This is a genomic window from Paenibacillus planticolens, from assembly GCF_013141725.1.
Lineage (GTDB): Bacteria > Bacillota > Bacilli > Paenibacillales > NBRC-103111 > Paenibacillus_E > Paenibacillus_E planticolens.
Window position 1 is genome coordinate 230,686 of the sequence record NZ_WHNZ01000017.1, and the last position, 57,671, is coordinate 288,356.

General features: G+C 49.0%; 47 protein-coding genes and 2 other annotated features (2 of these 49 only partly in view). Of the genes, 16 read left to right on the top strand and 31 right to left on the bottom strand.

The genetic code is table 11. From position 1 onward, the window contains the following. Together GC097_RS09775 and GC097_RS09780 are read right to left on the bottom strand one after the other, a co-directional pair. A protein-coding gene (locus GC097_RS09775) for an ABC transporter ATP-binding protein (RefSeq protein WP_171683135.1) crosses the window boundary here: on the bottom strand, nt 1-1,068 show its 5' portion. 246 nt of this gene lie to the left of the window's left edge; only the first 1,068 of its 1,314 coding nucleotides appear in the window; its start codon is at nt 1,066-1,068; its stop codon lies beyond the left edge, outside the window. 13 nt (nt 1,069-1,081) lie between these two features. Continuing rightward, on the bottom strand, nt 1,082-1,891 hold the full coding sequence (locus GC097_RS09780) for an ABC transporter permease (RefSeq protein ID WP_171683136.1): 810 nt from the start codon (nt 1,889-1,891) through the stop codon (nt 1,082-1,084). Between the two features lie 166 nt (nt 1,892-2,057). Between GC097_RS09780 and GC097_RS09785 the strand changes: the two genes are divergently transcribed. Continuing rightward, nucleotides 2,058-4,577 (top strand): O-antigen ligase family protein, encoded by a 2,520-nt coding sequence (locus GC097_RS09785; RefSeq protein WP_171683137.1) that lies wholly within the window; start codon nt 2,058-2,060, stop codon nt 4,575-4,577. 121 nt (nt 4,578-4,698) lie between these two features. After that, nucleotides 4,699-6,141 carry an ATP-binding protein gene (locus GC097_RS09790; protein WP_171683138.1) on the top strand — a complete coding sequence of 481 codons (1,443 nt, stop codon included), beginning with the start codon at nt 4,699-4,701 and terminating at the stop codon, nt 6,139-6,141. Nucleotides 6,142-6,194: 53 nt separating this feature from the next. On the opposite strand, the gene GC097_RS09795 is transcribed toward GC097_RS09790, so the two are convergent. The 3 genes from GC097_RS09795 to GC097_RS09805 form a co-directional block, all read right to left on the bottom strand. Next, a complete protein-coding gene (locus GC097_RS09795) occupies nt 6,195-9,155 on the bottom strand; it encodes a DEAD/DEAH box helicase (RefSeq protein WP_171683139.1) in 2,961 nt (986 codons plus the stop codon). After that, nucleotides 9,152-10,357 (bottom strand): hypothetical protein, encoded by a 1,206-nt coding sequence (locus GC097_RS09800; RefSeq protein ID WP_171683140.1) that lies wholly within the window; start codon nt 10,355-10,357, stop codon nt 9,152-9,154. The genes GC097_RS09795 and GC097_RS09800 overlap by 4 nt, the downstream gene beginning before the upstream one ends. Before the next feature lie 117 nt (nt 10,358-10,474). Further along, nucleotides 10,475-10,660, bottom strand: coding sequence for a hypothetical protein (locus GC097_RS09805; RefSeq protein WP_171682945.1), 186 nt, complete (start codon nt 10,658-10,660; stop codon nt 10,475-10,477). 445 nt (nt 10,661-11,105) lie between these two features. Between GC097_RS09805 and GC097_RS09810 the strand changes: the two genes are divergently transcribed. Both GC097_RS09810 and GC097_RS09815 read left to right on the top strand, forming a co-directional pair. Beyond that, on the top strand, nt 11,106-15,281 hold the full coding sequence (locus GC097_RS09810; RefSeq protein WP_171683141.1) for a GGDEF domain-containing protein: 4,176 nt from the start codon (nt 11,106-11,108) through the stop codon (nt 15,279-15,281). Between the two features lie 424 nt (nt 15,282-15,705). After that, nucleotides 15,706-15,903 carry a hypothetical protein gene (locus tag GC097_RS09815; protein WP_171683142.1) on the top strand — a complete coding sequence of 66 codons (198 nt, stop codon included), beginning with the start codon at nt 15,706-15,708 and terminating at the stop codon, nt 15,901-15,903. A 5-nt stretch (nt 15,904-15,908) separates the two neighbouring features. Here the strand turns inward: GC097_RS09815 and GC097_RS34165 are convergent, their stop codons facing one another. The 11 genes from GC097_RS34165 to GC097_RS09870 form a co-directional block, all read right to left on the bottom strand. Next, complete coding sequence (locus tag GC097_RS34165; protein WP_246294095.1) at nt 15,909-16,607, bottom strand: GNAT family N-acetyltransferase; 699 nt, start codon at nt 16,605-16,607, stop codon at nt 15,909-15,911. 41 nt (nt 16,608-16,648) lie between these two features. Then, nucleotides 16,649-16,831, bottom strand: a complete 183-nt coding sequence (locus GC097_RS09825) for a hypothetical protein (RefSeq protein WP_171683143.1) — start codon at nt 16,829-16,831, stop codon at nt 16,649-16,651. Nucleotides 16,832-17,246: 415 nt separating this feature from the next. Then, the gene (groL, locus tag GC097_RS09830) at nt 17,247-18,875 is read right to left on the bottom strand and encodes a chaperonin GroEL (RefSeq protein ID WP_171683144.1); all 1,629 of its coding nucleotides are present in this window, start codon (nt 18,873-18,875) and stop codon (nt 17,247-17,249) included. A gap of 97 nt (nt 18,876-18,972) precedes the next feature. Next, a complete protein-coding gene (groES, locus tag GC097_RS09835; protein ID WP_028553854.1) occupies nt 18,973-19,254 on the bottom strand; it encodes a co-chaperone GroES in 282 nt (93 codons plus the stop codon). A gap of 229 nt (nt 19,255-19,483) precedes the next feature. Further along, the gene (tatC, locus tag GC097_RS09840) at nt 19,484-20,242 is read right to left on the bottom strand and encodes a twin-arginine translocase subunit TatC (protein ID WP_171683145.1); all 759 of its coding nucleotides are present in this window, start codon (nt 20,240-20,242) and stop codon (nt 19,484-19,486) included. Between the two features lie 71 nt (nt 20,243-20,313). Beyond that, complete coding sequence (locus GC097_RS34695; RefSeq protein ID WP_281364280.1) at nt 20,314-20,916, bottom strand: twin-arginine translocase TatA/TatE family subunit; 603 nt, start codon at nt 20,914-20,916, stop codon at nt 20,314-20,316. 249 nt (nt 20,917-21,165) lie between these two features. Further along, the gene (locus GC097_RS09850; RefSeq protein ID WP_171683271.1) at nt 21,166-22,161 is read right to left on the bottom strand and encodes a molybdopterin-binding protein; all 996 of its coding nucleotides are present in this window, start codon (nt 22,159-22,161) and stop codon (nt 21,166-21,168) included. A gap of 49 nt (nt 22,162-22,210) precedes the next feature. Continuing rightward, the gene (locus GC097_RS09855; RefSeq protein WP_056608535.1) at nt 22,211-22,702 is read right to left on the bottom strand and encodes a MogA/MoaB family molybdenum cofactor biosynthesis protein; all 492 of its coding nucleotides are present in this window, start codon (nt 22,700-22,702) and stop codon (nt 22,211-22,213) included. 103 nt (nt 22,703-22,805) lie between these two features. Continuing rightward, entirely contained in the window at nt 22,806-23,294 is a 489-nt protein-coding gene (gene moaC, locus GC097_RS09860) for a cyclic pyranopterin monophosphate synthase MoaC (RefSeq protein WP_281364281.1), read from the bottom strand. Between the two features lie 16 nt (nt 23,295-23,310). Then, complete coding sequence (locus GC097_RS09865; protein ID WP_171683147.1) at nt 23,311-23,940, bottom strand: 5-formyltetrahydrofolate cyclo-ligase; 630 nt, start codon at nt 23,938-23,940, stop codon at nt 23,311-23,313. A gap of 64 nt (nt 23,941-24,004) precedes the next feature. Beyond that, nucleotides 24,005-24,835 carry an endonuclease/exonuclease/phosphatase family protein gene (locus GC097_RS09870; RefSeq protein ID WP_171683148.1) on the bottom strand — a complete coding sequence of 277 codons (831 nt, stop codon included), beginning with the start codon at nt 24,833-24,835 and terminating at the stop codon, nt 24,005-24,007. Between the two features lie 145 nt (nt 24,836-24,980). On the opposite strand from GC097_RS09870, the gene GC097_RS09875 reads away from it, so the two are divergent. Further along, nucleotides 24,981-26,927, top strand: a complete 1,947-nt coding sequence (locus tag GC097_RS09875; protein WP_171683149.1) for an ABC-F family ATP-binding cassette domain-containing protein — start codon at nt 24,981-24,983, stop codon at nt 26,925-26,927. 240 nt (nt 26,928-27,167) lie between these two features. Here the strand turns inward: GC097_RS09875 and GC097_RS09880 are convergent, their stop codons facing one another. From GC097_RS09880 to GC097_RS09915, 8 genes are all read right to left on the bottom strand, one after another. Then, nucleotides 27,168-29,561 carry a hypothetical protein gene (locus GC097_RS09880; RefSeq protein WP_171683150.1) on the bottom strand — a complete coding sequence of 798 codons (2,394 nt, stop codon included), beginning with the start codon at nt 29,559-29,561 and terminating at the stop codon, nt 27,168-27,170. 365 nt (nt 29,562-29,926) lie between these two features. Continuing rightward, on the bottom strand, nt 29,927-31,492 hold the full coding sequence (locus GC097_RS09885) for a 2-isopropylmalate synthase (protein ID WP_171683151.1): 1,566 nt from the start codon (nt 31,490-31,492) through the stop codon (nt 29,927-29,929). A gap of 506 nt (nt 31,493-31,998) precedes the next feature. Beyond that, nucleotides 31,999-32,254: a binding site (T-box leader), on the bottom strand. 37 nt (nt 32,255-32,291) lie between these two features. Further along, nucleotides 32,292-32,542: a binding site (T-box leader), on the bottom strand. A gap of 74 nt (nt 32,543-32,616) precedes the next feature. Beyond that, the gene (gene tsaD, locus GC097_RS09890) at nt 32,617-33,693 is read right to left on the bottom strand and encodes a tRNA (adenosine(37)-N6)-threonylcarbamoyltransferase complex transferase subunit TsaD (RefSeq protein ID WP_171683152.1); all 1,077 of its coding nucleotides are present in this window, start codon (nt 33,691-33,693) and stop codon (nt 32,617-32,619) included. A 15-nt stretch (nt 33,694-33,708) separates the two neighbouring features. Then, nucleotides 33,709-34,212 (bottom strand): ribosomal protein S18-alanine N-acetyltransferase, encoded by a 504-nt coding sequence (gene rimI / locus GC097_RS09895; RefSeq protein WP_171683153.1) that lies wholly within the window; start codon nt 34,210-34,212, stop codon nt 33,709-33,711. Between the two features lie 2 nt (nt 34,213-34,214). Then, nucleotides 34,215-35,039 carry a tRNA (adenosine(37)-N6)-threonylcarbamoyltransferase complex dimerization subunit type 1 TsaB gene (gene tsaB, locus GC097_RS09900; protein ID WP_171683154.1) on the bottom strand — a complete coding sequence of 275 codons (825 nt, stop codon included), beginning with the start codon at nt 35,037-35,039 and terminating at the stop codon, nt 34,215-34,217. Beyond that, the gene (gene tsaE, locus GC097_RS09905) at nt 35,036-35,527 is read right to left on the bottom strand and encodes a tRNA (adenosine(37)-N6)-threonylcarbamoyltransferase complex ATPase subunit type 1 TsaE (RefSeq protein WP_171683272.1); all 492 of its coding nucleotides are present in this window, start codon (nt 35,525-35,527) and stop codon (nt 35,036-35,038) included. The genes tsaB and tsaE overlap by 4 nt, the downstream gene beginning before the upstream one ends. A 116-nt stretch (nt 35,528-35,643) precedes the next feature. After that, on the bottom strand, nt 35,644-35,826 hold the full coding sequence (locus tag GC097_RS09910) for an H-type small acid-soluble spore protein (protein ID WP_171683155.1): 183 nt from the start codon (nt 35,824-35,826) through the stop codon (nt 35,644-35,646). Then, nucleotides 35,823-36,008: a hypothetical protein gene (locus tag GC097_RS09915; protein ID WP_171683156.1), complete on the bottom strand. Its 186-nt coding sequence runs from the start codon at nt 36,006-36,008 to the stop codon at nt 35,823-35,825. Before GC097_RS09915 ends, GC097_RS09910 begins: the two co-directional genes overlap by 4 nt. 183 nt (nt 36,009-36,191) lie before the next feature. On the opposite strand from GC097_RS09915, the gene ku reads away from it, so the two are divergent. Next, the gene (ku, locus tag GC097_RS09920; protein ID WP_171683157.1) at nt 36,192-37,064 is read left to right on the top strand and encodes a non-homologous end joining protein Ku; all 873 of its coding nucleotides are present in this window, start codon (nt 36,192-36,194) and stop codon (nt 37,062-37,064) included. A 61-nt stretch (nt 37,065-37,125) separates the two neighbouring features. On the opposite strand, the gene GC097_RS09925 is transcribed toward ku, so the two are convergent. Together GC097_RS09925 and GC097_RS09930 are read right to left on the bottom strand one after the other, a co-directional pair. Further along, nucleotides 37,126-38,070, bottom strand: a complete 945-nt coding sequence (locus GC097_RS09925) for an ATP-dependent DNA ligase (RefSeq protein WP_171683158.1) — start codon at nt 38,068-38,070, stop codon at nt 37,126-37,128. A gap of 331 nt (nt 38,071-38,401) precedes the next feature. Next, complete coding sequence (locus GC097_RS09930) at nt 38,402-39,571, bottom strand: YhgE/Pip domain-containing protein (protein ID WP_171683159.1); 1,170 nt, start codon at nt 39,569-39,571, stop codon at nt 38,402-38,404. 180 nt (nt 39,572-39,751) lie between these two features. Between GC097_RS09930 and GC097_RS09935 the strand changes: the two genes are divergently transcribed. Next, nucleotides 39,752-40,366 carry a TetR/AcrR family transcriptional regulator gene (locus tag GC097_RS09935; protein WP_171683160.1) on the top strand — a complete coding sequence of 205 codons (615 nt, stop codon included), beginning with the start codon at nt 39,752-39,754 and terminating at the stop codon, nt 40,364-40,366. 92 nt (nt 40,367-40,458) lie between these two features. Continuing rightward, nucleotides 40,459-41,424, top strand: coding sequence for a substrate-binding domain-containing protein (locus GC097_RS09940; protein WP_171683161.1), 966 nt, complete (start codon nt 40,459-40,461; stop codon nt 41,422-41,424). On the opposite strand, the gene GC097_RS09945 is transcribed toward GC097_RS09940, so the two are convergent. Beyond that, nucleotides 41,421-45,515 carry a bifunctional nitrate reductase/sulfite reductase flavoprotein subunit alpha gene (locus tag GC097_RS09945; RefSeq protein ID WP_171683162.1) on the bottom strand — a complete coding sequence of 1,365 codons (4,095 nt, stop codon included), beginning with the start codon at nt 45,513-45,515 and terminating at the stop codon, nt 41,421-41,423. The two genes, GC097_RS09940 and GC097_RS09945, sit on opposite strands and share 4 nt — an antisense overlap. 207 nt (nt 45,516-45,722) lie before the next feature. Then, complete coding sequence (locus tag GC097_RS09950; protein ID WP_171683163.1) at nt 45,723-46,139, bottom strand: MarR family winged helix-turn-helix transcriptional regulator; 417 nt, start codon at nt 46,137-46,139, stop codon at nt 45,723-45,725. Nucleotides 46,140-46,293: 154 nt separating this feature from the next. On the opposite strand from GC097_RS09950, the gene GC097_RS09955 reads away from it, so the two are divergent. After that, nucleotides 46,294-47,586: an arsenic transporter gene (locus GC097_RS09955; protein ID WP_216625712.1), complete on the top strand. Its 1,293-nt coding sequence runs from the start codon at nt 46,294-46,296 to the stop codon at nt 47,584-47,586. A 19-nt stretch (nt 47,587-47,605) separates the two neighbouring features. Here the strand turns inward: GC097_RS09955 and GC097_RS09960 are convergent, their stop codons facing one another. Continuing rightward, nucleotides 47,606-47,932 carry a YnfA family protein gene (locus tag GC097_RS09960; RefSeq protein ID WP_171683164.1) on the bottom strand — a complete coding sequence of 109 codons (327 nt, stop codon included), beginning with the start codon at nt 47,930-47,932 and terminating at the stop codon, nt 47,606-47,608. 198 nt (nt 47,933-48,130) lie between these two features. On the opposite strand from GC097_RS09960, the gene ligD reads away from it, so the two are divergent. Further along, nucleotides 48,131-49,018 (top strand): non-homologous end-joining DNA ligase, encoded by an 888-nt coding sequence (ligD, locus tag GC097_RS09965; RefSeq protein WP_171683165.1) that lies wholly within the window; start codon nt 48,131-48,133, stop codon nt 49,016-49,018. A 22-nt stretch (nt 49,019-49,040) separates the two neighbouring features. Here the strand turns inward: ligD and cls are convergent, their stop codons facing one another. Further along, the gene (gene cls, locus GC097_RS09970; RefSeq protein WP_171683166.1) at nt 49,041-50,468 is read right to left on the bottom strand and encodes a cardiolipin synthase; all 1,428 of its coding nucleotides are present in this window, start codon (nt 50,466-50,468) and stop codon (nt 49,041-49,043) included. A gap of 303 nt (nt 50,469-50,771) precedes the next feature. On the opposite strand from cls, the gene GC097_RS09975 reads away from it, so the two are divergent. From GC097_RS09975 to GC097_RS09990, 4 genes are read left to right on the top strand one after another with little or no spacing between them, the layout of a single operon-like run. After that, complete coding sequence (locus tag GC097_RS09975; protein ID WP_246294121.1) at nt 50,772-52,367, top strand: spore germination protein; 1,596 nt, start codon at nt 50,772-50,774, stop codon at nt 52,365-52,367. Beyond that, complete coding sequence (locus tag GC097_RS09980) at nt 52,354-53,520, top strand: Ger(x)C family spore germination protein (protein WP_171683167.1); 1,167 nt, start codon at nt 52,354-52,356, stop codon at nt 53,518-53,520. Before GC097_RS09975 ends, GC097_RS09980 begins: the two co-directional genes overlap by 14 nt. 3 nt (nt 53,521-53,523) lie before the next feature. Then, on the top strand, nt 53,524-53,754 hold the full coding sequence (locus GC097_RS09985; protein ID WP_171683168.1) for a hypothetical protein: 231 nt from the start codon (nt 53,524-53,526) through the stop codon (nt 53,752-53,754). Nucleotides 53,755-53,805: 51 nt separating this feature from the next. Further along, the gene (locus tag GC097_RS09990) at nt 53,806-55,161 is read left to right on the top strand and encodes a GerAB/ArcD/ProY family transporter (protein WP_171683169.1); all 1,356 of its coding nucleotides are present in this window, start codon (nt 53,806-53,808) and stop codon (nt 55,159-55,161) included. 141 nt (nt 55,162-55,302) lie between these two features. On the opposite strand, the gene GC097_RS09995 is transcribed toward GC097_RS09990, so the two are convergent. Next, nucleotides 55,303-56,394, bottom strand: a complete 1,092-nt coding sequence (locus tag GC097_RS09995) for a ParM/StbA family protein (RefSeq protein WP_171683170.1) — start codon at nt 56,392-56,394, stop codon at nt 55,303-55,305. 201 nt (nt 56,395-56,595) lie between these two features. On the opposite strand from GC097_RS09995, the gene GC097_RS10000 reads away from it, so the two are divergent. Next, nucleotides 56,596-57,624 (top strand): M23 family metallopeptidase, encoded by a 1,029-nt coding sequence (locus tag GC097_RS10000; protein WP_171683171.1) that lies wholly within the window; start codon nt 56,596-56,598, stop codon nt 57,622-57,624. A 5-nt stretch (nt 57,625-57,629) separates the two neighbouring features. Beyond that, nucleotides 57,630-57,671 carry the beginning of a bactofilin family protein gene (locus tag GC097_RS10005; RefSeq protein WP_171683172.1) on the top strand. The gene runs 411 nt beyond the window's last position, so the window shows 42 of its 453 coding nt (coding positions 1-42); its start codon is at nt 57,630-57,632; its stop codon lies off the right edge, out of view.

Below are 57,671 nucleotides of genomic sequence, written 5' to 3' on the forward strand. Positions count from 1 at the left end.
ATAGATATTCATGCCAAATATATCTTGCCCAAACTGGTTTCTTAACATATACCCAATTGTTCCTTCAGTTTCAATGGTTACATTATATTGGGCTACAACCCTCAATGTAACTTTATCACCGAATCGAATCGAATTCGTCGGCATATGATTAACGAGCACCTCAGCTCTAATAAATAGCGCTTCACCAGTTCCTGATCTAAACGACTTAACTCGTTCAGTAAATTCAGGATCCTCAGTCAACTTAATTTCCATAGAATTGCTATTCTTTACAGAAATTTCGTCTTTAGTTTCTAAATGTTCTGAAATGGACTTCATCTTAGCATTTACGATATCTTGGTTAACCATCCTCTCATAAGTTTCTGTAACTTCACGAACTTCTCCTATTTTAATTATCTTTCCTTTGTCTAATAAAACCGCTTTAGTACAAAAACTTCGAATTGACTCTAGTGAGTGTGAAACAAAAATGACTGTTTTTTCTTTTGAATGTACCCATTCTCTAATCTTTTCCATGCACTTTGCAGTAAAATATGCATCGCCAACACTTAACATTTCATCGATGATTAATATATCTGGATCAACATTAATCGCTACAGAAAAAGCTAAACGAGCAAACATTCCACTTGAATATGTTTTTACAGGTTGATAAACAAAATCACCAATATCTGCGAACTCTAAAATTTCAGGAATTTTCTTCTTCATTTCTTCTTTAGAAATCCCTAATACAGTGCCATTTAAATAAATATTTTCTATACCAGTATACTCCATATTAAAACCTGCCCCTAGTTCTAACAAAGCAGATATTCTTCCATTTACTGTAACATCTCCTCTTGTAGGAGTGAGAACACCAGTAATTATTTTTAACAATGTTGATTTTCCTGAACCATTTCGTCCTAATATACCAATTGTTTCGCCTTTTTCAATTTCTAATGATAAATTATCAAGAGCAAAAAATTCCTTATGATGGATATTATTATTTTTAAATAAAAACAAAGATTCCTTTAACCTATCAGTAGCCTTGCCATATAGCTTATAAGTTTTGTACAATTCTTTTATTTGTATGGAAATCATGCCACTGTTCCTCCTAAATTACATCGGCAAAGTGTGGTCGTAATCTCTTAAAAACCAAAGCACCCACAATTAGAAAAAATAACGTAATACCCCAATAATAAAGAGTAAGATATGGTTGCTCCCAAAACCATTGATGATATATAAAACAGTTTCGATAGCCCTCAACAATATAATAAAGTGGGTTTAATTTGAATAATATATGAAATTTCTCTGGTACTATAGAAAAAGACCAAAAAACTGGAGTAATCCAAAATAATACTTGCAATGACATTGCCACAATTTGAGAGATATCTTTAAGAAATATGACAATTGAGGAAGTTATCCACGAAAGGCCTAAAATCAATAGCATTAACGAAAATAAATAATAAAATATTTGAAGAAAATACAGAGTAATAGGAATCTTATAGGCTATGAGTAACACAAAAAGTATAATTATAAAAAAAAGATGAACGAACAATGAAGACATTATAGAAGTAATGGGTAGAATACTAACTCTAAACACAATTTTCTTAACTAAAAAACTATTTGAAATAATAGAATTGGTTGATTGTAAGAAGCATTCTGAAAAGTAAAACCAAGGTATAATACCCGAGACAAGCCAAATTATGAATGGAATATTATCAATAGGCACGGATTTAAAACCTATTGAAAAAACAAACCAATAAATACCAATCATAAGAGCAGGTTGAATAAAAGCCCAAACGACTCCCAGATATGATCCTAAATATCTAGATTTAAAGTCCTTTATCGCAAGCTCCTTTAACATTGTACGCGAGTGGTAGAGCTCTAAAGGGAATTTAATAAGATGTTGTAAGTAGTTCATTTTTTCTCCTTTGAATCAACAATGTTATTCATTTGATAATTTCAATAATCCAATCAAAAGTATTAGTTTGACAGTTAAAAAACTTTGAAACTATTCCATTTGGAAACTCTCTTCCATCTATGCTAGAATAAAGTCGAACTCTAGCGGAGAAGGAGACTGTTTTATCATGAGTGCAAGTAAGAATGCCTACGCGGCGGCGCGTTCAAAAGCAAGTGGAACGATAACGACAGAGAAGAGCTCTGTTATTTTTTGGTTTTTAGTAGTGTTTACGGGTTTGTTCATGTTCTGGGCGCCGTTTCAGCGGGCGTTGTTTAACGGGGGAACTTATGAATTCGAGCGATCGATCTACTCGGCTTCGGTGTGGTCCTCCATCATTATGCTGCTGATTGCGATTCTTGCTTTCTTTGTTTTCAAGCTTAAAGAGCAGAAAGATGTACTGACAATTCTAGTGCTTATTATGCCTCTTACTTATGTCATTTCTTTGTCGAATTCGGCCTCGCACTATTTGGCAACCAATATGGTCTACATCCAAATGCTGTATGCTACATTCTTCATTTTAGGTGTATTTCTGACAAAAAACAAGCTTGGTACGTCGATAGTTGCCAGTTTACTCATGATCTCGGGATATTTCATCGTTCTCTTCGGACTTTTGTACTGGTTAGGCAATGGCAGCTTTGCCGGACACCTGGTTGGATGGTTCGCCCTCATGGATACAAACACACCGAACTTGTATCGCGATGCAATTATGACGGACTCTAATGGCTTGCGTTTAACTTCTGTATTCCAATATGCAAATACTTACGCAGCTTTCTTAATTACACTGTCGCTCGGTGCGCTGTTCTTCATTGTGAAGTCTCGCAAATGGCAAACCGTTCTCCCGCATGCTTTCTTGTTAGTGCCAATCCTAGTATCCTTCTGGTTGACGCTTTCCCGCGGCGCGATTGTCGTAATTCCGATTGTTTTCTTGGTGATGTTGTTCTTCTTTTCAATGAGCAGACAGATTCTGGCTCTCCTTCAGTTCGGGTTAGCCTTCATAACGTCTCTACTCATTCTTCAAAAGGTGACAGATATCGGAATCGGCTTGCAAAAACAACCTAGTGCTTCAGAATCATGGCACGGTTGGTCTATTTTATTGATTGCTTCCGTAGTTTTCACTGTGGTGGCTATCCTGATTCAGCTCTTCGTAGCTCCATGGTTAGAGCGTGTGACAGCCAGCTTTGACGCTAAAAAATATGCTACTTTCATTCTTCCTGTTGCTGCGATTGTCGTTGGCGTAATAGGAGCTATCCTTATTCTCAGTGATACTGGCTTCAAAAACATTCTTCCAGACAACGTAAAAACACGGATTGAGAATATTAACTTCCAACAGCACAGTGTTCTTGAGCGTGGAACGTTCTACAAAGACGCAGTGAAACTTTGGTCGGATTATCCGATTATTGGTGCCGGTGGCGGCGCTTGGGCTTCTTTATATGAGAAGTATCAAAACAATCCGTATACGAGCCGTCAGGCTCACAATTTTGCTCTGCAATATTTGGTTGAGGTTGGAGCGCTTGGTTTTCTTGTTTTCGTTGGATTCGTTCTTGCCGTTTTTGCATTCTATATTCGAAGCTACATCAAAAGTTCGCAGGAGAAACGAGACCTGCACTTCCTGTTTTTCATTGTAACCATTTCTCTCTTGGTCCACAGTATGATTGACTTCGATTTGAGTTATGTGTATCTAGGCGCGATTCTATTCCTTGCTCTTGGCGGATTGCTCAGTAACGTTGATTCAGCACCGCTGCGTTTTAAATCCGGATCTGCAGCTATTCACAAAATGTTCCCGGCGCTGCTGGCCATTTTATCGGTCGTGATGTTCTATATTTCCGCTCAGCTCGTATCGGCGAATAGTTCCTATCAACAAACGCTTGAGGTTGTCAAAACCAGCCAAGATTATAGTCAAATTATTAAACCATTGGACAATGCCATTTCCTTGCATCCTGCGCATCCGGATTATTTGCTAACAGGCCAGATCAGCAGAATCGGCATCCTGCTTCAGGTTTACAATCAGACGCTGAAGGAAGACTCGAAGAGAGCAGAAGGCTTTTTCAATCAAGCCCAAGATCTAATGAATCAGTTACTGAAAAAAGAACCGCATAACCGCATGGTAGCCATGCAGCAGCTTAATATGCTTCTGCTCAAAGGGAAGCACCAAGAAGCCCTGGACTGGTCCAACGCGCAGATTCCTAACTACCCTTGGTACACGGAAATGTATGAAAAAAGTATGGCTCTGAATATTGAGCTAGCGAACCAAGCTAATTCAAAGAATAATACACAAGAATATAACAAAAGACTTGATGATGCTCTTGCCACTTATAAAGAAGTTCTTGCCCGTGTTGATTCTCTAAAAGACTTGCCTAAAGAACAGGCACAGGGCCGTGAATTTGCCGTTACGCCAAATATGGCTTTGAATGTCGGGCAGATCAGCTATATGCGTGGAGATTACGCAAGTGCTGCTTCTACAATCCAACCGTATATAACGGATCAATTAGACAATCAATCGAATCGTGTTCTGATCAGATGGTATTTGGCTGCTTTGCAAAAACAAAGCAAAAACGATCAAGCTCTGATGGACAAGCTGATTGCCAAAGATCCGGCTGAGAAGCAAAACATTGAAGCAATCTTGGCTACGAACTTTCCAACAAAATAATACTTCCTTATTCAAGCCTTCACTTTATTGTGGAGGTTTTTGTTATTAACAGTGAATAAAGTAACACTTTTCATGTTATAATGTTATTTATAAATGACATTTTTGAAGGTAAGGTGTTAATATGGATTTACTTTCGCACGAAAAAATCTTAAAAGTATTATTAGGATATAATCCTTGGTGGGGAAATGGAACAGTCCCTCGAGAATTTACACGCCCAGTTAAACGATTAGCCTTCTATGAAGCGAGCAAAATATTTCATCATGCACAAATACGTCGGGAAGTTATTTTGTCAGGTCCAAGAAGGGTCGGGAAGACAACGATTCTCTATCAAATGATTGAACAAGAACTAGTCAACGTTCCTCCAAAAGCCATTCTTTACGTTTCTTTCGACCATCCGATTCTTAAACTGGTTGATATCGGAAAAATATTGGAGATATTTCAAAACAATATTGCTAACGATCAAACCGCGCTTTACTTATTTTTTGATGAAATTCAATATGCTTCAGACTGGGATTTATGGTTAAAAACATTATATGACAGCCAGCCTAGTTACAAAATAATGGCAACAGGATCCGCAAGCCCAGTTCTGGCTGCAAAAGCAACAGAAAGCGGCGTTGGAAGATGGACATTAATTCGGATACCTACTTTATCTTTTTACGAATACATTGAAATCATGGGTTATTCGAGACCCATCCTTCCCCAAGGAATCAAGCCTACTGGACTCAACAGATTAAAACAAGAGAATCTTTCAATCCTCATGTTATCTTTGGAGCCTCTTCAAAGACATTTTCATCGTTATCTTCTTGTAGGTGGTTTCCCAGAAGTTGCTCTATCAGACGATATTCCATTCGCCCAGAAAATCATACGTGAAGACGTCGTCGACAAAGTCATAAAAAGAGATATGGTATCCTTATTCGGCATTCGTAATGTTGCTGAACTTGAGAAGATTTTTCTTTACTTGTGTATGATCAGTGGAAACATTGTCGTACAAGATACAATTGGTAAAGAAGTTGGGGTAACTAGACAAACGGTTGCTAACTACTTGGAATTACTCGAGCAGGCAAACCTCATCTATATTAGTAAACCTATTGAATTGAAGGGTAAGCGCATATTAAAAGCAAAATCCAAAGTGTACTTAGCCGATGCAGCAATACGAAATGCTGTACTTATGCAAGGAGAAGAAGTTCTGACGGATTCAGAAGAAATGGGATTGATTATTGAAACATCCGTTTATAAGCATGTCTACTCCTTTTACTATGCTCAGCGGCCCGAAGTCGGCTATTTCCGAGACAGTACCACCCAGAAAGAAATAGATGTTATTGTGTCCATGCCAATGGGGAGAATTATTATTGAGGTCAAATATAGGGAGAATACGTCTCTTTCTGAAAAAGAAGCGATCATGGAATGGAGTAGAGATGACCGAACCAAAGCATCTCTAATTATTACCAAAAATAGTGATGACTACGGGCTAATACCCCTGGGTGGAACTGCAACTATAGTCAAAATACCCGCTTTCGCTTTTTTGTATTTACTCGGTCATGCTGAACACGAAGGTTATATGTAGTTATAAAATATGCCATCGATTCATCCTTAATGGATATGAATCGATGGCTTTCCTCACTTCTCCACCCACTCCCGCCGAAGTGCGAACAGCTCCCGCAGCTCGCCCGTCGACATCTCCGTGACCCAGTTCTCGCCGGTACCGACGATGTGGTCGCTGAGTCCTCTTTTGCGTTCGATCATCTCATCGATGCGCTCTTCGAGCGTCCCCAAGGTGATGAACTTATGCACCTGCACATCGCGGGTTTGGCCGATGCGGAAGGCGCGGTCCGTGGCCTGATTTTCCACGGCGGGATTCCACCAGCGGTCGTAGTGGAAAACATGGTTCGCCGCGGTGAGGTTTAAACCGGTTCCTCCTGCTTTCAGCGAGAGGATGAAGATCCTGCAGCGCTCCGCCTCCGGGAGCGCCTCGTCCTGGAAGCGCGCGATCATCTCATCGCGCTTCGCCTTACCCACTCCCCCGTGCAAGAACTGCACGGGCTCGCCCCGCTCCTGCGCGATAACGCGCTGCAGGAGGTAGCCCATCTCGACGAACTGGGTGAAGATGAGGCAGCCGCCTCCATCGCTCCTAAGTTCGTCGATCATTTCAAGCAGGCGCTCCAGCTTCGCCGAGCGCCCAGCCGCACCGGGGGCGTTAGCAGCCCCCGGGATAGCACCATCCTTCAATAACAACGAAGGATGGTCGCAAATCTGCTTCAGCTTCATCAACGAAGCAAGAATGAGCCCTTTCTTCTCCATGACGGCAAGGCTGTCGATTCTCTCCATCATGCTTTGCACGACGTTTTCGTAAAGCGCCGCTTGCTCGGAAGTCAAAGCCACATAAGCTTTGGACTCAACCTTCTCCGGCAAATCCAGCTGAATCGCCGGATCTTTCTTGACGCGCCTTAGCAAGAACGGGCGGATTAAACGCTGAACCCGTGAGGTCAGTTCCGGCGAGCCGTCGGTGCTTTTTTCAATCGGTCCAACATAGTGATGATTGAAATGGCGCAGCGTTCCGAGATACCCCGGATTAATAAAGTCAACAATCGACCAAAGCTCAGTCAGTCGATTCTCGAGCGGCGTCCCTGTCAAAGCGATACGGTGGCGCGCCTCCAGCCCGCGAATCGCTTGGGACTGCTTCGTATAAGCATTTTTGATATTTTGCGCCTCGTCCAAACAGAGCGTGTTCCAAGTTATGCGCGATAATTCCTCTTCATCGAGCTGAGCGATATTGTATGAGGTGATCACGAGGTCAGCACCTGTTACAGAGGCTTCAAAAGCTTCTCCTCTGGCGCGCTGCGCCCCGTAATGGAGATGCACCTTGAGAGATGGCGCGAAGCGCTCTAATTCTTTTTGCCAATTGCCAAGAACGGATGTTGGACAAATCAGCAGGGAGGGCGCCGAACCAAGTGTTGCCGTCATAGCATTTGGGGCGCTCCGTAATGCCAACAAATAAGCAATAAACTGCAAGGTCTTCCCGAGTCCCATATCATCCGCCAGGCACCCACCCAGACCGATCTCTCTCAGAAAAAGGAGCCACGACACCCCCTCCGCCTGATAAGGCCGCAGATCAGCCTCCAAGCCTTCAATCGGGGCAAGCGGGATTAATTTCCGTTGATTCAGCTTCCTCAGCAAAGTCCTTAGTGAGCTGTTAAGCTCAATGTTGACTCTGAACTCTCCTTCGGCCTTTCCATCGCTTAATGGTGGGGTAACAGGATGCTCAAGGTTCTGTTCCAAAACTTCCCGAAAGGAGAGTCCCTTCCTCCTATCTCTCCCCCTCATCGCGGCTTTCAGCAGCTCCAGATCCGCAGGATCAAGCTGTATCCATTTGCCGCGGATATAGATCAGCCTTTTTTTCTGTTCCGCAATTTGATGAAACTCCTCTTCGGACAGAACCACTCCGCCCAAAGCGACACGCCAGTCGAATTGGATGATATGGTCCATGCCGAACATCGGTTTACGCGAAGTTCCCACGGAGCTTCGCACTTTCGCACGCAGCTCAGGACGCCTACGACTAAGCTCTCCCCACCATGAAGGCAGGAAAACCGAGATGCCGGCAGCCATCAGCTGCAAACTCGATTCCGTAAGAAACTCCCAAGCTTGATCGTCCGATAACTGCTCCACGATTTTCCCCTTCTGGTGCTCACTCTCCAACTGTGGCAAAATACGAAGTATCCGCCCAATCTGCTCTTGGATTTTCGCCTCAATACCGTCCTGCCATGCTGCAGGAGGCTGCCCAATCAAACAGTTCCCCGTCGTACTGAACTCCACGAATCGGTTCGCATCCATACGATCCTGCGCGATGAATCTTAGACGCCAGTCAGCCCCGTTATCTTTGGCCGTGGTCGTTCCGTCCACATACGTTTCCGCATAGGGCTCCACCATCTGCACGCAGATCCGGTAAGGCGTACCGTCCTGCTTCCACCCAATCGCCAGCAGCCAATCGTCCTCCTGCATCCAGCTTACATCGGCGGAAGGCCCTTTTTGCAGCAGGGTATCCCCCTCCGATAAGCGGCTCCAAGCCACGCCAATCCCCGATCCAGGCTCTTCTTTTATCTTTTCTACAGCTGCAGCATGGAACCAATCGTGCCAGAACACCTCATCCAACCGTCCGTGAAAAAGCTGCTCAAACTCTACCTGCTTCGCACCCGGCAGCCGCGGCTTCCACCCCATGCTGCCTTGAAGCCAGTGCCGGTAAGACGGCATGTACCAACCGGCAGCCAGCGCCTCTCTCAACAGAGAGGCCCCTTTTATCATGAGAAGCACATCCTCATCCCACGATAATTGCCCATGCAATAAAATACCGGGCTCAGCCAAATAATCCAGCGCCATATAAGGCGGTATGACCAAGCTCTCACCGTATCCGGTTCGAATGCATTCCAGCCGAGTGCCATAATAAGACCTTTCATGCCAAGCAAACAGCAGTTTTCGCAGCACATAGCCAGGAACCTCGTTAGCCTGCTCCGTCTCTCCATAGAAGGCAAAACTCCCCGTAGGAAGCAGCTGTACCCGAATATGTATCTGTGACAAAATGATCATATCAGCAGCTTTCCTTTCCGTAATTCCTCCAGGAATGCACGATAGCGCGAATACTCCTTGATAAGCAACACCAAATACGCTTCGAGTCTGGGCGTTTGTTTCAGCTTTTTATAGGCGGCTGCGAGCTTTTTAAGCAGTTTGACCGCTTGTTTATAAGAATCGCGATTTTTACCTTGCAGACACTCCTCAATCGCATAATGATAAAGGGGCAGCAGCACGCGAACATCGGCTTTCTCGACTTTCTTCAGTTGAGCCGTATCCACATCCAGCGGTGATACATTCAACAAAAGCATCAAGTCTCCCCATGCCTGATACTCCTCTTTCTCAAGCAAGAAATGAGAATAATATACGTAACTGGCTGGAAGCAGCTCCACCATCATTTTCCTGTACTCCTCTTCCATATCCTCCTCCGCTGCCGCCTCTTTCCATAAATCAAAATACTCAGCCGCCTGATACACCGCTTCTCTACGGATCACAGGCGCAAGCCATCGGAGCCATTTCAACAACCGATCCCGCTGCTGCTCCTTAACAAAAGTTCTCAAATAACCGAACCAATCCCCTGGCTCGATCACCTTGATCCCCGTCTGAATTCGATCCCAAGCGTTCTCGTCCTCGCCGGACAAAATATCAAAATGGGCTAAAGCCGCAACAGCCGCTTCACGTGCCCCTTTATTCCTCTCTTTATCCCCTGCAATCCGCCGCAATCTGGCAAGCTCGTCCGCTACCAGGCTTTGCTCATACAGCAAACCGGACCATAGAAGTTTACTGATCTCTATCCATTTGCTTATGAGTTCCCCCGATTCTTTAGCAGCCTGCTTAGCCACGTAAGCCGCAAGCTCCTTCAAATGTTCAGGATACTTCTTCTGCGCCTTTTCCATATCGATCTCCTGCAGAACCGATGTTAACTGTTCATGGCTGTGTTTCGCTATTTTGGAGAAATAATAACCCGCATTATAAAAGAAATCATACATGCCTGACTTGGCTTCAGCCAAAGTCTCGCAGAGCTGCAAAAGATACAGCACCACTTGAATATCATAAATCCCCCGTATGGTCGGTTCCCATTCATCCGCAAGCCGATTGAGCTGTCCCCAGGCCCGAACGTACAATTCCTCCACGCTAAAAGCGTTGTATACTTTGGCATTCGCATATTGCCTTTCATAATAGGAAACCCACTCCGCGCACGTTCCCGTTTCTTTAAGCACTATAACCGCCCCTCCATCACTCCTAAAACTATCCCTCCATTATACAGGAAAAGGCATCCCATCCATAAAAAAACCTAGCCGGAATCTTTGCAGATTCGGACTAGGCCGTCACACTGATTAGTCGCGCAGCATGCCTTGATGCGGATGCGGGTGTGTGCCGCAATACTCATCGATCTCTTCACAAGTGTACACATGCTCATAAACAGGTACACAGTGATGTCTGTTTACGACTTGAATCGGATGGATCACTTGAACCCTCTGCGGGTGATAGAAATCTCTAACAACTCTTTCTGGATCCGTCATTATAGGGTCAGCAGGTGGACACTGAAAGTTTTTTCCTGGGCCAGTTAAGTTCGGTTGAAAAGCCATTGATAAGTCAACTCCTCTTTAGGTTTGTGTTAGTATACGTCTATGCCTAGTCCAAGGAATGTACCAATGCCTAGTTTTTAAATAATTAGGCTCATTTTTATTAGCCAAACAGGTAAATATCCAAGCAGACAAGAAATAGCCAGGCTATCCCTACCCAAATAAGGCATGCTTCGCTTTGAAATTTCAGCATTTCGTCTCCCATTTGAGACTTATTTTTGTTACAATTGAGTAATCAGTCCACTTAGATGGAACCATCCCATCCCTTGCATACAGAATCCTATACTTTAGAAGGAGGGGGAGTAAGATAAATACTACACAACACAGCACCAATCCGGATACTCGACATCTTACTTACTCTCACACTTTTGAATATTCAGAAATGCATTTTAGTCATAAGCTATGGCACTACTTTCACTATAAACAAATCGAAAGCCGTCTGATCGCCTGGGCGGAAGCGGCTAAGGGAGAATTTTTCCGTCAACCGGCAAGCTGGAATTTCGTTGAAGGCGATCTGGTTGTTCAGCTCCCTTCTTTACCCGAGGGTTTCGTCCCTTTTTCTCAATTAGACAATGAGAAGCTCAGCGACGAGGCCAAAGGAAAGCTGCTTATTTCACTATGTCAAGCGCTTTCAATCCTACATGATAAACAGTTCTATATGGGCTTTTTGCTGCCCGACATGCTGTTTTTTCATCCACAAACGCTGGCCGTTCTTCTAGATGTCCAACCATTCCCATCCGCCATTGAGTTTATCAATCACTTATTGCCGGATTATCCATACCGTTTATTTCCACGCTATGCGCGGAGATTTCTTTTATCGCGTGTCGCGGATTTTGAATCTGTTCATTTGCTGCTGGCATCCATGTATGATCCTGTGCCTGCTGCTTTGCAGCCTCTATCCGAGCGTCTCCGTACGAAGCCGGAAACCTTTTTTTTCGCCGATGAGATCGCTGCTCTTCTTCGTGCCGCGCTGCATCTTCCTGCTGAACCACAGCCGGATAAGGATACCGGTGACCAAACAAGCGCAAAATTGCTTCACCCGGCCGCTTCGCCCATTTCACACGAACAGCAGGAGTATTTTCGCGTTTTTTTGAATGCCAATGAGGATCGGCTGCTAGGTCTCATCTGCGAAGATGAGGCTATTCGCTTCGATTTATATGCACAGCACATTAATGAGGTTATTGAAAAGGGGTATTACTTCAAAATCATCTCTCAGGACCTGCCCTATTCAACCTTGCGCGAAGTCGTCTCTAGAACGCTGAATAGCGCTTACGGTATTCTGCCTGAGTCCATAACCATGCTGCGCAATCTTGCCCGGAAATTTGATCAACTGCTCAAAAAGCACTATGAAGGCGACGACATCCTCTATTTGCTGACAGAGTGGCTGCACCAATTTTTCTCGTCTGTTATTCCGCTGTTCCCGATTCAAAAGTTTGTTTTCACCTTCGAAAACTGCGAACACTTTGATGAGGATTCTCAGCTCATATTGCTGAACTACTGGAGAGAGCACGGCCATGAGATGAAGTTCCTGCATTTCATTTTCAGCGGGAGCCGTGTGCCGGACCAATTTGCGGAGGTATCCTTTCAAATACTTGACATTCATCACTCCGATCCGGCCATTTATGAGCAATTGCTGGCGTCGCATTTCGGACGAGCGGATGAAGCTCTAGTCGGCGAGCTGCAATACTGGCTGCACGAACACCAGATTAACGCTAGCCACAGCGGTATCATTTTGGAGGAGCTCATTGCGTCCAACCGCATACAGCTCACAAGCAACGGATGGCAAAAAACAACCGGATTTCATTTGGATCTTGAGACGCTGAATCCCCTTCGCTTGTTCGCGGAGCGTATCGCTCTTTTGGACAAGAAGGAATTAGAGCTCTTGAGGCTATTATGCTGTTTGCCTATGCCGATCAACTTGGTGTCGCTTTTTACCGCGAATCGGCTGGATTCAGGTAACATTTTGCTCTCGGTGACCAAGCTTGCGCAGATCGGACTTGTGCATGTCAGCCACAATGACTCTCTATTTATTTCGAGTGATATCGCGAATTTAGTGCTGCGGCAGTTGTCTGAGAGTGAGCTTGCGACGTATTATCAAACCGCACTGCGATATCTTCATGGGTTTCGTCCGTTTGCGCTGCCTCAGCTCATTACACTGTCTTCTCAAGCCGGGGAATACACGGTCGAATACTATTTGCTTTTAAAATATTACAGACAGATTCGCTCCCTGCTTTCCTACAGCCAAAAGGCCGAACTATTAGAGCGCATCAAGTATTTATACACGAAATTGGGAAGGCCCTATCTCATTTTCCTGGACCGCCTCCTTAGCCGTTTGTACCACCTGCTTAATCAGTTTGAGCTGTCGGAACAACTGGCTGTGTCCGTCTTTGAACGGACAGGAACAAATTCCGACCGCTTTGGTTGGATGTTTATCCTCTTGCTTCAAGATGATTTGGACGTATATCTGTTACGCAAGGAGCTCTTCCCATTTATTTCCGACGAAAGTGAGCAGCTCGCAGATCGGGTACGGGCAGCATTCTTGCTCAATACCAGCAACCTCTGTTCTCCGCTGCATGATGAAGAAATGCATAGGCTGCATGTTTTTTATACCGAAGTCGTGTACCCCAAGCGGCATTTGCTTACCCTGCGGCATTTTGCTGAAATTACAAATTACTATACGATCAATATGCTGATGCATTTTCCGGAAACAGAGGAATGGGCCTTATCGATTGCAGCTAAGCTGGAGCCTCTACTGGACTCCTCGCCGCATACCGATCTAATGCTGCGCCTTTACGATATTTACTCCTATCAAAGCAACAATAAGATCATCAAGACGTATGTTTACCGCGGAATTGAAGGCGCCAAACGTTCCGGTTACACCATTAAAGAGCAAGTCGGACATCTGAATGCGATGGAACTCTCCTTGAATCAAGGCGATATTGCCAGTTACTTGTATCATAAAGAACGAGTTATGCAGGTCGATTTGCTAAGACGCAAGGATTTGGTGGAAAACTATTTGACCAATCAGCTTTTATTTGCGCTCGAATGGGAAGAATGGCCGCTGTTCCAGCAGCTGGAATCCAGCCTGATTGAGCAGCAAATCACGGACCGGAGCCGCTCCTTATTGACCGTATTTCAAGGCTACGCCGCCTTTCGCCGGCACCTTCCGGTTCATTTTACAGACACTCTTGAGAATGAGAACCACGCTATTTTCCTGGAAGCGCTGCGTCAAATACGTTTGGGCGATAGCGGGTTAGCCTGCAAGCTTTTGGAGCAATTTATATCCAGAAACAACTCTGGCTTGTACGCTGGCTGGGCATACCGGGAGTTGATTCCCCTCCTGCTGGAGCTTCGCTCGGAGAGCTTGGAGACATGGTTTAACCATTTTGAAGACTACTTGAAACGATACGCCTTTGACGTCTTTTGGCCTGATTATTACCGCCTTTCGGCGGAAAAGTCCATGTACGAAGGCGATATCCAACATGCCATGCTGTATTTGCGGCGAGCTTTAAACGGCTATCAGATGATTCAAAAGGATACATGGCGCCCGCATCTGACTGCCTGCATGGAACGGGTGATTATGCCCGCCTACGCTCCGGTCTCCCCTGCCATTCTGCAGGATGATTATGTTCAGAAAATGATTGCTGACCGTGAACAATGGCTGCTGCTTTCCTTGGATTTGCAAATTATTATCGAGCTCAGCGAGCAAGTAACCGAAACGTTGGATCTTGCCACGACCATGCAAAGACTGACCAAAGCGCTTTTCGACTACTTTCCGGTCATTCAGCTTTCCATCACGTACAAACTGCTGCATTATAAGCAAAAAGTTTTCGTCACCGCCTCCGGATTGCGGGATCATGACGAATTGATTGCCTACCAAGCGCGAAGCGAAGATAGCTGTGCGCTGGCCTTCACACTGTTTCAGCGAGGCGATGAAACTATTACCTTGCATGTTCATGTCGATGGCATGACCAAAACCAAACAGCAGCATATGGAGCACTTCCTGTCATTTATAAAACCGCACATTATCAACGTGCTTCTGCATCGGGAAATGGTCATCGATAATCTGACCGGATTCTACTTGCGCGGCTACTTCATGGAGAAGCTGAGAGAAGAGTTCGAGCTTGCCAGCCGTTATCAGTTAGACCTATCGGTCATCATGATCGATGTCGACAATTTCCGCAGAGTCAACGAATTCGGACATCCCGAAGGAGACCGGGTGCTGCGGGAAATCGCCGATATTTTCCGCTTTAATTTGAGGAAGAGCGACATTGCAGGCCGATACGGCGGCGAGGAGCTCATTCTTATTTTACCGAAAACGGACGGCAAAGAAGCTCTCAAGATTGCCCATCAGCTGCGGGGCGAGATTGAGAAAGAGTTCGCCTACGGGCGTCCATACAAGACCACCGTCAGTGTGGGCGTATCTTCCCTGGAGCTGTGCAAGCCAAGTTCGATCGAGCAGCTGATCGAGCAGGCCGATACGGCCGAAATAACGGCGAAGCGGACCGGGAAGAATAAAGTGGTTGCGGCTTGGGAACTTGGTTCCTCTATTTCCTAGGAAATGGACGCTTGTGCAAGGCTGTCCCAAAAGTAGAATTTACTACTTCGGAACAGCCTTTTCCATTGTGCTGCCTTGCTGCAATCAGGCTATGCCCTTCTTAGATCATCCGCCCCTGCATAGAATGAATTATAAAGAAAATTTTATATTATAATCGTCAAATTTCAACATTCTTTGTAAGAATAAACCAGCATAATAGGTATAATTAACTATTCATAACAGGAGAATACTACTATGCCAAGTTATTATTTCAAAGAATTTTGGACCCCACTTAAATTAATTGGTATACGTTTCTATCGTGATGATGAATATGATATTTGGGTGAAATTGTGGAATCGACCAAAACAGCTTCTTAAATAGCGTCAAGCAAAGTCGTCAAAAACAAATCCTGCAGCCGATGTAGATTGATATTGGGGGAATGACCATGAAAAAGAATAATGCTATTGCTTTAGCAATCATGCTTCTTTTTATTGCAGGAGCTGCAGGTATATTGAGTAGTTTTGATTGGGGGATAGAGAGTCCTGCCGCGGTCAATCAATCGAAAGGAAACGCGCAGGGCAAATTACTATATGGATTTATTTTTTATGAAGAAACGGCCTCGGACCTCTTTCAAATCAAGTGAAGCCTTCACACTAATTGAAGATAGTGAGTTATATATAAATCGTTTGTTTTCAATTCGAATCCCAATGAACAATAGAATTTATCAGCTATAGGATTATCCGTTTTGAGAACAAGAGTCCTATAATGCATTTTTGCTTCTTTCATTATTTCATCCATCAGTAAGCTTCCAATGCCAGAACCACGAAAATCCTTCGATACATACAAGCGGCGTACACGCCCAATTGTTCCCTCTTGCGAATAAGGGTCTTGAGTAAGCCCACAAATGCCAACTATTCGATTATGAGCATACGCAACGAATAGTGCTTCACCTTGCTTATCAAACCTGTTTATTCCAGCTTGATATTCATTAACCAAACGTTTCAAATGCCTGAATCCTTCATGATCGCTCTCTTCAACCAACTTATCTATTTCGCTGAGAACCAAACTTTCGCTTCTAGTAATCTTCACATTCTTCAACTTGTTTTGCTCCTTACGCCATTCATCGTGTTTATCTTTATAAGCGGCAATAATAGAAACAAGCAACGAACAACATCCAGAAATGAATGTAAAAACAAAAGTGATGATTGACTTAAAATGGAACTTACCATCACCAAGAACTCCAACCCTATTTGTTGTGAAATAGTTGTAAGTATACAAACACATTATCACTGAAAATATGATTACTAGCGTTGAACCAACTAGTCCAAAAACCACTTTTTTTCTCATTTGTCATGCACCAGCCTGCTCTTAAAATAAAAGAATCCTTTTCATCTGAAGTTCATTCCAATAATTCCAAGTAAAATAACCACACCAAAAACGACCACAAACCCAATTGCAAAGTTCACCCAAAATGGACGTTCATTCACATCGCTATTGTTTATCATCATATCAACTTTCGTTTCAACCCTAATCAGACGTTCCTTTAATTCTTGAATTTCTTTATCATCCATCAAATGATTGCCTCCAGATTAAGTTAACTTTATTCAGTGACAATTTTCCACAATTAGGTTGATTATACCATTAAACTAGGGTACCGCCAGCCCCGCTGGCTGTTTTTATTATCCTACAATTTGTCTATTCAGCAAACAATTATCTAATCTTAAGCCCGCATTAATCTTCACCAGTTATTCTATAAGCAACCCCACTATTCACATATAGAGAATTGGACTTACAGCCCTAGAAAGCTGTAGGTCTAATTTTCATTTACGGACTCAACGCCCCCTCATTCATATCACCAAACAAAGAAAAAGAGGCCTCCCACAAGTTCGTTGAACTCATGAAAAACCTCTAATCTCAGATCGATGAAGTCAGAATGAGGTCAATTGACCTCATTCAACCATCGAACCCTTATATAGTGGGCGATGATTACATCATGCCGCCCATTCCACCCATGCCGCCCATATCAGGCATGCCTGGTTTGTCTTTTTCTGGTTTGTCAGCGATAACCGCTTCAGTCGTCAAGAACATAGCCGCTACGGATGCCGCGTTTTGAAGAGCGGAACGCGTTACTTTCGCAGGGTCAACGATACCAGCTTCGAACATGTTCACCCATTGGCCAGTAGCTGCGTTGTAGCCGATGCCTACTTTTTCGTTTTTCAAGCGCTCAACGATTACGGAGCCTTCTTGACCAGCGTTGGCTGCGATTGTGCGAACTGGCTCTTCCAGGGAGCGCAGGATGATGTTAACGCCTGTTTGCTCGTCGCCGGAAGCTACTACTTTAGCTACTGCGTTGTATACGTTCACGAGAGCTGTACCACCACCGGAAACGATACCTTCTTCAACAGCTGCGCGAGTTGCGTTCAGAGCATCTTCGATGCGAAGTTTGCGCTCTTTCAGCTCAGTTTCAGTAGCTGCGCCGACTTTGATTACCGCTACGCCGCCAGAAAGTTTAGCCAAACGCTCTTGCAGTTTTTCTTTATCGAAATCGGAAGTTGTTTCTTCCAATTGGGAGCGAATTTGTGTAACGCGTGCAGCGATGTCTTTTGCGTCGCCAGCACCGTCAACGATGATTGTGTTTTCTTTGGTTACGCGGATTTGACGCGCGCTACCCAATTGCTCAGGACGCGTGGATTTCAGATCCAAACCAAGTTCTTCTGTAATCACTTGTCCGCCAGTCAAAGCAGCGATATCGCCAAGCATTGCTTTACGACGGTCACCGAAACCAGGAGCTTTAACAGCTACGCAAGTGAATGTTCCACGAAGTCTGTTCACAACAAGCGTTGCTTGTGCTTCACCTTCAACATCTTCAGCGATGATCAGAAGTTGTTTGCCGGATTGAACCACTTTTTCAAGAACAGGCAAGATTTCTTGGATATTCGAGATCTTTTTGTCAGTGATCAGGATGTATGGGTTGTCAAGGACAGCTTCCATTTTATCCGTGTCAGTGATCATGTAAGGGGAAGTGTAGCCACGGTCAAACTGCATACCTTCTACAACTTCAAGCTCCGTTAAGAAGCCTTTGGATTCTTCAACCGTGATAACGCCGTCTTTGCCTACTTTTTCCATAGCTTCAGCGATCAGTTCGCCTACTTCTTCGTCAGCAGCAGAGATTGCCGCAACTTGTGCGATGGATTGTTTGCCTTCGATCGGCTTAGCGATGGATTGAAGCTCTTCCACAGCCGCTTTAACAGCTTTCTCGATACCTTTGCGGATAACCATTGGGTTAGCGCCTGCAGTAACGTTTTTCAGACCTTCACGGATCATAGCTTGCGCTAGAACCGTTGCAGTTGTTGTACCGTCACCGGCAACATCGTTTGTTTTGGTAGCAACTTCTTTAACAAGTTGAGCTCCCATGTTTTCGAAAGCATCTTCAAGCTCGATTTCTTTCGCGATCGTCACACCGTCATTCGTGATGAGCGGGCTGCCGAATTTTTTCTCAAGTACAACGTTACGGCCTTTAGGACCAAGGGTTACTTTTACAGCGTTAGCCAAAGCATCTACCCCGCGAAGCATCGCGCGGCGTGCGTCTTCACTGAACTTAATATCTTTTGCCATGATTAGGAAACCTCCTCTTATTAAAAACGGTACATAGTAAGTAGTAAAACGGAAAACCTAAGTAAACTAACGTATTGCCGATCTATATCCTGCTAAATTAGGCTAATACAGCGAGAATGTCGCTTTCGCGCAAGATCAACAGTTCGCGGCCTTCGTATTTCACTTCAGTTCCTGCGTATTTGGAGAAAATGATGCGGTCGCCTTCGCTAACTTCAAGCGGAACACGAACGCCATCTTTCAACGCGCCTGCGCCTACCGCTACAACTTTACCTTCTTGCGGTTTTTCTTTCGCTGTATCTGGCAGCACGATACCACTTGCTGTAGTCTCCTCTTTCGCAACGGCTTCAATGATAACTCGATCACCTAACGGTCTGATCATGGAAAAATAGCCTCCTTTAGAAAATTGGTAATGGTGTTTTCGGGGTTATTAGCACTCGAATGTGTTTAGTGCTAACAACAATACTTATGATACTCATTCTGGGAGTAATTTGCAAGTCCTTTTACACATTTTTCGTACTTTTGAACACCCACCTCATTCTACCCAAAAGAAAAACAAATATTCCCTGTTTCAAAAGAAAACAGCCTGCGCATCCGAGCAGACTGTTTTTCTATTTGGGACCAAATTCCCGCTCCCACTCTGCATCCTGCAGCAATTGTTTGCGATAAATAAAGCGCGACATAAATACGCTAAATTCATACAAAACGATAAGCGGCACAGACACCAGAATAGCCGAAATGGCATCCGGAGGCGTAATGACCGTGGACAAAATAACGAGCAGCATGTACGCATATCTTCTGAACTTATGCAGCCGTTTTGGATTCAGAAGCCTGATTTTCGTCAAGAACATCACGACAATCGGCATCTCAAACACAATCGCAAGCGGAATGATAATGTTGAACATAAACGTAAAATATTGCGCCGCACCGTACATCTCCGTAATTTCAAGACTATGGCTAATGGAGGAAGTAAAGTAGAAGGCCATCGGAAAAACAACCCAATATCCGAAAGATAAACCCGCTAAAAAAAGCAAAAATGCATAGGGAATATAAATAATCGAAGCTTTCTGCTCCGTCTCCCGCAGCCCTGGCTTAACAAAAGCCCATATATGGTACAGCGTAACCGGCAATGTGATTAGAATACCGACGGCTAAACCGAAATTCATATATAGACGCAAAGCGTCCCATGGTGAAAAAACATTCCATCCGATCCCGTTTGCCGGCGGAATATTTTTGAGGTATCGAATAATGGGCTTCGCGCAAATTAAACCGCCTACCATGCCAATGACCAAGAAAACCAAAATCCACATGATCCGTTTGCGCAGCTCGCCAAGGTGCTCCACGAGCGACATTTCTTCGTTTGTTGACATATTTCACCAACCTGATCCAGTGAATCAAGCCTAGAAAGGCTGAGCCACTTGTTATGCTAAAAATAAAACGACTAGTCCGGCAGACGCCGCGGATTGCTTGGCTGAGCGGCTGTCGGCGCGGCAGACGCCGCTGCAGGTGCCGATGGCTTTGCGCCGCCAGCTGGTGCAGCAGAAGAAACTGCGGGTGCATCCGTCTCCACCAATGCAGGCGCGCTCGATACGAACAGCACAGCCGGTTTCGGAGCTGCTGGTGTTGTTGGCGCTGCAGCAATGCCAGGCGATGCACCCGTCTCCGCAGGCGCCGGGGCACTCGACACAAAGACCACTGCCGCAGGCGTCGCAGTTGTCGGGTCTGCCGCGGAAGCGCCTGTCTCCGAAGCTGCTGCCGGAACATCCGGCTGCTCCGGGCTCGCGTCGATTGCCGGCGCGGCACTTGCCGCCTGCTCGACAGCTTGCGGCGCTGGCGCAGCAGCCGGAGCCTCCGGCGCTTTCACCTGCGGCGGCTCATCGCTCATGAGCTCGCTCGCAGCTTTCTTGAAATCCCTGATCGTGCGTCCCAACACACGGCCAATCTCAGGGAGCTTCTGGGGCCCGAACAAGACAAGCGCAACGATGGCAATTAATAATAGCTCGCTGAAGCCGATATTTTGGAACATGTCTTTCAACTCCATCATGTATTGCTTTACGCATAAGGTACTGCGTTCATCTCAAAAACAATTAACAGGAAAATGTACCGCTAATTTGTTCTCAGAAACCAGATAGACGCTATTAGCTGGAATTTTTCCCGTTAATTTCGGGATATCCTCTGAAAACAGCCAAAACCTTCTAAATTAACGGTAGATTTTCCACTAAATCGCATTTATCACGACAATGGCTCCATTTAGGGGGAATTATTCCCGTTAAACGAAATCTCGCACAAACTTCTAACACTGATAAAAACCGCCGTACCCCATCTCCGTAATGTCGCTGCGCACAATCGTCTCACCCGCGCATATGCGCGGCAGCAGCACATCAAAAGACGTGTACGGGTCATGCATCACACAACCCGGCAAGCCCATGATCGGCACATCGCCCAGATAGGCGATCATCAGCATCGAGCCCGGCAGCATCGGCGTGCCGTAGCTGACCACGCGGGCGCCGGCCTGCTTAATCGCGCCCGGCGTGCGATCGTCCGGGTCCACGGACATGCCGCCCGTGACCAAGATCAGATCCACGTCCTGCGCAAGCAGCGCGTGGATCTCACCAACAATCGCTTCGCTGTCGTCGTCTGCGAAGCGCTGGTCCACAACCTCAGAGCCGAGCTGCGCGACCTTCTCCTTCACCACGGGGCCGAATTTATCCTGAATTCGGCCCTTGAACACCTCGCTGCCCGTCGTCACGACGCCCACGCGCAGCTTGCGAAACGGCTTCACCTCAAGCAAGGTGAAGCCCTCCGCACGTCGAGCGGCGGCCAGACGCTCGACCTCCGCAACCTTCGCTTCGTCCACAATCAGCGGGATCACCCGCGTGCCGATCAGCGAAGCGCCTTCCTTGACGACGGTGCCTCCGCGTACTGTCGACATCACAACCTCGTCGATCGCGTTCACGCTGTCGACGAAAGCTTTATCGATTCGGACTAAGCCGTAAATCGGCGATTTGACGTTCACCTTGCCTTCATGCGGCTCCGTAAGCTTGAGCCCGTCGCCAGCGATGGCTTTCGCCATGCGCAGGGCGGCCTCATCCTCATGCAAGTAGCCCGGTTGCAGCTCCATCGCATAGATATGCTCTTTGCCGATGCTGAGCAGCGCCGGAATATCCGCCTCCGTCACTTGGTGGCCTTTGCGGAACAAGCGTCCTTTGAACTCGCCGGGCAAAATCTGCGTAAGATCATGAGGCAGAATCATGCCGACCGCATCTTCAACCTTCACTTCGCGCAGCATAGCATCCCGTTTGCTCACGTTTGATCACCTTCTTGCTTGACCCGAATATTCACCCGTGGTCACCTTCTTTGCCTGTCAGAATGCCCAGCGCATGCGGAAGCTGATCGATAATCGCCATCAGATTCTCCTGTACGCCTTTGGGACTGCCCGGCAAATTAATAATCAACGTGCGTCCGCGAATGCCGGATACCGCTCTGGACAGCATCGCTTTCTTCGTTTTCTGCATCGATATCATCCGCATCGCTTCGGCAAAGCCAGGAGCAACCCGGTCAATGACATTAAGCGTCGCTTCCGGCGTCACATCGCGGGGAGCCAGTCCTGTCCCGCCCGTCGTTAAGATCAGATCGGCCTGATAATAATCCGTCATTTCTATTAATGAAGCCATAATTTCGTCCATCTCGTCCGGCACAACCCGGTACTCGATGATCTCGCCTTGAATTTCTTCTTCAATAAGCTCGCGGATTACCTGAGCGCTAGTGTCCTCTCGTTCTCCTCGGTAACCGCGGTCACTGGCTGTCAAAATCGCAACTTTCCAGTGCATCCTTCGTCACCTCTCCCTTGTTAACTGAATGAGATAACCCCTACTACTGAATGAACGTCGACTTTCTCTATACGCAAACCCAGTCGTTTAAGTCGCGCTGTCATCAACTATCCTGTCTGTGAAAATCCCCATTTGTACCGCCTGTTTTCATGACTAACAGCGTGGAGCTAATGATCATATCCTTCTCTGCGGCTTTACACATGTCGTAGACGGTCAGCGCGGCGGCGGATACGGCCGTTAATGCTTCCATCTCAACGCCTGTCGGCCCCGTCGTCCTTACAGTTGCTTCTATGTAGAGTTCATTGCTGCCATTATCAGCAAACTGAATGTCAACGCCCGATAATGCAATCGGATGGCACATCGGAATCCAGTCTGACGTTTTTTTTGCAGCCATGATGCCAGCCACCTGCGCGACAGCGAGGACGTCGCCTTTTTTCATTTTACCCTGTTTAATCAAGGCAAGCGTCTCACTTTTCATAAGTAAAGTAGAACGAGCTGTCGCCGTGCGTTTCGTTTCCGTTTTGTCCGAAATGTCGACCATGCGGGCTCGTCCCTGTTCATTAAAATGCGTTAATGGAGAGGAATCGGGCAAATCACTCACCTCTGTTTTATGTTTCTGATCTAAACACCATCTTGCTCTCGGTGACTATGCCGTCAACCCGGAAATCATGCCAGGAAGATGGAACCGCAGGAATCAACTGCTTATCAAAAGCCGCTGCAACCGCAAAGGGCCTCATCAAGCCGCGCGCAGCAAACAACTGCATGAACCTGTCATAGAAACCGCCGCCATAGCCAAGTCTTCCGAAATCCATGTCAAAAGCAAGCCCCGGCACCAAGATCAACGAGATAGTGGACAAATCATGCTCAATCGGCACATCGTCGTGCGGCTCTCTAATGCCCCATGCTCCGCTCTCCAAATCTTCGTAGGCGCGAATGATATGCAAATTCATCGTTTTCGTATCTGCTACAACCTTCGGCACAAGCACACGAATTCCCTGCTGCCAGCACCATTCCATCAGAGGGGCAACGTCCAGCTCGGACCGGAATGGCATGTAAGTCATTATTGTAGGGGGAACGGACGCTTCCTGACCCTGAGTGCCAAGAAGTCTGTCTGAACAAAGCTTCGTCATTCGCTCATGAATGCGCAGCTGCTTCTCTTCCCGTTCTTCCGCTGTGATGGAGGAGCGCAGCTCTTCCATTTCCTTACGCAGTTCAATTTTTCGCTCTCGGATGTTCATACTGGCTCAGCCCTTCCCTAACAAGGAGTGGTTTCCCCCATTTTAACATAAACAAGGAAAAAAACTATACTCGTGCTGGGGACCCCAGCGGAATCCGCGTCATGACGGGAAAATGATCCGAAAATATCGTCGGAACCGTCCATGCCGAACCCGCATTTTTCACATTTGTAAAAACATAATCAATCCTTTGACCGCTAGCAAAAGTCCCCTTTGCATCATTCCGCAGGGGCACGTCAACCAGCGCCATCCCGTTCATTTTTACAGGAAATGCATCCTCTTCCATATTAAAATCGCCGGCAACGACGAGCGGACCTTCCTTATCCGACAAAAGCTGCGAGATCCGGGTAAGCTGAAGCCTCCGATCCTCTTGCGACAGGCCTAAGTGGGTCGTTGCAAGACGAACCTGCTCGGAACCGATACGTACGGTAGCCATTAGCAGACTTCTTGTTTCCTTGCTCCCCGGCAGAAGCGTCCAACTGCTGTCCTCGATCGGATAACGGCTTAGAAGCGCATTGCCATATTGCCCTACACTATAGGTTAAACTAGGACTATAACGCATATTCATACCCAGCATGTCCGCCAGTTCCCGGGCTTGATCCGTGAATCCGCTGCGCAAACGGTAACGGTCCACTTCTTGCAGGGCGATGATGTCGGCATTCTCATTCTGAAGAAGCTCGGCAATCCGTTTAATATCGACTTTACCGTCCAGCCCTTCGCCGTGGTGCATATTCAGCGTTATCATTGTGAAGGAGGACGGTGCGTCTAAACTAGAGGCAGGTAAAGCAGCAACATTTAGCAAATGACCATTACCCCAGCAGTTGATTGGCTCTACTAGCATTACAGAAATCAGAACAAATAAACCAATATACCTGCCAAGCCGCAAAAGCTTAAGCACCCTACCTCACCCCCTTCGTCTATGCAAAATTAAGCATACGACGCACTCACGCATGGTGTATACTAGTGAATTGATGGGATTATAGCCAGTCCGATCATGGGGGCTTGCACAGATTCTTTCATTAATAAGCAGGAGGCATCGGCAAATGCTATTACAAGTTTCAAACTTATCCAAAAGCTATGGGGTACGTTCCGTACTCTCCAATATAACGCTTCAAATCGAAGACAAGGAACGCATCGGTTTAGTCGGTGTCAACGGCGCGGGGAAATCGACCTTGCTCCAGATCATTGCCGGGGAAATGTCCTATGACAGCGGCGACATTTTCAAAGCGAAAGAGACGAAAATCGGTTATTTAAAGCAAAATAGCGGACTCCAAACGGACAAGTCTATCTGGAACGAGCTGCTCAGCGTGTTTAGTTCTTTACTGGAGACCGAGAGAGAACTGCGTGAGCTGGAAGCCATGATGGCAGACCCTTCGTTGATCGAGGATGAAAAAAAGTACGAATCCACGATGAACCGGTACGCGGGGCGCTCCGAATATTTCCGTGAGCAGGGCGGCTACGAAATCGAAGCCAAAATTCGCGGCATCCTCCACGGGATGGGTTTCGGCCAATTTCCACCGGATACCCTCGTTCAAACGTTAAGCGGCGGTCAGAAAACAAGGCTAGCCCTGGCCAAAATGCTGCTCGAAGAGCCCGACCTGCTTATGCTGGATGAGCCGACGAACCATTTGGACATCCAGACGCTGACTTGGTTGGAAGGCTATTTGCGGGGCTATCCGGGCGCTATTCTGGTTGTGTCCCATGACCGTTTCTTCCTTGACGCGTTAGCGACGTCCATCTATGAGATTGAACGGCATGCATCCAAGCGGTACACCGGCAACTATTCCCGATTCATCGAGATCAAGGAAGCCAACTATGAGATCGAAATGAAGCAATTTGAAAAGCAGCAGGAAGAAATCGCAAAGCTGGAAGATTTCGTACAGCGTAATATCGTACGTGCGTCTACGACCAAAAGAGCGCAGAGCCGCCGCAAGCAGCTTGAAAAAATGGATCGTCTCGACAAGCCGATGGGAGATTTAAAGCGGGCATCGTTTTCTTTTGAAATTGAGCAGAGCTCCGGAAAAGAAGTTCTCCAAGTCGACCGTCTGGCACTTTCGTACGATGGGAAAAACAGATTGCTCGACGGTGTCTCGTTCCAACTGCGTCGTTCGGAAACGGCTGCCCTTATCGGCCCCAACGGTGTCGGCAAATCGACGCTGCTCAAAACATTGATCGGCCAGCACAAACAAGACGCCGGCACCTTCAAATGGGGCACTGGCGTCACAATTGGCTATTACGATCAAGAGCAGACGGGTCTAACCCCGTCCAACAGCGTGCTGGAGGAAGTCTGGAACACCTATCCGCATCTGGAGGAAGCCCGTATTCGCACAGTGCTTGGGAATTTCTTGTTCAGCGGCGAAGAAGTGTTCAAGAAAGTCTCCTCCTTAAGCGGCGGCGAGAAAGCCCGCGTGGCTTTAGCCAAGCTCATGCTGCAGAAAGCGAATGTGCTCATCCTCGATGAGCCTACCAACCATCTGGATCTGTACAGTAAAGAAGTGCTGGAATCGGCTTTGATGGATTACGAGGGAACGCTCCTCTTCATCTCCCATGACCGCTACTTCCTGAATAAAATGGCCGAGAGCATGCTCGATCTGCAAAAAGACGGACTCACCGCCTATCTCGGCAACTACGACGATTACTTGGAGAAAAAGGCGGAACTCGCCGAAATCGAGTCTAAGCGCCTGGCCAAAGAAGCGGAGAAAAAATCCGCCGGCAGCTCCGGAGCAGGAAAAAATGAATCCGCCGTTAGCGGCGGGTATGAAGCGGATAAGCTGGCGAAGCGCGAAGAACGCAGCCGCCAGCGCAAGCTGGAGCAGCTCGAGCTCGACATCGCTCGGCTGGAAGACGAAGTATCCGTCCTGGAGGCGGAGCTTGCCGATCCTGAGGTGTACAACAACTACGTCCTCGTTCAGGAGAAGACGGCCGAGGTGGACAAGCGGAAGAGCACGCTTGCGGCTTGCTATGAGGAGTGGGAAACACTCCTCGCGTAGAGCGAGTAAGTTTGTGGGACAGCCTTTTGTGCAGATAGGCTTCTATGGTCAAATAAGGGGAAAATTCCCCTCTAATTTGATTGCAGAAGCTTGTCAGATCCTTTTAGCAGAAAAAACTCCCTTTATTTCGACCGAGTTCGTGAGAATCTACGAAATCCGGTCAGATTAAAGGGAGTTTTTCTTTCTATTTCCTTGCGAGGTCAACTTTCGAGCAATTTAGAGGGAGATTTTCCAGTTAGCTTACTTCGCCTCGGTATATGAAAGCTCCCGCAGCCGCAGGAGCAGCATCGGAACCGCGACGAAGACGATCAGCGTCGCCGCCGCGACAATGCCGGAGTCATTCAGCAGCAGCGCTGCTATGGCTCCGATCATATTGGCGGAAAACCCGTACATCCAGTACGGGTTTTTGTGCTGCCATACGCGGAGGCGCCCGCGGGGGCGGAGCACAAGCACGGCCATCACGAAGAGGCTCGTGATGAGCACTTTGCTCCAAACGGATGCACGTAGCAAGTGCACGTTCATCCGCAGCTTCCGCTCGATCAGATGTCCGATCTGATCGAACTGCCCGGCGCGCAGCGCGTGAAACGCGCGCCCGACATGGCTCTCCCGCGCGAACGCCGCGGGAGAATCGGCGCTGTTGAGCAGCCACAGCGCCCCCACTCCCAGCGCGAGCAGCGCCGCCAGCAGGGCAGAGCCCCTGCCTAGGCGCAGCTCGCGCCAGCGAACGCCGGCGAAGCACTGCGCGCCGGCCACGCCGAAGGCGACCGCGGCGCTCAGGGCGCCGCCCGCGTTCGCGCCAAGTGACGGTGCCGCCAGGCACGCCGTCACGAGCAAGAACACTGCGCATACGGCTGCCTGCGCAGCGCGGCCGGGAGCCCATGCTTCTGCGCCAGCATCAGCAGCAGCAAATCGGCGCTGTAATGCCGCCGTAGTCCCGAGCACAAGGGCGCCGATCAGGACGCCCATGTACTCATTGCCGATGCCGTAGTAGCGCGCGCCAATCATTGGATCATAGCCGAGCACCGAATGCTTCATCGCATGCGCTCCGGTGCAAGTGTCCAGCATAATGACCGCTGCCGTCCCTACCCCAAGCCAAATCATCGTCTTCGTTTGGCTGCATGATTCCAGTATCCAAGCAAGAGACAGACTGGACACAATGAACGCGATCACTTGAACGATAATCGCTACGGAGATCCCTAGCAGGGCTGTCAAAGGAGCAGCCAGCCACCCCATCATCAGCATAACGACAGGCGCTGTCAAAAGCGACAGCAGCAGTGTCCGTATAACTTTGGTCGACCGGAGAGCTGTCTTGCCCCAGCCTGTCCAGGCTGATCCCTTTCTCTTCATCCACACAATATAGAGCAAACTTACCAACAGGACAGCCATCTCGTATGAGGCAAAAGGATATAGCAGATAAGGTCTGCTGCGATAAATCATCTGCATGCTGCTCTGATCTTGAAGCAGCGCTGCGAGCCCACCGCTCACTCTAGCCGATGTTAACGGGATGCCCACCTGCCCAATGGGAATCGGAATTTTGAACTCACTCAGCAGCGTGCTTGTGAAATCTTGAAAGGTCACAACGCCATTTCTCCGGGTAGATTCCGAGACCAGGATTTCCCCTGTGCTCCCCGCTGTGTAATGAAGGATCGGCGACAAGTATAATTTGGCTCTAGCTGCTTCCCCGTTCACCTCTGGCGAGAACATCCACAGGCTGTCTTGCCCAGGGTGCACTTCCTTCATGATCTGTCCCAGCCATTGATCCATTTCTCTCAGCACGTTGCCTTTTATCTCATTAAACCGATCTTGGTCGTAATGCGTTCGGTCACTGTACAGTCTATACAAATCGCCCCATTCAATTAGCGTGATGCTTGGCTGCTGCCTCTCTTCCCATAATGAGGTTAAATGAGCATAATGGGTACTCGTTCCATAAGGTCTATCTACTATGACAGTCGCAGCATCGTCACCAAGTGCCCCTTTATCCACAATGCCATTGGAGTCCATCAGCATAAGAGGAGCATAGCGCCGCAATTGCTTTTGTTCCAGGTGCAATCCTCTGCCTAAATCACTGCTCCCGAACACAGAGCGATGAATCCCATACATGTTCAGCAAATCCCCCAGCACACCAACCCCGTAAGCCTGCTCTTTGTTAAACCGCTTGATCATAGCCAAATCAGGTACAAGCAAAGCGTCTTCCTCCGGAGGACTAGTCCGATTCCCATCGGGCAGCCCCGTATACCGATTCATTAGCTCAGACGCGGGAACACCATGCCTTATTTCCTTTGCGGCAAAAGTTTGCGCCTCCGCGACCCCTGCAGCAGGTTCGCCTGCTCCTAGCGATGTATACACATCTCTCATCGAACGATTGGCCGTACGAATATTCATAGCGCCAACAGCGCCACTCTCCGTCAATCGCTTAAAATGAGGCAGCCCCGCCAGTTGTTCAGGCCGCAGCTCCAAAAACGAAAGACCAGGTATCGAAACGACGGTGACCTTTTTAACTCTTTCAGCTCCGTCTACATTTTCTGCATTGTGGATGGTCGGGTTACTATAAGCCCCAGCAGTCCCCAAATTTGTGGATAACTGCAAAAATAAACCTAAGATACCCACAACCCAGAGCATTTTTCTTAGCTTCATGGGTATTCTCCTGCCGTTTTTGCTTTTAGCATTTTCAACCATCGGCAAAAGTATCCACTGCTTGATTGTTCCGAAAATTTAAATAGAGGTTCCTAGCGCCTATTTTTCCTTTACATAGAGTTATCCACAAAAAAAAGAGAGGCGAAACCCGCCCCTCCTCACGATTTTCAACTGTTTTCCACATTCTTATCCACATTATCCACAAAATCGTGTTAAAAAGTTATTCTACATTTTGAGCTCCAAAAAAGGTTGATTTATGGGGAATTCTTAAAGTTATGCACATTATACACAGGGTATGTGTATAACTTTGTTCACAAGTCGTGTATATAACTAAGTTTTCTCACAATTCGCGTAGGTTCTCTCCATTAAGAAGCTGTCGTTGCTTCGGCGGACGTTACGGGATGGCCCTGCATACGAATCGCTTGGTTGCATGCCGAGATAAAAGCTTTTGCCACCGCGATCAGCACATCTTGGTCAATTCCGGTATTTTTATAGGTTTGCCCGTCTACCGCGATGGTGACCTCAGCTTCACCGGTCGCTTTTTCACCTGTCGATAAGGAGTGCAGCTCCAGATCTGCGAAATCCACATCCATCGGGATCGCCTGCCGCAGACTTTGAATGATCGCCTCGATAGGCCCTTCGCCTGTGCCTGAGTAGACATTCTCGACACCAGTCTGGTTGTTCCGTACAGATACTGAGGCGACCCGGTTGCGGTCACTGCTGGAAACGACTTGCACATGCATCAGCGTAAAAGGCTCCATTTGCCCTTCGACCGTCGTGCCTACAAGCTCCAGAAGCTGGTCGTCGGTCACCATTTTTTGCTCATCGGCTTTTTCCTTGAACTTGGTATACAGCGTGTCGAGCTCTTCTCCCGTAAGCTCAATGCCAAACTGCCCTACGCGATGCTTCAGCGCATGCCGTCCGGAGTGTTTGCCCAGAATGATCATAGAGCGCGGAATTCCCAGCTTCTCCGGGTCCATAATTTCATACGTGTTGCGGTTTTTGAGCAGACCGTCTTGATGGATGCCCGCTTCATGCTGGAACGCATTTCTTCCAACAATCGGTTTGTTGTACGCAATCGGGAAGCCCATAATCCGGCTGACCATTTTGGATGTGTTGAAAATTTCGCTGGACACAATCCCGGTTTCCACACCCATCGTTTGCTTACGCGTCTCAATCGCCATCACCAGCTCTTCCAGCGAACAGTTGCCTGCGCGCTCCCCTACCCCGTTCACAGTTACCTCTACATGGGTAACGCCTGCCGCAATAGCCGCAAGGCTGTTCGCCACGGCAAGGCCCAGATCGTTGTGGCAATGCGCGCTATACTCGACCGTATCGCCGCCTCTTACACTTTGGCGCACTCTGCGGAACATCGCGCCGTATTCTTCCGGCAGCGCATAGCCGACCGTGTCCGGGATGTTCAAAATCGTAGCACCCTCGGCGATAACCGCTTCAAGCACTTCAAACAAGAATTCGTCACCGGTCCGGGTAGCATCCATCGGCGAGAATTCAATGTTGTTCACGAATTGCTTCGCATACGCAACCATACTGCGAGCCATCTCGACGACCTGCTGGCGGGATTTGCGAAGCTGGAAATCCAGATGGATGTCCGACGAGGACAGAAACATGTGAATGCGGCGCGAAGCGGCGTCCTGTGTAGCTTTTACCGCCGAGTCAATATCGGCCTTCATCGCGCGGGCAAATCCGCAGATCTCTACGCCCTGCAGCTCACGCGAAATTTGCTGCACCGCATGGAAATCGCCGGGACTCGAAATCGGGAAGCCGGGCTCGATCGTATCTACGCCCATTTTCGCCAGCTGTCTGGCGATTCTGATTTTCTCCTCCGGATATAGGGATGCTCCCGGCGCCTGTTCGCCGTCTCTCAGTGTCGTATCAAAAATGCGAATGCGTCGGTTTGTGTTATTTTCCATGGTTCAATTCCTCCTCGAATTAGGGCCGCTTTTTGTGGGCCGATAGTGGTAATGGTTACTGGTTAATTCAGTTGGTTGTTGTTTGTTGGCTGTTGGCTGTTGGCTGCTGGCTGTTGGCCGTTGGCTGTTGGCCGTTGGCTGCTGGCTGTTGGTTGTTGGCTGCTGGCTGCTGGCTGTTGGCTGTTGGCTGTTGGCTGTTGGCTGTTGGTTACTGCTTACTACTTACTGCTTACTAGCTACTGGTTGCCAAGTCTGTCGGTTGCATCGTTTTTAAGGGAACGCCATTCCGTTATTCAGCCAAAAACGCAGCACCTCGGGCATTTGAGGGAACTACAGAGTCTTATTTCAGCTCGATGGGCTAAATTTTCACCAAAATGGTAAAATAGCGGACCATAGTTCCCTCTCCCAAGCTCCAAGGGCTGTTTCCGCAGAAATAGCGCCCTGCAGTTCCCTTTCGACCGCAAAGGGGCGTCACCGCTCAACACAAAAAGACCCGTCATCTCCACATAAGAGACGACGGGTCTTCACCCAGCGCGGTACCACTCTTGTTGACTCCGCATACGGAGCCCACCTCAGACATAGCGGCTGCTATGTCACCCGATCACGGAGGTCATCCGTTCATCCCTAACAGCATTTGAAAAACTGCCGATCAGGATGACCGCTTCCAAGCGAGTTCGGGGCGTTCACGGTCTGCGTTGCATCAACCCGCAGCTTTCTGTACCGTAGAAATGAGCCCTTACTACTCTTGTTCATTGCGTTTATTGTATGTTTGAAAACCAAAAAGACCTGCCATCTCTATAAAAGAGACGACAGGTCTGAACCTTCCGCGGTACCACTCTAATTGATCCGAGCTGTTACGCCCGAAACCACTCATGTACCCGATCACGGGGGTCAACCGTCAAGACCTACTTGGGTGCTGGATCCTTGGCATCCTTATCAGCCTTACCGCTCCCGGGCGAGTTCTGGTCACGTTTCGTCTGTGCTTTCACCAAGCGCACAGCTCTCTGAGCGAAACTGAGGTTCCGTACTATTCCCGTTCGTTGCGTTTTAAAGTATTGATTGTGATTATAATATGCACGTTCGGCAAAGTCAATACAGTTATCTGAACATTTATTTTTTTCAGTCTACCATTCTTCAAGCTTGAGCTGAGGCTCAGCTTTGAGCTCCATCGAGTCGAACTCCTGCTTGTCCCACTTGAGGAAAGCGGCTGCGCCTATCATCGCAGCGTTGTCCGTGCATAAGGCGTGCGGCGGCACCAGCAGCGGCACGCCCAGCTCCGCGCAGCGCTCAGCCAGCACGCTGCGGAGCCCTTTGTTCGCGGCGACGCCGCCCGCGAGCAGGAGCTGCTTCGCGCCGTATTCACGCACGGCGCGACTAGCCTTCTCCACAAGCACGTCGATGACGGATGCTTGGAAGCCTTTGGCGATTTGCGCGGTTTGAACGGCTTCGCCGCGCATTTTGCTTTGGTTGACGACGTTCAGCACCGCGGATTTCAAGCCGCTGAAGCTGAAGTCGTAAGAGTCCGCCTCGAGCCACGAGCGAGGCAGCTTGATCTCGGATTCGGCTTCCTGCGCCAGCCGATCCACATGGGGGCCGCCCGGGTAAGGCAGGCCCATGGCCCGGGCGATTTTGTCGTACGCTTCGCCTGCCGCGTCATCGCGCGTTCGCCCGATGATCCGGAATTTGCCCGGCTCTTCCAGTAGAACAAGTTCCGTGTGCCCGCCGGACACGACGAGGGAGATGAGCGGATATTCCAGCTCATGCACGAGCTGATTCGCATAAATATGCCCCGCAATGTGGTGAACGCCAATAAGGGGCAGATCCAGCGCGCAGGCGAGCGCTTTGCCCGCAACGACGCCAACCAACAAGGCCCCGATCAGACCGGGCCCCTCCGTTACCGCAATCGCGGACAACTCCTGCAGTGAGATGCCCGCTTCTTCAACGGCTTCCTCCAGCATCCATGTAATCGACTCCACATGCTTCCGGGAAGCCACTTCAGGCACAACGCCGCCAAAGCGCTGATGCGTTTCGATCTGGCTCGAAATGACATTCGAGCGTATGATTTTCCCATTTTCGACAATGGCTACCGAAGTTTCGTCACAACTTGTTTCAATCGCTAAAATATAGACCGGTTTAGCAGGCTTGGCCGCATTCGCTTCCGTCAATTCTCGTTGTTGTTCATCAAATTTAGTCACATTCATCACCTGCCGAAAGCCTCAATCCCCGAGACTATCCTTTCTTCTCTTAGGCAAATCCGCCCACATAATAACGGCATCTTCCCGATTATCGGTATAGTAGCCTCTGCGCACACCAACGGAACGGAAGCCGACTTTTTCATACAAATTTTGCGCCACGTAATTCGATGCCCGCACTTCCAGCGTCATTCGAATCGCTCCCAGGAAAGCGGCCGTTTTCATTAGCTCACGCATAAGACGCTCGCCCAGCTTGCGCCCTCTGTAGGTGTTGCGGACAGCAATATTGGTAACGTGCGCCTCCTCCATAATGAGCCACATGCCGCCATATCCGGCAACCTCGCCGCCGATATCCATAATCATATAATGCGCGAACTGATTGTTCGTTAGTTCATTTTCGAATGCGCCTTTGGTCCAAGGGGTTGTAAAAGCTTCCTGCTCAATTTCGCAAATAAAGGGGATGTCTTCCATATGCATGGAGCGAAAAACCATCGTATCTGCCGTTGTTTGCGGCTGGTGTTGTTCCATGATCAAATTCCCCCCTTCTTCACCTGGACCCCGGCCAGCAAATTGGCTTCAGCTTCCGGCAGTCTCGTGTAGTTTGGCACAAACGTATGTACATCCGCCTTCTCGCCTCTAGCCAATCGCGGATAAGCGAGCTGACCGATATACTGGGCTTCAATACCGTAGGAAAGCACCCCAAAGCTTCCCTGCCAATCCTGGGCAAATTGCGCAAGCTCGTCGTTGAAGCCCTCTGTTTCGCCTACGAAGAGGATCTCCTTGGGCTTTTGTTCAGGCCCTGCATTCGCTGCATGTACAAGCAATTCCGCCAGCCATGGCCCAATGACACGAATGCCGTCCGGCAGCACTTCACGCCAATCTGCGGCAAGCGCGCCCTCCGCTGTCATCGGGGAGAAGCCTGAGTAGGCGTATACGGCGGTGAAAGCTTGTTTGCGTCTTCCGTCCAAAAGCGGAACCACCCACGTGAGTCCGTTATCGCGCTCACCCTGCCCTTTCATCGCTCCGCCGAGCGCCATCGCCTCTAAGCTGGAAACCCCAATCAAGTCCAGGCCTAGCGACCAGGCAAATGTTTTGGCTACGGACACAGCAATACGAACCCCCGTATAGGATCCGGGGCCTTGGCCCGCAGCGACGGACTGCAGGTCTTTGGGTTTAAGTTTCAATGAAGCAAGCAGATCTTGAATGTGGGGCAGCAGCCCGATGGAGTGATTCCGTTCAGCGTGTGAGCTCACCTCGCCCAGCAGCACTCCGTTCTCCAGGATGGCAACTGTCATGGCTGAGGATGAGGTATCGATGGCTAAGCATCGTCCAGTAAATTTTGTCCGTTCTGTCATTGTAAATGTCCGTTCTCCTTCATCTGTTCACACCAACTCACATACGGATCTCCATGCGGAGTCAGGTGAAATACTCTGGTTTGATCCCCCTGAAGGGCAATTGTGATTGCAAGCCGCTCCTGCGGCAGAAGGTCTTCAATTAGGCTGGACCATTCGACCAATGTCACGCCGGCCCCGTAGAAGTAATCCTCAAGCCCCAGCTCGTCCGCCTCCTCTTGGGAAATGCGGTACATATCCATATGGTTGAAAGGAAGCTTCGCTCCCTCATATTCTTTAATTATGGTAAACGTAGGGGAATTGACATTTTCCTGAATGCCTATCGCCCTTGCGAAGCCTTGCGAAAATCTCGTTTTGCCGGCTCCCAAATCGCCATCCAACGTCAGAACGGCCCCAGGCTGTAAGAAGGCAGCCAACAATTTTCCCAACTTATCGGTATCTTCCTCATGCTGGGAGTAGTACGTAAATGTGGACTGAGTCAGTGATCTCATCCCTTTCTTCCGATTGCGCGTGCTGCTCTTATTATAGTCTTCGCCAATAGGCACAGCAACCTGAAATGAAAAAAAGCCCGTCCCGATTCGCATCGGAGCAGGCTGGCCAATTTCCGTCAGTTGACTTCTTCCAGTTCTTGAACGGTCACTAACCTAGAATCGGCCGGGTTTTCTTCGGCATGAACCTTGACCAGCGCTTTGCTGGAATCCACACTGTCGATCCAGACCGGAACGCCGTTCAGTTCAACGGTAATTTTGTGGTCAGCGGCTAAAATTTCCTGAGCGCGATGAAGGTTCATGGCTCATCCAATACAGATTCCGGATGATCCATCGTATCCGTCGATGTGGATTCGATTAATCCGTTATGCATGGTGACGTTGCCGCCTCCCAAGCCTTCATTAATCATCCGGTCAATATCCATAAAATGATCTTCTTGTCCCTGATCGTTCGTATCTTGGGATGCATTTGAATCTTGCGCCATCCGTGAATTCCTCCTTAGCATTAGCTTTGCCTTTGACAAACCTTATAGCACTAAAAGCACTAAACTTGCACCTATAACGTACCCACTCCGGAGGCAAACCATTCTCTTAAATCGTTGCCGTATAAAGGAAGGATAACAAGAGAATACTAGTACAATGAAGCTCATTTGGGGAGGAATCCATCGATGCATACGGTTTGGAAAGGCGCGATCTCTTTCGGACTTGTTCATGTGCCTGTGAAAATGTTTTCAGCTACGGAAGATAAAGATATCTCTATGCGATACATACATAAAACTTGCATTACCCCACTAGCCTATGTGCGCAAATGCCAGACTTGCGAGAAGGAAGTAGAGTGGGATGAAATTACGAAAGGCTATGAATACGAGCCGGGACGTTTCGTTCTTTTTGAAAAGGAAGAGTTAGAGACGATTTCAGGTGAAGCGAATAAAGAGATCAAGATTCTGGATTTCGTCAACTTGACGGATATCGATCCGGTGTATTTTCAAAAGACGTACTATTTAGGGCCGGGAGATACGGGTGCCGGAGCGTATAATTTGCTGCTTGACTCCATGCGCCAAACCGGTAAAATCGGTATCGCCAAAGTCTCGATCCGTTCCAAGAGCTCCTTGGCCGCTATTCGTGTCATTGAGAACTGTCTGGCGCTCGAGACCATTTTCTACCCTGACGAAATCAGGCCCATCTCACAAGTTCCTAACCTCCCCGAGAAAGTGAACGTAAACGAGCGTGAACTGGATATGGCGAAAATGCTGATTAGCCAGCTATCTTCTCCCTTTGAACCTGAAAAGTATAAAGACGAGTATCGCGGACGATTGTTAGAAGCTATCGAGCACAAAATTGCCGGAGAAGAAGTGCAAGCTGCGCCTGCCCTGCAAAAAACGAGCGTCATCGACCTTATGGCAGCGCTGCAAGCGAGTCTCGATGCTACGAAGTCACCGGATGACGGCAAAGTGACGCTAGCGCCGGATACTACCGTTACGGAGGAAAAGAAGCCGAAAGCGAAACCCCGTGCCAAAAAAACGAAGGAACCCGTTACGTAAAACAAATAAGCGCTGATCCTTGTGTTGAAGGATGAGCGCTTTTGTATTTTAAAGCTAGCAGCTAAAGTTGGCTGAAATTGCACTCCTGCGGTGAGACGGAGACTACGGATTGAATACTCGGCTGGCGTAAATTTCTGTCCCGCGTCCATGCCATGTAGTTGATTTTTACGGTAATGAGGGGCTGGATCCAGATGGCTTCTTTGGACCTTTCAGGGGTATTCCTGAACGGCTTTTTCTCCAAAACCATGGCATTGGTTGCTTCGGTTAAAGATCTCCAATCGTTCTGCGTTAATTTCCCCGTCCCCGCGTGACCAATATACCAAAGCTCCCCGGAATCGTCATAGAGACCAAGCAGAATGGCGTTTACCAGATTGCCTCTCTTCGTTACTCCGCCTACGACAGCGATCAGATCATGAATAATTTTCTTTTTCATCCAGCGCTTATCTTTGCCGTTTAGTTGATATTTGCTGTGTAAATCTTTGATCACAATGCCTTCCATGTCATGCTGCTCCATTACGGCATATAGGGAATCAGGGTCTGCATGGTTGGCAACCAGCTGAATCGTTTCGCTCGTAGAAACCACTCTAGACAAAAGCTGCTGTCTCTCTTGCAGCGGTTTATCGACAAGCCATTCTCCGTCAAGGAATAGGATATCAAAAATCATATAAACGACAGGGACAGCTTTGATGAGCAGCGGAATGTTTTTGGAGTTTCTTACACCGTCTCTGCGCATAATTTCATGAAAGGACGGCTTCCCGTCTTTGAGGGCAATGATTTCCCCGTCTAAAATGACGGATTTGGCTTTGCAGTAGGAGGCAATGTCTGCAATCTCCGGGTACTGGATCGTTCGATCGTTCAATCTTCGGTTGATGAGACGAACTTCTTTGCCGTCAAAATAGGTCAGCATTCTTACGCCGTCCCATTTGATTTGCGCCACCCAATCCCCAGATGCCGGCAGCGTGTTTGTACTTATCGGTTCGAAAGGAATCACAGGACTTAGTTCCATACATGCCCCCACTTGTTTGTTCGGTAATCTTCATTATTGCCATCCCTGATAAAGAAAAACCGATTTAAGAGAACTTCATTCCCTTATATAGACGAAAAGTGGACATCCGGGAGTTGGGAGGGAACTACAGGGCTTTATTCCACCACTGTTGTCCAAATATATGTCCAGTATGGCGAATTAGCGGACTGTAGTTCCCATCCCTTTGCTCAAAGAGCTGTTTTGGGCAAAATAGCGCCCTGTAGTTCCCCTTCCAACCTCTGGGGCAGGCATTGAGACTGTTTCGCCGCGGCTTCATCGAAGCTGAAGCTGACGGCGAAAAACATTGCCCCGTTTAGGCAGATACCGACGGTTCAGCCGCTTTGCGAGGCTTGAACACGGATAGCACGATCAAGATCAGGCCCGTGACTGCCATGCCGGCAAGCACATATAGGCTTTGGCTCAGAGAGCCTTCGCCGCCAAAGTACATGATGCTGCGAAGACCGGCTGCCGCGTAGCGGAAAGGCGTCCACGAGTACAGCCAATCGACTGTTACTTGGGGCATGAATTCCCGCGGCATGCCGATAACCGGCATCGAGAAGAAGAAGATGAGCACAAGCACAATCATCGACGGGAGCCCGATCCAGTTCAGCAGCGTCGTCTGCACGAGGAAGAACGCCGCCGCCATAAGCCAGAGGTACAACCAGGTTTGCCCAAGATGCGTAAACTCCATACCGTACCACGAGTGCGCCATCCACAGAAGGAACGCAGAGGCGGCCGTAACGAGCAGCAAGCCTACCGCAAGCTGTGAAGCGACAGTACCTTTAAGACTGCGTTTGTTTTTGCCATGCTGCTGAGCGGTTAAGAACATGACTGCGGAGCTTACCATACAAGCAAGCCACAGTATTTGCACAAGCATGTTCGGCGCGCCGCCGCTGGCATTATTCGAGCCCGCAGGATGGACGATTTGTTCCGACACTTGGAACGGATGCAGGAGCGCGCTTGCTGCGGACACCGGGATCTGCTGCGCATGCTGTCCAATTTGGCCAAGCAACTGTCCCGCCAGCTGCGAACCGAGCGTGTTCACTGTTTGCTGCAGAATCGTCCGGACAGCCGCCACGGCTTGGGCGTTCGTGCCTTCGTTCAGCACAATGCGAACGGCCGCGGGTTTCGGAGCCGGCGACTGCAGCGACGCAATGCCCGAGCTCAAATCTGCGGGAAGCACCAGCGCGCCGTACACCTTCTGCTCGTCCAATTGCGTTGCAAGCTCCGCTTCCGAGCCGACCTCCACCCATTGGACAGGCAGTTCGGCAATGCCTTTCAGTTTTTCTTTCACCATCTCGCCGACCGCTAACGCGCTGCCATCCGGCAGCTTAACCGGTTGATCGAGGACGACTAGGGCTACCGGTACATTTTTCGGCTTGGCGCTGAGCACCGAACCCATCATCGCGAGTCCAAAAATCATGATAACAACGAAAACCGCCACAAAACCAATACGCGCCGTCTTCATTTTAATAAAAGACATATGCATAACCTCCTACTTTATAATCAACATCTTGTTGAATAATGACCACATTGTTGATTATAATCAGGTTTAAGAAACGTTCAATACGCAATATGCCAATGAAATGTCGTGTAATCAACAGCTGCGGAAGACAGTGTCGATTATCGGGAAAATAAATCGTTCAGGGATGTGTTGCAGGCTATGACGGAGAAAATAGACAGAAGGAAAGCGAAGACGAAACAGGCCCTTCGGGACGCCTTGGTCGCGCTGATTAGGGAAAAAGCCATCGAGAGCATCACGGTCAGCGACCTGACGCGCAAAGCGGATATCAATCGCGGAACGTTCTATTTGCACTATAGAGATGTACTCGATTTGCGCGATCACATCAAAGCGGAAGTCCAAGAAGGGCTGCTGCGCATCGTTGCGCATTTAGAGCCCAAGGACATGTTTAACCAAGCCTCCGAGGGCAAAGTGTATGACGGGCTTATTCGCGTGTACGAATATTTCGATTCGCAGGCGGATTTCTTCGAGGTTATGCTCGGCCAGAATGGAGATCTGTCCTTCTCAAGCTTAATGAAGGAAACGATTCATACCCACATGTACCGCAAACTGATCGCCGCCCAGCCCCAGAACGATATGCTCGTGCCGGCGGACATTCTGATCGGCTATGTGGCTTCCGCCCATTTCGGCTTCATCCTGGAATGGATCCGCAGCGGACGAAAGCAAACCCCGGCCGAGCTGGCTAAGTATATGTCGGATATTATGTATCACGGCCCGCTCCGGGCGCTTGGATTCCTGCCGCCGAAGACGCAGTAAGCGCGCCATCTTTATTAGAGATTGTCATACCTAATCGATCCGCTTATGATAGAGGATAACGAATTTAACCAGACAGGCTACGGAGGATGACCATGACAGCCGATATCTCCTATACCACCGAAGACATAGCGAAGCTTTTAAAAATCTCCAAACTAACGGTCTACGATCTTATTAAAAAAGGGGATTTGCCCGCCTATCGGGTAGGCAAACAAATGCGCGTAGACGCCTCGGACCTGGAGGCTTATAAAACTCGTGCCAAAAGCGGCAGAGTGAGTACGCCTAGACCGGACAGAACGGACAGTGCGGAACTAGCGCCTTCAACTCCGTCGCAGGTTGCTGCCCCTTCCCCTAAACACGCTCTTGTCATCACGGGGCAGGATATCGGCTTGGACATTTTGGCCAAACATATCGAGCGAAAAGTTCCTAGTAGCAGACCTCTCCGCTCTTACGTAGGGAGCCTGGACAGCCTAATCGCCATGTATAAAGGCGAAACCGATATCGTAAGCACACATCTCCTAGACGGCGACACGGGAGAATACAATATTCCTTACGTTCGTAAAATACTGATCGGCTCTTCCTATGTTGTGATCAATCTCCTCTCCAGAACAGCAGGTCTCTATGTTCAACAAGGAAACCCCAAGAAACTCCATGCTTGGGCCGACCTGCAGCAGAAAGGTCTTCGGCTGATTAACCGCGAAAAAGGCTCAGGCGCACGCGTTTTGCTCGATGAACAACTCCGGCTGCACGGCATTTCCTATCGGGATATGATCGGTTATGAGCGGGAGGAATCGAACCACATGGGCGTTGCGGGCAAAGTAGCCACCGGGGAAGGAGATTTCGGTGTAGGCATTGAGAAAGCCGCCCATATGGTCGGAGGCGTTGACTTCATTCCGCTCATTCAGGAGCGTGTCGATCTCGTCATGTTGAAGAAACCGGAGAATCAGGAATGGTTGCAAGGCGTCATCGACGTCCTGCGCTCCGAAGCCTTCCATAACGAACTCCGCCCCATCCAAGGATATGATCTATCCCAGACGGGGCGCATCTTATTTGAGACTTAGTAGACGTCTTTCGCATACCGTTTGGTGCGCGACATCTCTTTCACATAGCTCTCCGTTTCACTTGCGCTCATGCCGCTATGCTGCTGAATGATTTGCTTTAGCGTGGCATCGACCTCTTTGGCCATGGTGCCGGCATCTCCGCAGATATAGAAGTGAGCGCCGTCCTTCAACCATCCCCACAGCTCTGCCCCATGCTCCAGCATGCGATGCTGGACATAGATTTTCTCCGCCTGATCGCGGGAAAAAGCAGTGTCCAGGCGGTGCAGACCACCTTCCTGCAGCATGGTCTCGAGCTCCTCCTTAAAGTAGAAATCGCACGCCGCTCGCTGCTCGCCGAAAATGAGCCAGTTCTTCCCTTTCGCTCCCATAGCTTGACGCTCTTGAAGAAAGCCCCGGAACGGCCCGATTCCTGTACCCGGTCCGATCATAATCATCCCTGCATCCGGATTGGCCGGAGGCCTGAAGTGCTGAGACTTTTGGATAAAGAGTCTAACCTCATCAAGACCATGGACGCGATCTGCCAGAAAACCGGAACAGACGCCGGTCCGCGGTTTCCCCTCCGTTTCGTATCGAACGGTTGACACCGTTATATGGACCTCGCCAGGGTTCGCCAGGGGACTGGACGAAATGGAATACAATCTTGGCTGCAGCGGTTTCAGCACTTGCAGCAGCTCCTCTGCCGTGACGGATACACACAGCGGAAAAGCTTGTAACACGTCAACCAACTGACGTCCCCAGAGCCACTTTTTCAAATCCGGCTTGTTCTTGATCAGATTTCCGAGCATCGCGCTTTCTGCACGCTCCTGAACAAATGCCAGCAGCCCCGGTGTAACCCGGGAAATTTCGCAATGCCGCTGCAGCGCCTCGGCTATCGTCATTTGTCCTTTATCTTTGAGAGCTACTTGCGTGAACGGGTCCAGCTTGACGGTCTCCAAAATATCGGAGACGATCTTCGGATCATTGACCGGCCATACGCCAAGTGCGTCTCCCGCCTCATAACGAAGCCCGCTAGCCGTAAGGTCAAACACGTAATGACGTGTTTCTTTCTCAGAACCTTCACCGTTCAAAAGCCGGTTCTTAACAAGCCGCGCCGCTAATGGATGATTCCGGTCATAGGTTGTATGATTCTCCATGGGAATCGGCTCTCTTAGCTTCTTCACAACAGCATTCATCCAAGCCGCCGACTGCTCCTCATAATCCGTGTCACAATCTACACGCCCGTTCAAGCGCTTAGCACCGAGCTGTTCCAAGCGCTCATCCAGTTTGCGCCCGAAACCGCAAAACAGATCATAGTTGGAATCTCCGAAGGCCAGCACGGCGTAACGCAGCTCAGACATCCGCGGCATGCTTTCTCCCTGCAGCGACTGCCAGAAGCTTGCGCCGTTATCCGGCGGATCGCCGGCGCCGAACGTGCTGACCAGAAACAAGACGTATCGTTCAGAGATCAAATCAGCCGGCGCGCAGTCTTTCATATTCAAGAGACGAACGTTATAGCCGGCCTCTTGCAATTTCTGCGCGCATTGGATCGCGGCGCCTTCTGCATTTCCCGTTTGCGAAGCCCATAGAATCGTGACAGCCATTTGTTCAGAAGACGTTGACGGGGCTGCCTTCACCTCTTGCGGAATTTCCACCGGTACTTGTGCGGGCATTTGTACCAACACTTGTACCGGCTCGGCGGCCGCTTCAGGAAGATACGTACGGGAAAACATACCGGCCAGCAAGCCATCCAGCCAATATCGCTTGGACGGTTCCAAGGGCGCCGTAGGAGGCAGAACCGGAATACCGGGCACCGGACGCGATTCATCCGCTCGCAAACTGGTCAAAAATCCAGAAAGGTACAGCTTCTCATGACTATCCAGCGTCATCATGGGAGAGGATTGAACGCCGAGCATCGCAGCCAGCGTGTCGACAGGTGCCATCGTAGCCATCTTCACTTCCTCCTTCTGTTTCGTCAATGATACCGCGCAGAACTTTAATTCCGGCTGAAACGAAATGCTATCAACCGCATCGCTCGTCACCTCATTGACGGCAAGTTTCTCGCCGAACACATCATTCCAATGAAAGGGAGCGAAGCAATTCCCCGGCCTTACGCGATCGGTAACAACGGCTGGGAGTATCGCAAGCCCGCGGCGCGAGCTAATTTCGATACGATCTTGATCCTTAATGCCGAGCGCCTCTGCATCCTCAGGGTGAATTTCAATGAATGGACCGGGGTTCAGTTTGTTAAGCTTGGCAATCTTTCCCGTCTTCGTCATGGTGTGCCATTGATGCTGCAAGCGTCCTGTATTCAGTACAAAAGGAAAGTCAGCATCCGGCATTTCCGCCGGCGGCACATACGGACGAGCAAGAAAAACTCCTTTGCCGTTCTCCGTAGCGAAAACGATGCGCGGATGACTGCCGTCCGGAAGTTCCTTCCGCTGTTGGCTAATCCCATCGTTCAAATACCGGATCGGATTGCGATCGTTCCCGCTTCCCGGGGCAGCCGGCCACTGCACAGGCGTTTCGCGCAGCCGTTCATAGGAGGCCCCACGGATGTCGTATCCGGTCTTGGGATTCCAAGCCCGCTGGATTTCCTGATACACCTCAGCGGATGATGCGTAAGTGAATCCTGCGGCATATCCCATCTCGCACGCAACCCGGGCGATGATTTGCCAATCCGGCAAGCTTTCGCCTGGCGGCTCCACCGCCTTCTCCATCAGCGTCAAATTCCGCTCGGAGTTGATCATTACGCCTTCGCCCTCCGCCCATAGGGCGCCCGGCAGCAGGATGTCCGCATATCGATTCGTCTCCGTCTCGAAGAATGCATCCTGCGCGATGACCAGCTCGGCGGCCTCCAAGCCGGCAATCACATTCTTCCGGTTAGGCACAGTTGCTACCGGATTCGTGCAAATAATCCAGCAGGCTTTGATATCCCCGGCCATCATACTCTCGAACATCGACACGGTGCCCGAACCCGCCTCCGTCTTCAACGTGCCGCGCGGAATGCTCCACATATCCTCCATGAAATCCCGGTCGGCTTGAACCAGCACCGATCGCTGTCCGGGCAAGCCAGGACCCATATACCCCATCTCCCGCCCTCCCATTGCGTTGGGTTGACCCGTGAGGGAGAAGGGACCGCTTCCGGTCCGGCATATTTTGCCTGTTGCCAGATGCAGGTTGCAGATGGCGTTGGTGTGCCATGTGCCGTGGGTACTCTGATTCAGCCCCATCGTCCAGCACGTCATCCATTCCGGCGATTCGCCGATCCATGATGCCGCTTGGCGGATATCCGCTTCGGGGATGCCCGTTATTTCAGCAACTTGGTCAGGCGGATAGTTCTCCAGAAATGACGGCATGCTTTCCCAACCGGACGTAAACTCCTCAATAAAAGCCGAGTCGGTGTGGCCGTTTTTGACCAGCAAGTGCAAAATTCCGTTCAAAAGCGCAAGATCCGTCCCCGGTTTAATCTGCATAAAAAGGTCTGCCTTCTCTGCCCCTGTATGGCGGCGGGGATCTACCACGATCAGCTTCGCTCCCTGTTTCACCCGATCCATCATGCGCAGATAGAGAATGGGATGGCAGTCTGCCATATTGGCGCCAATCACGAAAAACAAATCAGTGCTGTCCATATCCTGATACGAGCCCGGCGGACCATCTGCCCCGAGCGACAGCTTGTAGCCGCTGCCTGCGCTAGCCATGCACAAGCGTGAATTGGATTCTATGTTGTTCGTTCGCACGTAGCCTTTGGCCAGCTTGTTGATCAAGTACTGAGCTTCCAGCGACATTTGACCCGACACATAGAAAGACAGGGCGTCCGGGCCGTGCTTGTCGAGAATCGCGCGCAATTCTCTCGCCGTCGTGCTGATCGCATCAGCCATACCGATTGCGATTGGTTCTTTCTTGCGCGACAAGCGCTTATAAGCGAATTCCATGCGTCCGGACTCTGCGATAGCTTGAGCACAGGTACTGCCTTTGGTGCACAATCTTCCAAAATTGGTCGGATGCTCTTTATCCCCCGTCACCTTGAGCACTCGGTTTCCAGATACCTCAAGTACGATTCCGCAGCCAACTCCGCAATAGGGACAGACGCTTTTTACTTTGGTTGTTGTCATATTGGTTCACCAGCGCTAACGTGCAGCTTGCACGATTTGATTTTTTCTAATTTTGTAAAAAAAGTGACATGATTCGAACGTAGTTATACCTCTTTACATCAAAATATATATCGTACTGCGATGAAAATCAAGTATTAATGTTAACTAATATAACATTTAATGAGTATTTTTTTCTTCTCCAATTAAAATCATCTTTTCTATGTTATATTATGTTACACATAAATCATCCTCATCAGGAAATTCCAAAAGCCCAATATTTTTAAGCTCATTCATATGAATCTCCGACAGATCCTCCAAGATGCGCATGCCGGACTCGGACAGTCGAATAAAAATGCTCCGACCGTCATCGGGATTCGGCACCCGATACACCAATTCAAGCTGCTCGCAGCGGTTAATCAACTCTACACAGGCGTGCGGCGTAACTTGCAAGCGTTCGGCAAGCTCCTTCGGCGTAGCGTAATCCCGTCCCGGAAACCCCATGATCGCCAGCATGAGCTGATGGTACTGCGGCGTGAGCCCGTGCGCTCGTGCGGCAGACTCACTGAAATGAATAAACTTGCGAATTTGATAGCGAAACATCGCCAACTGCTCGTAGACCGCTTTCGGTAATCGTTCTTTTGACATACGCTTCTCCTTGGAAATAAGATACATCATTTTAACATACTCGTTCGACACAAAGGTACGGTCTGTCACCTTTTTTCACATGAGCTGATTTAATCATTGACAAATGCAATTGGAACTATGAAAATGTTGAAGAAATCCGCTTCAGGAGGAACACATGATATATTTAGCTGTCCTTATTTTTTTACTTACGATTACTTTTGTGATTTGGCAGCCTAAGGGACTTAACATTGGCTGGTCCGCTTCGGCGGGCGCTGTGCTTGCACTGCTCTTTCAAGTTGTTTCCCTGCAGGATGTCGCAACTGTGACAGGGATAGTTTGGAACGCGACACTCGCGTTTGCCGGCATTATTTTGATCTCATTAATCCTTGATCATATCGGGTTCTTCGAATGGGCAGCCCTGCATATGGCGCGTATGGCCAAAGGGAATGGCAAACTTATGTTCATCTACGTCATCCTGCTCGGCGCAGCCGTTTCGGCTTTCTTTGCAAATGACGGCGCAGCGCTCATCTTGACACCAATTGTTTTGGCTATGGTCAGGGCTTTGAAATTTCCGGATAAAATGATTCTCCCCTTCATTATGGCAAGCGGCTTTATCGCGGATACGACCTCCATACCCTTCGTTGTCAGCAACTTGGTGAATATCGTTTCCGCCGATTTTTTCAGCATTGATTTTACGACCTATGCCAGCCGCATGTTCGTCACCAGCTTATTTTCACTCGGGGCAAGCCTGCTTGTGCTGTATCTTTATTTCAGGAAAGACATTCCGGCGGAATACGATAGGACTCATCTCAAAAATCCATCCCACGCCATTAAGGATCTTCGGCTTTTCCGATTATCATGGGTCATTCTAGGTGTCTTGTTAGCGGCCTACTTAGCCAGCGGATTCATCAAAGTCCCCGTTTCGTTCATTGTCGGAGCGGCTGCGCTTATGTTCATTCTGCTCGCTCGCACCAGCACGGCTATTCAAACAAAGCAGATCGTCAAAGATGCCCCGTGGGCAATCGTTATTTTTTCAATTGGCATGTACGTTGTCGTATACGGTTTGAAAAACGCCGGCTTAACCGACGCGCTGGGGGAGCTGCTTGAAGTTGTTTCGGGGAAGGGGCTCTTGGCCGCCTCTATGGGAATGGGCTTCCTTGCCGCTATCCTCTCCTCGGTGATGAACAATTTGCCGACGGTCATGATCGGTGCGCTGGCTATCCAAGGCACTGGCACTGAAGGCATTGTGCGGGAAGCACTCATATATGCCAATGTGATCGGCTCTGATTTAGGTCCGAAAATGACTCCGATCGGGTCGCTGGCGACACTGCTGTGGCTGCATGTTCTTTCCAAAAAAGGCGTAACCATCACTTGGGGGACTTATTTTAAAATCGGTATTGTTCTTACGCTTCCCACCTTGTTCATCACACTACTCGGTCTGTATCTATGGTTGAGAGTTATTGCCTAAGAAACCTATGATCTGCCCTTTAACTTCTTGGAGCCCATAACATAATGGACACACCTATGACGCAGACAATGGCTCCGGTCCAGTCATAGAGGTCCGGCGTTTTTTTATCGATCACCCATCCCCAGAGTACCGCAAGTATAACAAATACGCCTCCATAGGCTGCGTACACCCTCCCGAAGGAGGGGAAGCTCTGCAAGGTTGGGATGATCCCATACGCAATGAGAATCACACTCCCTATAACCCCATACCAGAGAGGCTTCGATTCACGCAGCCACAACCAAACTAAATAACCCCCGCCAATTTCAGCAAGCCCTGCAGCAATGAAAATCAATATCGCCATCGTCATTTTTTCATTCTCCTTCTTGCAAAAATTCCCACTATGGCATGCCCTGCATATGACGCAATCATCTGAAATTCGCCCTGTCTTGTCAAGAAAAAGGCGATTTCAAGCGAAAATAGGGTCCCGTAGTTCCCCTACCTGCAGTTTGAGAAGCCGTCCGAAAGGGAATAATCAGACTACAACTATGTACAGGAGGAGCATCCCATGGCCGTTACAACCAAAGGAACACTGCTCGTGGAAGGGCATGAGCTGACAATCACCAACCCCAATAAGCTTCTCTGGCCTGAAGCAGGCATTACGAAAGCGGATTACATTTCCAAATTGTCCGAGCTGTCTCCTTATCTGCTGCGTTATTGCCGCAATCGGCACTTAACGACCATCCGTTTTCCTAATGGCTACGATCACAAGTCTTTCTACCAAAAAAACGCCCCCGATCCGGTGCCTGACTTCGTAAAACTGGCTCCGCTCGATGGCATTAACTATATCAATCTAGACTCCTTGCCTACCTTGCTTTGGCTGGGGAACCTGGCTTGTCTGGAATTCCATCCCTCTTTTCACCGGATTGGCGATAAGCTGCCCGCGGAGTGGGTCATCGATATCGATCCTACTTTGGAAGAAGAGCCGCGCATTATGGAAGCCGCTCATATTATCGGGGAAGTGCTGGACTCCCTCCACATACAATCCATTGCCAAAACTTCCGGCGCCACCGGCGTGCAAATTTACATTCCGATCCAGCCCGGCTATACGTTCGAACAGCTGCGGAAAATCGGCTATTTCATCGCGTCCTATGTCGTCAAAATTTACCCCAACCTGTTTACTATCGAACGATTCAAGAAAAACCGCGGAGATAAAATCTATATCGACTACCTCCAGCACTGGTACGGGAAAACGCTGTCCGCACCATATACGCCACGCGCCAAAAAAGACGCCTCTGTCTCCACTCCCCTGTTATGGAAAGAGGTTGAGCTGCGCCCTAGTCCCCGTGAGTTCAATTTACATACCGTCCTTGATCGGTTACGGAAGTACGGCGACCTGATCGAAGGGGTTCCCCATCAAAATTTGGACACTATTCTAGCCCGCCTAAATCATTAGTGGTTCCATAAGGAACTACTGACTAGAATAGAGGAGAGAGCAGCCTCGCAATCACTTCCTTCATCTTCTCTATCCGCGATCGCTGCTCGAATTCCGGCAATTTCAGCTCATCGCTTTCTTTTAAATCCATCAGAAAGTCCGCCTCCAGGCGATCAATCACGTCCCGGTTAAACATAACCGCATTCAATTCAAAGTTGCTGAAGAAACTGCGCATATCCACATTGGCCGTGCCTACCGTAGCCATGATCTGATCGATGATCATGACTTTGGCATGCATGAACCCCTTGCGGTACAAATAGAACTGAACCCCCGCCTCCATAAGCTCCAGCAAGTAGGAGCGGGAAGCATACTGCACAATGCGGGAGTCCGCTTTGTATGGAAGGATGATGCGGACATCGATGCCGCTGATGACGGCCGTTTTGAGCGCCATGGTAATGCTGGCATCCGGAATAAAGTAGGGCGTCGTCATGTATATCCGCTTCTTGGCTGCGACAATGCCCGCGAAGAACATCTCCTGAATCGCATCCCAATAGGCGTCCGGACCGCTGGAAATGACCTGCACCAAGGAAGCTCTCGGCTCATGATGCTCGGGGTACAACGAATCGCCAGCCAAACGCTCGCCGCTTACGAACAACCAATCAGTCATAAATGTTTGCTGCAAATAATACACCGAGTCGCCATACAGCTTAAGATGCGTGTCCCGCCAGAAACCAAGCTTAGCGTCCCCCCCTAAGTATTCATCCCCGATATTAATGCCGCCGACAAAGCCAACTAGCCCGTCAACGACTATGATTTTACGGTGATTGCGGTAATTCATTCGTTTATCGAAAAACGCGATCAGAGGTCTCAGAAAAGGGTGTATCTCGATCCCGGCTTGTTTGAATCGGTTTATATACTCTTTCGAAAGCGAATACGAGCCGACCCCGTCATAAATGACCCGCACCTGAACCCCTTCCTTCGCCTTGCGAATGAGAGCCTCTTGAAATCTCATTCCTGTTGCATCATGCCGAATCGTATAAAATTCAAAATGGATATGCTTCTTTGCCATTTCAATCGCCTTCAGCATCTCCTCATAGGTGACATTCGCATTTTTTAACACCTCGACCCGATTATTCGGCGAAATGGCCGAACCAGGGATGTTGTGCAGCATCCCACAAAGCCGTGAATCTTCGTAAAGCGGGTATTTCTGCTCGTTTCTCTCTTGGCTTTGGATTTCCAAGTCCAACCATTGATGTCTGATTTCCGCACTTTTGCGGCGTCCTCTGCGTTGTACAATTCTACGCTGGGAGTATTCCTTTGCTAAAAAGTAGTACATGATAAAGCCGATAATTGGAAAAATAAACAAAACGAGCAGCCAAGCTACTGTCTTGGCGGGCCGCTTGTACTCACCGATGAGAATGGTGGCCGTCTGAAAGATGAATAGAAGCAATATACCCACAACCCAAATCATAAGCCCCATCCCCTCTTCCAACCAAGTTCCTGAATATGCTTCGATTTCCTTGTCACATTAGCTTTTGCCAAGGATTTCTCCGCTATACTCACCCGCCTTCAAAGATCAGCCCTAATAAATTTTTCCAACTTTCGTAATAAAATCCTTCATTTCGCAGAGAATAATAAACGCATTCCTACAATCTTCATTCCGCTGCCGGCAGGAGGTGCCATTTGCATGGTCAAAACATCCAATCCATTGATGAAAAGTATCCTGCGTAAACGCACATCACACAAGCAAGGCGGCGATACCAGCGGCGAACAAATGGAACTTCAAGATTCACTGGACTATCAATTCATCGAAGAGCTGAAGAAAACGGAGCTTTCGCTTCTCTTGGAAGATAATCACGGTTTCATCAAAGCGATCTTCCAGGATTGCTCCGATGTGGTTGTCCGTGAATTTGAAATTGAGCCGAACATTCCCGCTCTGCTGCTTTTCGTGGATGGACTTACAAACACCCAGCTGCTGAATGACACGATGAAATCGTTGATGCTGCTGGGCGGCGGCGAAACGTCCATCGAGCGGATCGCAGGAGCGATTCTGCCCGTGTCCCAAACACAGATCTCCAGCAATTACGGAGACTTGCTCGTTTCCGTGCTGGGCGGGGATGCCGCCCTGCTCGTAGAAGGCAACGCGAAAGCGATCCTGCTCGGCATACGCGGAACAGAGAAGCGCTCCGTTGCGGAGCCGGAGACGGAAACCGTCGTGCGCGGACCGAAAGAGGGGTTCGTGGAGAGCATTCGCACGAACACCTCGATGATCCGCCGCAAGCTCAAAACACCGAGGCTCAAAATGAAGTCCATGTGCATCGGCAAAGAGAGCAACACCAATATCGTCGTCTGCTATATGGACGACCTCGCCATGCCCTCGCTCGTCGAGGAGGTGATCAAGCGGCTTGAACTCATCAAGATCGATGCGATCCTGGAGTCCGGCATGATTGAAGAACTGATTCAGGACAATGCGTATTCCCCCTTTCCGCAGATGCAGTATACGGAGCGGCCTGACGTCGTTGCCGGGGCGCTGATGCAGGGAAGGGTGACCATCCTCACGGATGGCACGCCATTTGCGCTCATCGTTCCCTTCGTTTTTATCCAAACGATGCAAACGGGTGAAGACTACTACGAGCGGTTCCAAATCGGTTCTTTCTTGCGGATGCTTCGTTACATATTCGGTTTTTTATCGCTGACAACACCTGCTTTGTACGTTGCCATTACGACGTTCCATCAAGAACTACTACCGACCACACTGATGCTAAGCGTTGCAGCTTCCAGAGAAGCCATTCCGTTTCCCGCTGTGGTTGAAGCGTTCATCATGGAGATTACATTCGAGGCGCTGCGGGAAGCCGGCATCCGCTTGCCCAAAGCAGTTGGCTCCGCGGTTTCCATCTTAGGGGCGCTAGTCGTAGGACAGGCGGCCGTGCAAGCCGGTATCGTTTCAGCGCCAATGGTTATCGTTGTTTCGATTACCGGGATCGCCTCCTTCACAATCCCGCGCTTTAACGGCGCGATCGCCATCCGCATGCTGCGTTTCCCCTTCCTTATCGCTGGGGCGCTCTTTGGCTTCTATGGCATCTTCTTCTCGTTAATGATTCTGATTGGGCATATGGCGAATCTGCGCTCCTTCGGGGTTCCGTACTTGTCGCCGCTTGGCCCTTTATCTTCCGGCGATGTCAAGGATGTCTTCATTCGCGCCCCCTGGTGGCAGCTCGAGAAGCGTCCGGAATTTTTGCCTGTTCAAGATGCACAGCGCATGGACGATAAGTTATCCCAGCAAATCATGCAGGACGGAGGCTTAGATGGAAGCTCCATTCCACATGCGCATCATTCCAGCGAGGAGGGAAATGAGAATGGCTCATCCTAAGCGGCTTGGCCTGCTTGCCCTGCTGATTCCCGCCTTCGTTTGCCTGACCGGCTGCTGGGACCGCACCGAAACCAACGATATCGCGTTCGTCCTTACCTCCTCCGTCGATCTGGAGGATGACGGCAAATACCGCGTATCCTATTTGCTGCCTCTCCCCGGCTCTATGGGAGGAGCAAGCGGCGGCGGCGGCGGCACGGCCGGCGGCAAAAGCTATTACATCGACTCCGAGGTGGGGAACACCGTGCGGGAAGCGACCAACAAACTGCAGATGCGCATGTCGCGCCGCTTGTTTCTCTCGCACCGGAGAACCATTGTCATCGGGGAGAAGCTTGCCAAGCAAGGCATCGGCGTGATGTTTGACAGCGTCCCCCGATCGCCAGAGAGCCGTATGACCTCCTTTCTGGTCGTAACCAAAGGCAAGGGCTCTGACTTGATGAACACCGAGCCCAAATTCGAACGGTTCCCGGCTGAAGTCATTCGCGAGCTGACGAATTCCCGGCAGTCCATAGGTACTTCTACGAAGGATATTGGCATCATCTTGAGCTTCAACAGCGATCCGATCTTGACATTTTTGGTGCCTAAAGAATCTCAAGGCTCCAATAAGCCATCGCATGAAATCCAGATGATTGGCTACGGACAATTTAAAGGCGACCGTCTGGTTGGGATTTACGAGAAGCAAGAATCAGAGGGGCTCTTGTGGCTCAGAAATCAAGTCAAGGAACATATGTTCACTTTTCCGACAGATGGCAAAGAGATGTCCATCCTTGTGACCAAAGGGCAAACAAAAATCAAACCGCAGCTTCAGGAAGACAAAGTTATTTTCGACGTAATCATTGAGGCGTCCGGCGCCGTTCGTGAGGATTTATCGAACCTTGATCTAAACAAAGCCGAAGTGATGCGGAAAGTTGAACGGAAGTTATCGGAGCAAATCAGCAAGTCCATCCAATCGACCATTAAGCAAATGCAAAAAGAAGGAACCGATTCCGCCCAGCTCGGTTTAATCGTTTGGCGGAGCTATCCAAACGAGTGGTACGAAAGCATTGAAGAGAACTGGAAAGATACCTTCAAAAAAGCTGAATTCCGTATTCATGTCAATGCCTCCATTCAGGAAACCGGTCTGATCAACAAAAATGTTATCAACGAGGGGATGTGAACCATGGATGGCATCTTCATGATATGTTTTCTGGTTACCATGGCAGGCTCGCTGCTCATCGATCAAAGGATGCTCAGGCAAGAGAAAGGATCGATCAAGATCACTTACGGTATTTTCACGTTTCTCGCGCTAGGTCTCTTCTTCAGCAAGTACATGCATTGGAACATTCCCATGGCTTCGCGATTCTTCATTCATACGGTTTCACCTTGGTTTGCTCAAATCATTGGCACCTAAGGACTACGGATTTAAGGGAAAAAGGCGGTAATCACCATCGATAACAAACAAGTGATCAATCAGCGGCAGCTCTCCTGGTTAGCTTCCTCCGTCATCACGAGCGGAGGGATTCTTAGTTTACAAAATGTCCTGATCCGCATCTCCCAGATGGATGCTTGGTACAGTTACTTGCCATCTGCTTTCTATGTCTTTGGGGTCGCGAGCTTCTTCGGTTACATTACAAGAGTTTATCCTCAAAAAAATATTTTCGAAATTTCCAAGGAGGTGCTGGGCAGCGCCTGCGGAACGATCGTCAATCTGATCATGCTGTTTCATTTCTGGCAAATCGTCATGCGTGACACTTCGTCCGTTGCAAGGTTCAGTACGACGCTGCTGCTCCATAATACGCCGCTTGAAATACTCATTTTGCTGCCCTGCCTTCTGCTCATTTATTTTGGTAAAAGCAGCGTGGAAGTCATCGCCCGGGTAAATGATTTATTCTACCCGCTCTTTGTAATAACCGTACTGATTATGCCGCTCCTCCTGTCTAACGAGATTCATTTACAACTTGTTACGCCTGCGATGACCATGCCGCTGCAGCATGTAACCGCCAGTTCCCTGCTCACGATCGGCAACGCTGGAGACATCTTCATTCTCGGCGGCTTTCTTCATATGATGTCTAATGCCGACCAAGTCCGTTCTTCCATCCGTCATGGATCACTGCTTGGCATTTTTCTGCTCACCTTGTCGGTCTTCTTGATCCTGGCCGTTCTCGGACCCAAGATGCCGGGTAATTTCCTATACCCCCTCTACAACTTGGTCCAAACGATTCATATCACCGACTTTCTCGATCGCGTAGATCTCATCATCCTGATGATCTGGTTTCCGACCGTTGCTTGTAAGGTCATCGCGATCTATATGGCGCTTCTTCTCGGTATTTCTTCTATTCTGAACAAGCGAAACTATCCAACAATCAACAAGCCCGTTGCACTGTTCATGGTGATCACGACGCATATGTCTTTCAAAAATACAACCGAGCTGCTAACGTTCTCCAATTTCAGCATGCCTGTCATTGTCCTTGCCTATCAACCTTTGGTCATGGTCATTCTCACCCTGGTTGCTATGCGGCAAAAGAAAAAACATCCGTCAACGAGCAATCTCGCTTCCGGTGGACAGCCTCCCGCCGTAAATCCGTCGCAGAAGATCGGCCGCCTGAGTGAGCGTTTCTCGTACAAGCAATGGCTGTGGGGCGGAAATGTGCTCATTTCCTTAGCAGCCCTTTGCTTGTTCGTCGGACTTCTGTTCAGTAAGTACCAAGCCGGAATCGGGACCGTCTGCGCACTTCTGTTCTCCGCCTGCCTGCTGCTGAGCGCTTTGACCACCTATATGGAGGTGAGCCAACTGAAGCAAGCGGAAGCCAGCAAATAACAGGGCCAAGGATAAACGACTTCGTCGTCCTTTGAGGACGAGCGCGTTTGTCAAGGTAGATGCGAAGCAAAAGTATAAAACTTATACTTCCTTATCTACGCATCAAAAAAAGCACCTGATGAACAGGTGCTTGCACTTTGATTAGACAGGAGCTGCTTGAGGTAACCGGCTTTTGGCCACTTTCAGATAGCCGTACATATTCAGAAATTCGCTTTCATTCGCGAAACGCAATTTGAGTGAACCTGCCGCTTCCTGAATGTAAGGTTTTAAGGCAGAAGCGCCTCCTCCGATGACATAGAAGCATTGAATGTCCGGGTATTTGCGCCAGCGTTTCTTGATCATTTCGATCATTCGCAAAGCAGCGCGCCGGAAATGCTGATCCACGATCGGCCGAATGTCCACTTGCCCTTCGCCGAGCAGTTGGATCGTGAAATTTCGGTTCTTAATGCGCTGCACGAGCTTTGCCCGGCTTGGAAACACATAACCGTAAGCATCTTCCACATCGCGAATGATAGCGTCAAGATACGTCGCGATGCCAATTTGCTCGCCATGACTGAAATGGTTATCAATCGCCATGCGTTTAATGACAGGAAAATCGGTCGTCAGCGCGCCAATTTCGCAAACGCCGATAACGCCGTTGTAAATTTCTTCGTCCTTCACTTGCAGACTGTCATGCGTAGCCAAATGGAAAATAGCTGCGGCGCCTTCAATAGAAACCGCTACCTTGCGGATGGATACTTTAATTTTGCGGTTATGTAATTGCGGTGTGGAGAGAAACGTCACTTCATGCTCGCCAAGCAGTCTTTGTTCGAATTGTTGACTGTATTTCGCGAATGCGCGAACGGGCAGACCCGTACCCAGCGTATACTCGACTTCGTCCGCACTGCCATATCCGGTGTTAAAGGCTTGATTCGTAAGACCTTGATAGGCCAGCGCAGTTAGCGCCACAATCAGGGATTGGTCCGAAACCGCTTTATTATCGGTATCTTCAAGCTCCAGGTTATCTTCGTGCTCCAACGCGAGCTGCCCGACGAAATAACGCTGATTTCTTTGCGAAAGAGAGGGACTGTAAATCATGACGTCGAGCGCTTTCCATGGGGAATCCTCTTCCTGCAACATATGCCGTTCGTAACCCGGCGCGATAATATTCGGGATGACTAACGGTTCCCTGGAACCATCCAGAACAAGCTTAATGCTGTCGTTACCAATATCAATACCTGCAAGCTTAATCATGATTGCCTCCACTCCAAATCTGCTGTCTTTCCTGTAATTGTTAAGAAGATTCGATTATATTCGACGCTATTCCTTCCTACTTTAGACTCATTTTAACTAGGACCTGTAGGTATTAGGAAGGTTTTTATCGGATAATGACGAATGATGTTGTTAGGCAAACATTACCAAATTCAACTACGACAAGGAGACAAATTAGCCTTTATGAAGCTCAAATGGAAGCCAAAAAAACTGACGCTGGTGATCATCCCCGATGCCAATCAATCGGTCGTCAGGTTTCGAGTACCCCATTTATTCGCTTACATTGCGGCAGCTTGCTTCGCTCTGCTGCTCCTTATTACACTTATTACCTATGCCTTGCAAGCGCACACTTCTAAGAAAGCCAATGCGCTGCAGGCTAAACTAAGCGGGGCGAACCAGCAATGGAATGCTGCCTTAACCTCCAAAGACAAGGCCATCGAACAGCTGCAAAATGAAGTGATTCAGTTATCCCAGCAAGCTGAGCAGATGAAAACGCAAGTAGAAGAAATGAAAAAACTTGAAAATGATCTCAAATCCATTGCCGGAATCGATACGAACACTACGGGCAAAGCGGTAGCCAGCGCTTCGGCCGATACCCAAGACAAACCATCGGAGGAACCATCGTCCCCCGCTGCCGTTAGCGGAATAGGCGGCAGTCCTAATCCAGCTTCTCAGGAAGCTATTATGAAGCTTGGCGAAGAGACTTTAGCCTCTTTTACGGCTCTTAACAGCGAAGTGAAAGAGCTGCAGACCAGCTTAATCGAAACGAAGCAAAAAGTGGCCGATAAACAGCACCTGCTCGCTATCACGCCAACGCTGTTTCCGACGAATACCAAAGTCGTCACTTCGACGTTCGGTTACCGAACCGACCCCTTTACCCATCGCCCGAGCTTTCACTCCGGCATTGATTTCGGGGCCAGAGAAAATGATGCCGTCTACGCCACCGCTGACGGAAAGGTCGTCAGTACCGGGAAAGATATCTACCACGGCAATAACATCGTCATCGAGCATTCCAAGGGCCTGCGCACTTGGTATATGCATTTAAATAAAATTCTCGTCAATAATGGGGACAACGTAGTCAAAGGCAGTACGATAGGCCTGGTAGGCTCCACTGGGCGCAGCACCGGCCCCCATCTTCATTATGAAGTGCTTAAAAACGGAGAAAGCATTGATCCTAAACCTTACCTCAAAGCGAATCGAAAGGATGACTAGACACCATGTTTAAATCTAAGAAGAGCCTTATGAATCCGAATACGACA

What these genes read in the sequence shown, in the direction of transcription:
- GC097_RS09825 (WP_171683143.1), bottom strand. Translation starts at nt 16,831, where the DNA reads ATGGATGATAAAGAAATTCAAGAATTAAAGGAACGTCTGATTAGGGTT.
- GC097_RS09910 (WP_171683155.1), bottom strand. Translation starts at nt 35,826, where the DNA reads ATGAACCTTCATCGCGCTCAGGAAATTTTAGCCGCTGACCACAAAATT.
- GC097_RS09935 (WP_171683160.1), top strand. Translation starts at nt 39,752, where the DNA reads ATGACGGAGAAAATAGACAGAAGGAAAGCGAAGACGAAACAGGCCCTT.
- GC097_RS09955 (WP_216625712.1), top strand. Translation starts at nt 46,294, where the DNA reads ATGATATATTTAGCTGTCCTTATTTTTTTACTTACGATTACTTTTGTG.
- GC097_RS09925 (WP_171683158.1), bottom strand. Translation starts at nt 38,070, where the DNA reads ATGGAACTAAGTCCTGTGATTCCTTTCGAACCGATAAGTACAAACACG.
- tsaD (WP_171683152.1), bottom strand. Translation starts at nt 33,693, where the DNA reads ATGAATGTGACTAAATTTGATGAACAACAACGAGAATTGACGGAAGCG.
- GC097_RS09855 (WP_056608535.1), bottom strand. Translation starts at nt 22,702, where the DNA reads ATGCACTGGAAAGTTGCGATTTTGACAGCCAGTGACCGCGGTTACCGA.
- GC097_RS09815 (WP_171683142.1), top strand. Translation starts at nt 15,706, where the DNA reads ATGAAAAAGAATAATGCTATTGCTTTAGCAATCATGCTTCTTTTTATT.
- tsaE (WP_171683272.1), bottom strand. Translation starts at nt 35,527, where the DNA reads ATGAGATCACTGACTCAGTCCACATTTACGTACTACTCCCAGCATGAG.
- GC097_RS34165 (WP_246294095.1), bottom strand. Translation starts at nt 16,607, where the DNA reads ATGAGAAAAAAAGTGGTTTTTGGACTAGTTGGTTCAACGCTAGTAATC.
- GC097_RS09780 (WP_171683136.1), bottom strand. Translation starts at nt 1,891, where the DNA reads ATGAACTACTTACAACATCTTATTAAATTCCCTTTAGAGCTCTACCAC.
- GC097_RS09975 (WP_246294121.1), top strand. Translation starts at nt 50,772, where the DNA reads ATGGAACTTCAAGATTCACTGGACTATCAATTCATCGAAGAGCTGAAG.
- GC097_RS09980 (WP_171683167.1), top strand. Translation starts at nt 52,354, where the DNA reads ATGGCTCATCCTAAGCGGCTTGGCCTGCTTGCCCTGCTGATTCCCGCC.
- GC097_RS09960 (WP_171683164.1), bottom strand. Translation starts at nt 47,932, where the DNA reads ATGACGATGGCGATATTGATTTTCATTGCTGCAGGGCTTGCTGAAATT.
- GC097_RS09875 (WP_171683149.1), top strand. Translation starts at nt 24,981, where the DNA reads ATGCTATTACAAGTTTCAAACTTATCCAAAAGCTATGGGGTACGTTCC.
- GC097_RS09880 (WP_171683150.1), bottom strand. Translation starts at nt 29,561, where the DNA reads ATGAAGCTAAGAAAAATGCTCTGGGTTGTGGGTATCTTAGGTTTATTT.
- GC097_RS09805 (WP_171682945.1), bottom strand. Translation starts at nt 10,660, where the DNA reads ATGACGGATCCAGAAAGAGTTGTTAGAGATTTCTATCACCCGCAGAGG.
- ku (WP_171683157.1), top strand. Translation starts at nt 36,192, where the DNA reads ATGCATACGGTTTGGAAAGGCGCGATCTCTTTCGGACTTGTTCATGTG.
- GC097_RS10000 (WP_171683171.1), top strand. Translation starts at nt 56,596, where the DNA reads ATGAAGCTCAAATGGAAGCCAAAAAAACTGACGCTGGTGATCATCCCC.
- GC097_RS09930 (WP_171683159.1), bottom strand. Translation starts at nt 39,571, where the DNA reads ATGTCTTTTATTAAAATGAAGACGGCGCGTATTGGTTTTGTGGCGGTT.
- GC097_RS09915 (WP_171683156.1), bottom strand. Translation starts at nt 36,008, where the DNA reads ATGGCGCAAGATTCAAATGCATCCCAAGATACGAACGATCAGGGACAA.
- groES (WP_028553854.1), bottom strand. Translation starts at nt 19,254, where the DNA reads ATGATCAGACCGTTAGGTGATCGAGTTATCATTGAAGCCGTTGCGAAA.
- GC097_RS09785 (WP_171683137.1), top strand. Translation starts at nt 2,058, where the DNA reads ATGAGTGCAAGTAAGAATGCCTACGCGGCGGCGCGTTCAAAAGCAAGT.
- GC097_RS09940 (WP_171683161.1), top strand. Translation starts at nt 40,459, where the DNA reads ATGACAGCCGATATCTCCTATACCACCGAAGACATAGCGAAGCTTTTA.
- GC097_RS09790 (WP_171683138.1), top strand. Translation starts at nt 4,699, where the DNA reads ATGGATTTACTTTCGCACGAAAAAATCTTAAAAGTATTATTAGGATAT.
- rimI (WP_171683153.1), bottom strand. Translation starts at nt 34,212, where the DNA reads ATGGAACAACACCAGCCGCAAACAACGGCAGATACGATGGTTTTTCGC.
- groL (WP_171683144.1), bottom strand. Translation starts at nt 18,875, where the DNA reads ATGGCAAAAGATATTAAGTTCAGTGAAGACGCACGCCGCGCGATGCTT.
- tsaB (WP_171683154.1), bottom strand. Translation starts at nt 35,039, where the DNA reads ATGACAGAACGGACAAAATTTACTGGACGATGCTTAGCCATCGATACC.
- GC097_RS34695 (WP_281364280.1), bottom strand. Translation starts at nt 20,916, where the DNA reads ATGATGGAGTTGAAAGACATGTTCCAAAATATCGGCTTCAGCGAGCTA.
- GC097_RS09865 (WP_171683147.1), bottom strand. Translation starts at nt 23,940, where the DNA reads ATGAACATCCGAGAGCGAAAAATTGAACTGCGTAAGGAAATGGAAGAG.
- GC097_RS09945 (WP_171683162.1), bottom strand. Translation starts at nt 45,515, where the DNA reads ATGACAACAACCAAAGTAAAAAGCGTCTGTCCCTATTGCGGAGTTGGC.
- GC097_RS09810 (WP_171683141.1), top strand. Translation starts at nt 11,106, where the DNA reads ATGCATTTTAGTCATAAGCTATGGCACTACTTTCACTATAAACAAATC.
- GC097_RS09950 (WP_171683163.1), bottom strand. Translation starts at nt 46,139, where the DNA reads ATGTCAAAAGAACGATTACCGAAAGCGGTCTACGAGCAGTTGGCGATG.
- tatC (WP_171683145.1), bottom strand. Translation starts at nt 20,242, where the DNA reads ATGTCAACAAACGAAGAAATGTCGCTCGTGGAGCACCTTGGCGAGCTG.
- GC097_RS09885 (WP_171683151.1), bottom strand. Translation starts at nt 31,492, where the DNA reads ATGGAAAATAACACAAACCGACGCATTCGCATTTTTGATACGACACTG.
- GC097_RS09850 (WP_171683271.1), bottom strand. Translation starts at nt 22,161, where the DNA reads ATGCTGCGCGAAGTGAAGGTTGAAGATGCGGTCGGCATGATTCTGCCT.
- GC097_RS09795 (WP_171683139.1), bottom strand. Translation starts at nt 9,155, where the DNA reads ATGATCATTTTGTCACAGATACATATTCGGGTACAGCTGCTTCCTACG.
- GC097_RS09995 (WP_171683170.1), bottom strand. Translation starts at nt 56,394, where the DNA reads ATGATTAAGCTTGCAGGTATTGATATTGGTAACGACAGCATTAAGCTT.
- ligD (WP_171683165.1), top strand. Translation starts at nt 48,131, where the DNA reads ATGGCCGTTACAACCAAAGGAACACTGCTCGTGGAAGGGCATGAGCTG.
- cls (WP_171683166.1), bottom strand. Translation starts at nt 50,468, where the DNA reads ATGATTTGGGTTGTGGGTATATTGCTTCTATTCATCTTTCAGACGGCC.
- GC097_RS09985 (WP_171683168.1), top strand. Translation starts at nt 53,524, where the DNA reads ATGGATGGCATCTTCATGATATGTTTTCTGGTTACCATGGCAGGCTCG.